Source organism: Haloferax denitrificans ATCC 35960 (genome assembly GCF_000337795.1).
Taxonomy (GTDB): domain Archaea; phylum Halobacteriota; class Halobacteria; order Halobacteriales; family Haloferacaceae; genus Haloferax; species Haloferax denitrificans.
Genome location: NZ_AOLP01000017.1, coordinates 223,456 through 275,761 on the forward strand (window position 1 = coordinate 223,456; position 52,306 = coordinate 275,761).

Annotated in this window: 61 protein-coding genes and 6 tRNA genes (1 of these 67 cut by a window edge); 33 read left to right on the plus strand and 34 right to left on the minus strand. The window is 67.6% G+C overall.

The annotated features are described in order from the left end of the window. The 4 genes from C438_RS14770 to C438_RS14790 all read right to left on the minus strand — a co-directional run. On the minus strand, positions 1-402 hold the start of the coding sequence (locus tag C438_RS14770) for a carbohydrate ABC transporter permease (protein ID WP_394295250.1). Its footprint begins 666 nt before the window's first position; only the first 402 of its 1,068 coding nucleotides appear in the window; it begins with the start codon at positions 400-402; the stop codon falls past the left edge of the window. 10 nt (positions 403-412) lie between these two features. Then, positions 413-1,570, minus strand: a complete 1,158-nt coding sequence (locus tag C438_RS14775) for an ABC transporter substrate-binding protein (RefSeq protein WP_049918136.1) — start codon at positions 1,568-1,570, stop codon at positions 413-415. A gap of 802 nt (positions 1,571-2,372) precedes the next feature. Then, positions 2,373-2,447, minus strand: a tRNA-Ile gene (locus C438_RS14785). 97 nt (positions 2,448-2,544) lie between these two features. Next, positions 2,545-2,617 (minus strand) — tRNA-Asn (locus C438_RS14790). A 136-nt stretch (positions 2,618-2,753) separates the two neighbouring features. Here C438_RS14790 and cca point away from each other — a divergent pair. Further along, complete coding sequence (gene cca / locus C438_RS14795) at positions 2,754-4,133, plus strand: CCA tRNA nucleotidyltransferase (protein ID WP_004970447.1); 1,380 nt, start codon at positions 2,754-2,756, stop codon at positions 4,131-4,133. Here the strand turns inward: cca and C438_RS14800 are convergent. The 4 genes from C438_RS14800 to C438_RS14815 form a co-directional block, all read right to left on the minus strand. Next, entirely contained in the window at positions 4,112-5,125 is a 1,014-nt protein-coding gene (locus C438_RS14800) for a histone deacetylase family protein (RefSeq protein ID WP_004970448.1), read from the minus strand. The genes cca and C438_RS14800 overlap by 22 nt on opposite strands. After that, positions 5,125-5,556, minus strand: coding sequence for a histone (locus C438_RS14805; RefSeq protein ID WP_004970449.1), 432 nt, complete (start codon positions 5,554-5,556; stop codon positions 5,125-5,127). The genes C438_RS14800 and C438_RS14805 overlap by 1 nt, the downstream gene beginning before the upstream one ends. A gap of 218 nt (positions 5,557-5,774) precedes the next feature. After that, the gene (locus C438_RS14810) at positions 5,775-7,247 is read right to left on the minus strand and encodes a single-stranded DNA binding protein (protein ID WP_004970451.1); all 1,473 of its coding nucleotides are present in this window, start codon (positions 7,245-7,247) and stop codon (positions 5,775-5,777) included. Positions 7,248-7,439: 192 nt separating this feature from the next. Further along, positions 7,440-7,949: a hypothetical protein gene (locus C438_RS14815; protein WP_004970452.1), complete on the minus strand. Its 510-nt coding sequence runs from the start codon at positions 7,947-7,949 to the stop codon at positions 7,440-7,442. 145 nt (positions 7,950-8,094) lie between these two features. On the opposite strand from C438_RS14815, the gene C438_RS14820 reads away from it, so the two are divergent. Then, a tRNA-Arg gene (locus tag C438_RS14820) sits at positions 8,095-8,167 on the plus strand. 232 nt (positions 8,168-8,399) lie between these two features. Here the strand turns inward: C438_RS14820 and C438_RS14825 are convergent. Both C438_RS14825 and C438_RS19175 read right to left on the minus strand, forming a co-directional pair. After that, positions 8,400-9,083, minus strand: a complete 684-nt coding sequence (locus tag C438_RS14825) for a rhamnogalacturonan acetylesterase (protein WP_004970453.1) — start codon at positions 9,081-9,083, stop codon at positions 8,400-8,402. 175 nt (positions 9,084-9,258) lie between these two features. Next, positions 9,259-9,483 (minus strand): DUF7564 family protein, encoded by a 225-nt coding sequence (locus C438_RS19175; protein ID WP_083900028.1) that lies wholly within the window; start codon positions 9,481-9,483, stop codon positions 9,259-9,261. A 144-nt stretch (positions 9,484-9,627) separates the two neighbouring features. Between C438_RS19175 and C438_RS14830 the strand changes: the two genes are divergently transcribed. Next, positions 9,628-10,242: a DUF309 domain-containing protein gene (locus tag C438_RS14830; RefSeq protein WP_004970454.1), complete on the plus strand. Its 615-nt coding sequence runs from the start codon at positions 9,628-9,630 to the stop codon at positions 10,240-10,242. 26 nt (positions 10,243-10,268) lie between these two features. On the opposite strand, the gene azf is transcribed toward C438_RS14830, so the two are convergent. After that, on the minus strand, positions 10,269-11,057 hold the full coding sequence (gene azf, locus C438_RS14835; RefSeq protein ID WP_049918114.1) for an NAD-dependent glucose-6-phosphate dehydrogenase: 789 nt from the start codon (positions 11,055-11,057) through the stop codon (positions 10,269-10,271). 100 nt (positions 11,058-11,157) lie between these two features. On the opposite strand from azf, the gene C438_RS14840 reads away from it, so the two are divergent. Beyond that, entirely contained in the window at positions 11,158-11,499 is a 342-nt protein-coding gene (locus C438_RS14840; RefSeq protein ID WP_004970456.1) for a dihydroneopterin aldolase family protein, read from the plus strand. 93 nt (positions 11,500-11,592) lie between these two features. Further along, positions 11,593-12,045: a DUF5790 family protein gene (locus C438_RS14845; RefSeq protein ID WP_004970457.1), complete on the plus strand. Its 453-nt coding sequence runs from the start codon at positions 11,593-11,595 to the stop codon at positions 12,043-12,045. Between the two features lie 38 nt (positions 12,046-12,083). On the opposite strand, the gene C438_RS14850 is transcribed toward C438_RS14845, so the two are convergent. The 5 genes from C438_RS14850 to C438_RS14870 form a co-directional block, all read right to left on the minus strand. Continuing rightward, complete coding sequence (locus tag C438_RS14850; RefSeq protein WP_004970458.1) at positions 12,084-12,806, minus strand: creatininase family protein; 723 nt, start codon at positions 12,804-12,806, stop codon at positions 12,084-12,086. Positions 12,807-12,850: 44 nt separating this feature from the next. Next, positions 12,851-14,788 (minus strand): ABC transporter ATP-binding protein, encoded by a 1,938-nt coding sequence (locus C438_RS14855; protein ID WP_004970459.1) that lies wholly within the window; start codon positions 14,786-14,788, stop codon positions 12,851-12,853. Positions 14,789-14,850: 62 nt separating this feature from the next. Then, a complete protein-coding gene (locus tag C438_RS14860; RefSeq protein WP_049918116.1) occupies positions 14,851-15,744 on the minus strand; it encodes a NosD domain-containing protein in 894 nt (297 codons plus the stop codon). Positions 15,745-15,870: 126 nt separating this feature from the next. Continuing rightward, a complete protein-coding gene (locus C438_RS14865; RefSeq protein ID WP_004970462.1) occupies positions 15,871-16,140 on the minus strand; it encodes a DUF7538 family protein in 270 nt (89 codons plus the stop codon). 40 nt (positions 16,141-16,180) lie between these two features. Next, entirely contained in the window at positions 16,181-16,678 is a 498-nt protein-coding gene (locus tag C438_RS14870) for a DUF192 domain-containing protein (protein ID WP_004970463.1), read from the minus strand. Between the two features lie 93 nt (positions 16,679-16,771). On the opposite strand from C438_RS14870, the gene C438_RS14875 reads away from it, so the two are divergent. Beyond that, positions 16,772-16,845 (plus strand) — tRNA-Val (locus C438_RS14875). Between the two features lie 152 nt (positions 16,846-16,997). Here C438_RS14875 and C438_RS14880 read toward each other — a convergent pair. Beyond that, positions 16,998-17,201: a hypothetical protein gene (locus tag C438_RS14880; protein ID WP_004044421.1), complete on the minus strand. Its 204-nt coding sequence runs from the start codon at positions 17,199-17,201 to the stop codon at positions 16,998-17,000. 102 nt (positions 17,202-17,303) lie between these two features. On the opposite strand from C438_RS14880, the gene C438_RS14885 reads away from it, so the two are divergent. From C438_RS14885 to C438_RS14915, 7 genes are all read left to right on the plus strand, one after another. Beyond that, entirely contained in the window at positions 17,304-17,702 is a 399-nt protein-coding gene (locus C438_RS14885) for a VanZ family protein (RefSeq protein ID WP_004970464.1), read from the plus strand. A 44-nt stretch (positions 17,703-17,746) separates the two neighbouring features. Further along, positions 17,747-18,415: a hypothetical protein gene (locus C438_RS14890; RefSeq protein WP_004970465.1), complete on the plus strand. Its 669-nt coding sequence runs from the start codon at positions 17,747-17,749 to the stop codon at positions 18,413-18,415. Positions 18,416-18,476: 61 nt separating this feature from the next. Further along, positions 18,477-18,550 (plus strand) — tRNA-Phe (locus C438_RS14895). 372 nt (positions 18,551-18,922) lie between these two features. Next, entirely contained in the window at positions 18,923-19,117 is a 195-nt protein-coding gene (locus tag C438_RS14900) for a cold-shock protein (RefSeq protein ID WP_004057907.1), read from the plus strand. 160 nt (positions 19,118-19,277) lie between these two features. After that, positions 19,278-19,472 (plus strand): cold-shock protein, encoded by a 195-nt coding sequence (locus C438_RS14905; RefSeq protein WP_004057909.1) that lies wholly within the window; start codon positions 19,278-19,280, stop codon positions 19,470-19,472. 170 nt (positions 19,473-19,642) lie between these two features. Beyond that, a complete protein-coding gene (locus tag C438_RS14910) occupies positions 19,643-20,368 on the plus strand; it encodes a DUF2270 domain-containing protein (RefSeq protein WP_049918118.1) in 726 nt (241 codons plus the stop codon). A 49-nt stretch (positions 20,369-20,417) separates the two neighbouring features. Further along, positions 20,418-20,491: transfer RNA gene (locus C438_RS14915), tRNA-Phe, on the plus strand. Positions 20,492-21,264: 773 nt separating this feature from the next. Here C438_RS14915 and C438_RS14920 read toward each other — a convergent pair. From C438_RS14920 to C438_RS14955, 9 genes are all read right to left on the minus strand, one after another. After that, complete coding sequence (locus C438_RS14920; protein ID WP_004970467.1) at positions 21,265-22,074, minus strand: DUF7537 family lipoprotein; 810 nt, start codon at positions 22,072-22,074, stop codon at positions 21,265-21,267. Positions 22,075-22,175: 101 nt separating this feature from the next. After that, complete coding sequence (locus C438_RS14925; RefSeq protein WP_004970468.1) at positions 22,176-22,568, minus strand: winged helix-turn-helix domain-containing protein; 393 nt, start codon at positions 22,566-22,568, stop codon at positions 22,176-22,178. 91 nt (positions 22,569-22,659) lie between these two features. Next, positions 22,660-23,307, minus strand: coding sequence for a DNA-binding protein (locus C438_RS14930; RefSeq protein ID WP_004970469.1), 648 nt, complete (start codon positions 23,305-23,307; stop codon positions 22,660-22,662). 87 nt (positions 23,308-23,394) lie between these two features. Further along, a complete protein-coding gene (locus C438_RS14935) occupies positions 23,395-23,856 on the minus strand; it encodes a pyridoxamine 5'-phosphate oxidase family protein (RefSeq protein WP_004970470.1) in 462 nt (153 codons plus the stop codon). A gap of 154 nt (positions 23,857-24,010) precedes the next feature. Then, positions 24,011-24,157: a DUF7560 family zinc ribbon protein gene (locus C438_RS19775; protein WP_004970471.1), complete on the minus strand. Its 147-nt coding sequence runs from the start codon at positions 24,155-24,157 to the stop codon at positions 24,011-24,013. A 106-nt stretch (positions 24,158-24,263) separates the two neighbouring features. Continuing rightward, complete coding sequence (locus tag C438_RS14940) at positions 24,264-24,428, minus strand: DUF7560 family zinc ribbon protein (protein ID WP_004970472.1); 165 nt, start codon at positions 24,426-24,428, stop codon at positions 24,264-24,266. A 103-nt stretch (positions 24,429-24,531) separates the two neighbouring features. Further along, complete coding sequence (locus C438_RS14945) at positions 24,532-24,933, minus strand: winged helix-turn-helix domain-containing protein (protein ID WP_004970473.1); 402 nt, start codon at positions 24,931-24,933, stop codon at positions 24,532-24,534. Positions 24,934-24,989: 56 nt separating this feature from the next. Next, positions 24,990-25,847 (minus strand): DUF5995 family protein, encoded by an 858-nt coding sequence (locus tag C438_RS14950; protein ID WP_004970474.1) that lies wholly within the window; start codon positions 25,845-25,847, stop codon positions 24,990-24,992. 68 nt (positions 25,848-25,915) lie between these two features. Beyond that, on the minus strand, positions 25,916-26,371 hold the full coding sequence (locus C438_RS14955) for a pyridoxamine 5'-phosphate oxidase family protein (RefSeq protein WP_004970475.1): 456 nt from the start codon (positions 26,369-26,371) through the stop codon (positions 25,916-25,918). Between the two features lie 122 nt (positions 26,372-26,493). Between C438_RS14955 and nucS the strand changes: the two genes are divergently transcribed. Further along, the gene (gene nucS, locus C438_RS14960) at positions 26,494-27,291 is read left to right on the plus strand and encodes an endonuclease NucS (protein ID WP_004970476.1); all 798 of its coding nucleotides are present in this window, start codon (positions 26,494-26,496) and stop codon (positions 27,289-27,291) included. On the opposite strand, the gene C438_RS14965 is transcribed toward nucS, so the two are convergent. After that, on the minus strand, positions 27,292-27,942 hold the full coding sequence (locus C438_RS14965; protein ID WP_004970477.1) for a type 1 glutamine amidotransferase: 651 nt from the start codon (positions 27,940-27,942) through the stop codon (positions 27,292-27,294). 161 nt (positions 27,943-28,103) lie between these two features. On the opposite strand from C438_RS14965, the gene C438_RS14970 reads away from it, so the two are divergent. Further along, positions 28,104-28,634, plus strand: a complete 531-nt coding sequence (locus C438_RS14970) for a 50S ribosomal protein L16 (protein WP_004970478.1) — start codon at positions 28,104-28,106, stop codon at positions 28,632-28,634. Positions 28,635-28,719: 85 nt separating this feature from the next. Next, positions 28,720-29,592: an ATP-grasp domain-containing protein gene (locus tag C438_RS14975; RefSeq protein ID WP_004970479.1), complete on the plus strand. Its 873-nt coding sequence runs from the start codon at positions 28,720-28,722 to the stop codon at positions 29,590-29,592. 24 nt (positions 29,593-29,616) lie between these two features. Here C438_RS14975 and C438_RS14980 read toward each other — a convergent pair whose 3' ends face one another. Beyond that, positions 29,617-29,979: an Hsp20/alpha crystallin family protein gene (locus C438_RS14980; RefSeq protein ID WP_004970480.1), complete on the minus strand. Its 363-nt coding sequence runs from the start codon at positions 29,977-29,979 to the stop codon at positions 29,617-29,619. A gap of 267 nt (positions 29,980-30,246) precedes the next feature. On the opposite strand from C438_RS14980, the gene gap reads away from it, so the two are divergent. The 3 genes from gap to C438_RS14995 all read left to right on the plus strand — a co-directional run bounded on the left by gap (position 30,247) and on the right by C438_RS14995 (position 33,168). Continuing rightward, positions 30,247-31,299 (plus strand): type I glyceraldehyde-3-phosphate dehydrogenase, encoded by a 1,053-nt coding sequence (gene gap / locus C438_RS14985; RefSeq protein WP_004044440.1) that lies wholly within the window; start codon positions 30,247-30,249, stop codon positions 31,297-31,299. A gap of 75 nt (positions 31,300-31,374) precedes the next feature. Then, entirely contained in the window at positions 31,375-32,580 is a 1,206-nt protein-coding gene (locus tag C438_RS14990) for a phosphoglycerate kinase (RefSeq protein WP_004970481.1), read from the plus strand. Positions 32,581-32,679: 99 nt separating this feature from the next. Further along, positions 32,680-33,168, plus strand: coding sequence for a metallophosphoesterase (locus C438_RS14995; protein WP_004970482.1), 489 nt, complete (start codon positions 32,680-32,682; stop codon positions 33,166-33,168). Between the two features lie 86 nt (positions 33,169-33,254). On the opposite strand, the gene C438_RS15000 is transcribed toward C438_RS14995, so the two are convergent. Beyond that, a complete protein-coding gene (locus C438_RS15000; RefSeq protein WP_049918120.1) occupies positions 33,255-34,322 on the minus strand; it encodes a type II glyceraldehyde-3-phosphate dehydrogenase in 1,068 nt (355 codons plus the stop codon). A 189-nt stretch (positions 34,323-34,511) separates the two neighbouring features. On the opposite strand from C438_RS15000, the gene C438_RS15005 reads away from it, so the two are divergent. From C438_RS15005 to C438_RS15030, 6 genes are all read left to right on the plus strand, one after another. Continuing rightward, positions 34,512-35,471, plus strand: a complete 960-nt coding sequence (locus C438_RS15005; protein ID WP_004970484.1) for an aminopeptidase — start codon at positions 34,512-34,514, stop codon at positions 35,469-35,471. Between the two features lie 151 nt (positions 35,472-35,622). Next, the gene (locus C438_RS15010; RefSeq protein ID WP_004970485.1) at positions 35,623-36,279 is read left to right on the plus strand and encodes an HVO_0476 family zinc finger protein; all 657 of its coding nucleotides are present in this window, start codon (positions 35,623-35,625) and stop codon (positions 36,277-36,279) included. A 96-nt stretch (positions 36,280-36,375) separates the two neighbouring features. Continuing rightward, complete coding sequence (locus C438_RS15015) at positions 36,376-37,314, plus strand: methyltransferase domain-containing protein (RefSeq protein WP_004970486.1); 939 nt, start codon at positions 36,376-36,378, stop codon at positions 37,312-37,314. A 21-nt stretch (positions 37,315-37,335) separates the two neighbouring features. Then, on the plus strand, positions 37,336-38,070 hold the full coding sequence (locus tag C438_RS15020) for a protein-L-isoaspartate O-methyltransferase family protein (RefSeq protein WP_004970487.1): 735 nt from the start codon (positions 37,336-37,338) through the stop codon (positions 38,068-38,070). Positions 38,071-38,190: 120 nt separating this feature from the next. Next, complete coding sequence (locus C438_RS15025; RefSeq protein ID WP_004970488.1) at positions 38,191-38,466, plus strand: YgaP family membrane protein; 276 nt, start codon at positions 38,191-38,193, stop codon at positions 38,464-38,466. 122 nt (positions 38,467-38,588) lie between these two features. Further along, on the plus strand, positions 38,589-39,896 hold the full coding sequence (locus C438_RS15030; protein ID WP_004970489.1) for a phage NrS-1 polymerase family protein: 1,308 nt from the start codon (positions 38,589-38,591) through the stop codon (positions 39,894-39,896). A 32-nt stretch (positions 39,897-39,928) separates the two neighbouring features. Here the strand turns inward: C438_RS15030 and C438_RS15035 are convergent, their stop codons facing one another. Further along, positions 39,929-41,032 (minus strand): pyridoxal-phosphate dependent enzyme, encoded by a 1,104-nt coding sequence (locus tag C438_RS15035; protein ID WP_004970490.1) that lies wholly within the window; start codon positions 41,030-41,032, stop codon positions 39,929-39,931. Positions 41,033-41,123: 91 nt separating this feature from the next. Beyond that, entirely contained in the window at positions 41,124-42,080 is a 957-nt protein-coding gene (locus C438_RS15040; protein ID WP_004970491.1) for a succinylglutamate desuccinylase/aspartoacylase family protein, read from the minus strand. A gap of 71 nt (positions 42,081-42,151) precedes the next feature. Between C438_RS15040 and C438_RS15045 the strand changes: the two genes are divergently transcribed. Further along, positions 42,152-42,469 carry a DUF7536 family protein gene (locus C438_RS15045; protein WP_004970492.1) on the plus strand — a complete coding sequence of 106 codons (318 nt, stop codon included), beginning with the start codon at positions 42,152-42,154 and terminating at the stop codon, positions 42,467-42,469. A gap of 56 nt (positions 42,470-42,525) precedes the next feature. On the opposite strand, the gene C438_RS15050 is transcribed toward C438_RS15045, so the two are convergent. Continuing rightward, complete coding sequence (locus C438_RS15050) at positions 42,526-43,734, minus strand: potassium channel family protein (protein WP_004970493.1); 1,209 nt, start codon at positions 43,732-43,734, stop codon at positions 42,526-42,528. A gap of 298 nt (positions 43,735-44,032) precedes the next feature. On the opposite strand from C438_RS15050, the gene citZ reads away from it, so the two are divergent. Continuing rightward, complete coding sequence (citZ, locus tag C438_RS15055) at positions 44,033-45,172, plus strand: citrate synthase (protein WP_004970494.1); 1,140 nt, start codon at positions 44,033-44,035, stop codon at positions 45,170-45,172. Positions 45,173-45,319: 147 nt separating this feature from the next. Here citZ and C438_RS15060 read toward each other — a convergent pair whose 3' ends face one another. Then, positions 45,320-46,711 (minus strand): MATE family efflux transporter, encoded by a 1,392-nt coding sequence (locus C438_RS15060; RefSeq protein ID WP_004970495.1) that lies wholly within the window; start codon positions 46,709-46,711, stop codon positions 45,320-45,322. 350 nt (positions 46,712-47,061) lie between these two features. On the opposite strand from C438_RS15060, the gene ilvA reads away from it, so the two are divergent. Continuing rightward, a complete protein-coding gene (gene ilvA, locus C438_RS15065) occupies positions 47,062-48,273 on the plus strand; it encodes a threonine ammonia-lyase (RefSeq protein WP_004970496.1) in 1,212 nt (403 codons plus the stop codon). 48 nt (positions 48,274-48,321) lie between these two features. Here ilvA and C438_RS15070 read toward each other — a convergent pair whose 3' ends face one another. Beyond that, positions 48,322-48,528, minus strand: a complete 207-nt coding sequence (locus C438_RS15070; RefSeq protein WP_004970497.1) for a hypothetical protein — start codon at positions 48,526-48,528, stop codon at positions 48,322-48,324. Between the two features lie 352 nt (positions 48,529-48,880). On the opposite strand from C438_RS15070, the gene C438_RS15075 reads away from it, so the two are divergent. The 5 genes from C438_RS15075 (at position 48,881) to C438_RS15095 (ending at position 52,221) form a co-directional block, all read left to right on the plus strand. Continuing rightward, positions 48,881-50,305 (plus strand): cytochrome ubiquinol oxidase subunit I, encoded by a 1,425-nt coding sequence (locus C438_RS15075; protein ID WP_004970498.1) that lies wholly within the window; start codon positions 48,881-48,883, stop codon positions 50,303-50,305. After that, complete coding sequence (locus C438_RS15080; RefSeq protein ID WP_004970499.1) at positions 50,298-51,296, plus strand: cytochrome d ubiquinol oxidase subunit II; 999 nt, start codon at positions 50,298-50,300, stop codon at positions 51,294-51,296. The genes C438_RS15075 and C438_RS15080 overlap by 8 nt, the downstream gene beginning before the upstream one ends. A gap of 39 nt (positions 51,297-51,335) precedes the next feature. Next, positions 51,336-51,542, plus strand: coding sequence for a hypothetical protein (locus tag C438_RS15085; RefSeq protein WP_004044462.1), 207 nt, complete (start codon positions 51,336-51,338; stop codon positions 51,540-51,542). An 84-nt stretch (positions 51,543-51,626) separates the two neighbouring features. Further along, positions 51,627-52,013 (plus strand): Rid family detoxifying hydrolase, encoded by a 387-nt coding sequence (locus C438_RS15090; protein WP_004970500.1) that lies wholly within the window; start codon positions 51,627-51,629, stop codon positions 52,011-52,013. A 1-nt stretch (position 52,014) separates the two neighbouring features. Then, the gene (locus tag C438_RS15095) at positions 52,015-52,221 is read left to right on the plus strand and encodes a hypothetical protein (protein ID WP_004970501.1); all 207 of its coding nucleotides are present in this window, start codon (positions 52,015-52,017) and stop codon (positions 52,219-52,221) included. The last annotated feature ends 85 nt before the right edge of the window (positions 52,222-52,306 follow it).

A 52,306-nucleotide genomic window follows, 5' to 3' on the forward strand; every position in this document is an offset into this window, starting at 1 on the left:
GTTGACCGCGGCGTCGATGAACCCCGAGTCCGCGAGCGCCCGCGTGTACATCTCGAAGTCGAGGTTCGAGTAGTCCGGCGCGTTCGCGAACCGCTGGTAGTCGGTCAGCGAGATGAGGAAGTTCCAGATGACCGCGCCGTAGACGAAAAGCCCCATCAGCAGGAACGGCGGAATCCAGAAGATCGACGATTCGAGGAAGTCGCTTCCGAGCCGACCGTCTATCCCCGCGGCGAGGCGGTCCAAGACGCCCGGTTCGGAACCCGGGTTCCGGGAGTCCTCGCTCACGACGCCACCGTCGGTACGGACCGCGTCGCGCCCGCCTTCGTCACCGTCGCCGACCCGCTGGTCGTCGCTAGCACTGAGGTTGATCGCGCGGCGCACTCGTTGGTAAAAATTTGACATTTCTTGCGGTTCAGTTCGAGACCGCGTCCAGGAATCCCTGCGTCGCGGCATCGACGTTGTACGGTCCGGTGAACTCCGAGGAGATGACTTCGTTGAGCGCCGTCATCGTCTCGGAGGGGACACCGAGTCCGTGCTGGAGGTTCGGCGGACGGTACTCCGCGTTGGCGAAGTCCTCGGCGGTCTCCTGGAGGTACGGTCCGAACTCTTCCATGCTCACGTCGGTCCGGGTCGGAATCGAGCCCTTGTACTGGTTGAACGCGATCTGCGCCTCGGGACTGCCGACGAACGCCGACCAGGCCTTCGACGCCTCCGGCGTCGGGTTGTCGGCCGGGTAGAGGAACGAGTCCATGTGGAGCGTGTACATCCCCTCGGTGCCGGGGAACGTCTTGAAGCCCCAGTCTTCGCCGTAGTCGAAGTTCTCGGCGTTCCGGAACGCGCCGGCCGCCCAGTTACCCTGGTGGATGAAGGCGGCGTTGCCGTTGATGATGTTCTGGTTCGACGAGGTGAGGTTGAGCGAGGCCGCGTCGTCGGAGATGTAGTTTTCGAGCATCTCCGCGGTCGTCTCGAAGGCCGAGCGAACCGCGCTCTCGGAGGCCTCACCGTTGAGGAAGTCCATGTACGGCTGGTAGCCGTTCACGCCGAGCATCACGGCGCCCCACAGCTGTGTCGTCGTCCACGTGCCGGACATCGCGTGGGTCATCGGAACCGCGTCGGTCTCGCTTTGCACCGTCTCGAACGCGTCGATGAGCGCCGAGGGGCTGTTCAGCGAGTCGACGTCGATGCCGGCCTCATCGACGACCGAGACGTTGTAGAACAGGCAGTTCAGGCGGTGAGAACCCAGCGGGACGGCCCGGTAGCTACCGCCCTGCTGGTGGAGTTCGACCGCCTCGTCGATCATCACTTCTTCGAAGTTGTTCTCCTCCCAGACGTCGTCGACGCTTCCGAGGACGCCCTCGTAGCGGAGGAGGTTCGGGCCCGGCCAGTTGGCGAACGAACCCGGCGGGTCGTTGCTCTGGAGCCGGTTCGCAATGACCGCGTCGAGGTTCTGATTCCCGCCGCCGCCGATTGGGTTCATGTCGAGGCCGACGTCGGGATAGGCCTCGTTGAACGCCTCTTCGAGCGCTTCGGCCGCCGCGGCGCCGTCGCCGCCGGTCCAGCCGTGGAGCACCTCGACCGGGGCGCTACTACCGCCGTCACCGCCGTCGCCGCCGTCTTCGGTGGTACTGTCGCCACCCGCTTCAGTAGTACCACCGTCGCCGCCGTCATCGGAACCGCCGCCGCCGGAACAGCCGGCGAGCCCCATCGTCGCGAGCGCTCCCGCGCCGGCGACGTACTGGCGCCGACTGAGTCGACTATTATCAGACTGGCTATCGCGTGACATGCATGAAAAATATTGGACCCATCGTACTTAACGATTGATATTCATTTACTCGGGATAATAGTAAAAATTCTCAGACGGATCTAATCACCAGAATTCCGGAGGTATAATCCCTCAAACATCAGATATCTCGTCCGGGCGCAATCGCCGACTTCCCGCTGTGTGGCTCGTCATCGCCATCAACGGCGAACGCAGAGCAGTCGGAAGCGTAACGTGAGCGAGAAACGACATAAACGCTGTGAGAGCGGCAGTCGCGTCAGTTCGCGTCTCGTCCTCGATGGCGGGGATGCGCGCGCAGTACTTGCACTCGCGCATCTTCACCGCGCGCGTCCCGTGGTCGACGAGGCACCACTCGTGACAGCTCCGACACCGATACTCGACGTACCGCCACAGCTCCGTCTCTCGACGGGCCCGCGACATCTACCGAACACCCCCGGCTAAAGTTATCGCCCGACCGCGGGCCGGTCCGTGAGCAGAGCTTATGGAATTGGGATTTTCGGGCGTTTTGAGATTTCGCGGGAACGGCGAAGTCAGGCGCGTGAGGGTCCGTAGATGGCCATTTTCATCAGCAACGATGCGGCTAACAGTATTATGGGCCCCATGGGGTTCGAACCCATGACCACCCGGTTATGAGCCGAGCGCTCTGACCAGACTGAGCTAGGGGCCCTCGGTCGATTCTTTCCCGTCGTCCCTCTTATGTCTTATCAGAAGCCGTCGCCGACGAATCGGAGGCGAGTCGCTCGTCGGGGTGAGAAACGGAGAAGCGCCACCGCCAGGACTCGAACCTGGGACAACCTCGTTAACAGCGAGGTGCTCTACCAACTGAGCTACGGCGGCTTTCGTCTGCACTCTCTCGTATTCGATGTTTCTTGATAGGGCTTTCGTTTTTAACCGACGGCTGGCGGATGCCACCGCCTGACGCGGTCGCGGGAGCACCGTCACGCTTTCGCCCGCCCGCGGGGAACCAGCGGGCATGACGAACTCGGACCTCGACGCGGTCGTCGCCGCGGTCCGCGAGCGCATCGACCCCGACGAGGCGGAGCGTCGGGCGCTCGCGGACGCCGCGGCGGCGCTCGAATCCCGCGTCCACGACGCCCTCGCGGACCTGCCGGTGGACGCCGACGCGCTCCAAGTCGGCAGTACCGCCCGCGGCACGTGGCTCTCGGGCGACCGCGACATCGACCTGTTCGTGCGCTTCCCGGCCGACCTCGACCGCGAGGAACTCGAAGCGTACGGCCTCGAAGTCGGCCACGCCGTCCTCCCCGACGGCCACGAGGAGTACGCCGAACATCCCTACGTGAAAGGCGACTACGGCGGCTTCGACGTGGACCTCGTCCCCTGTTACGACGTGCCGTCCGCCTCGGACATCCGCTCTGCGGTCGACCGGACACCGTTCCACAACGCCTACCTGACCGAGCGCCTCGACGACGGCCTCGCGGCGGACGTGCGCGTCTTCAAGCGCTTCCTGAAGGGCATCGGTGCCTACGGGAGCGACCTCCGAACCGAGGGCTTCTCGGGCTATCTCGCCGAACTCCTCGTGGTCAAACACGGCGGCTTCGAACCGTTGCTCCGAGCGGCCGCCGACTGGAGCCCGCAGGTCGAGTTCGACCCGGAGGACCACGGGACGCGGCGTTTCTCCGACCCGCTCGTCGTCATCGACCCGACCGACCCCGAGCGGAACGTCGCCGCGGTCTGCTCGGCGGAGAACGTCGCGCGGCTCCAGCACTACGCCCGCGACCTGCTTTCCGACCCGCGGGAATCGCTGTTCTTCCGGCCCGACCCGCCGGCGCTCGCCCCCGACGGCGTTCGCGACCACCTCGACCGCCGCGGCACCACGGCCGTCGCCGTCGTCTTCGACTGCCCGGACCTCGTGGACGACCAGCTCTACCCACAGCTCAGAAAGTCGTTGACCGGCGTCACCGACGGTCTCGACAGACGCGGATTCGACGTGTTCCGGCGCGCGACGTTCGCCGACACCGACGGCGAGGGGCAGGGCGAGGCGGTCCTCTTCGCCGAACTCTCTGTCGCCGAGCGCCCGGCGGTCGAGCGCCACGAGGGGCCGCCGGTCCACGTCCGCCAGCACGCCGAGGGGTTCTACGGCGCGTACGAGGGCGGCGACGACCACTACGGGCCGTTCCTCGACGGCGACCGCTACGTGGTCGAGCGCGAGCGGGAGTTCACCTCGGCGACCGGCTTCCTCGAAAGCGACGCGCTGTTCGACGTGGCGCTCGGAAAACACGTGGAATCGACGCTCAAAGAAGGCGGCTACGACGTGCTCGTCGGCGACGACGTGGCCGCGCTCGCCGAGTCGTTCGGTCCCGAGTTGGGTCGCTACTTCGCGCCGAGGCCGTGAGCGGCGCGCACGTCGTCGACTAGCTCGACGTTCTTCTCGTCGGGGTCTTCGTCGGGGTCCATCGCGATGCGGCCGTCGAACGTCTCGTGGACGGTCGCGACGCCCTCCGAGAGCGTGTCGAGGCCGTAGCCGCCTTCGAGGACGAACGCGATGGCGGCATCGGTCGCCGCACAGAGGTCCTGCACGCACTCGGTGAGCATCGCGTAACCCTCGGTCGAGACGCGCATCCGCGAGATGGGGTCGTGGCGGTGGGCGTCGAAGCCGGCGCTCACGATGAACAGGTCGGGGTCGAACCGCTCGACGGCGGGCGCGATGGCCTCGTCGAACGAGTAGACGTAGTCGGCGTCGCCCGCGCCGGCGCGGAGCGGGACGTTGAGGGTCGACCCCTCGCCGTCGCCCTCGCCGGTCTCTTCGACCTCGCCCGTGCCGGGGTAGAGGCCGTCCTCGTGGATGGACGTGTAGAACACGTCGCCGCGGTCGTAGAAGATGTCCTGCGTGCCGTTGCCGTGGTGGACGTCCCAGTCGAAGATTGCGACGCGCTCGGCGAGGCCGTCGTCGATGACCGCCTGCGCGGCGACGGCGGCGTTGTTGAAGAAGCAAAAGCCCATGGCGTCGTCCTCGACGGCGTGATGGCCCGGCGGGCGGCCGAGCGAGAACGGGGTGTCGCGGCCGTCGTCACCGTCGAGCGCGGCGCGGGCGGCCCACTCCGCGAGGCCGGCGGCGGTGAGCGCGGCGTCCCACGACGCCTCGACGGCGACGGTGTCGGGGTCCCAGTTGCCGCCGCCGTCGGAACAGAAGTCGTGGAACTCGTCGACGTAGCTGTCGTCGTGGACGGCCGCGACGGTTGATTTCTCGGCGGGCGGGGCGTCGACGTACTCGACGCCGTGGCGCTTCGCCAGCCCGCGCCGGATGGCACGGAGTCGGTCTGCCGTCTCGGGGTGTCGCGGCCCGGTGTCGTGGTCGAGACACGTTTCGCTGTAGCCGAATTGCATTATTCGAAGAGGGAGAAGTAGGTCTCGATGTCCTCGGATTGGACCGTCCGCCGGTCGGCGTGGTGGGCGAGTTTGACGGCGGCACCCGCCACGTTGACGGCGTAGTCTTCGAGGATATCGGCCAGGGCGATTCGAGCGTCCATCGCGACCCGGTAGCGGTCGTCGATTCGGAGGCGAGCGATGCGGTCGATGGGGGCGATAGGGAGGGAGAGTTCGTCGCGGTCGACGACCTGTTGAACGCCGAAGTCCTCGGCCATCAACGTCTTGCGACCGTCCGCCGTCGCCCGGTCGGCGGCGTCTATCGCGAGTTCCGCGCCGCGGTCCTGAATCCGGCGGGCGAGCGCCTCGGCGGCGCCGGCGCTCACTCGCAACTCACCTGCGTTCTGCCGGATAATCGCGTCTACCGGGGCGAACGGTAGCTCGACACTCATACCCACATATCGGGTCCGTGCGGCGTATAATCCTTTCCGTCGCGGCCCCTTCTGGATTTTATCGCACGGAGCGCTCCCGAGGGGACGGATTTCGCTGTGAGAACCCGAGAAACCGGACGAACAATGAGTCGGGTTCGACGGCTCGCCGACGGCGGGGGGTGGGCGGTGGGCGACCGGTGACCGCCGACCGGCGACCGCCGACCGGTGGCCTCCCCGCCCTACCGCTGTGCGCCGGTGTGGACCTCGACCGTCTCGGCGCTGATGCGGCCGTCGGTCTCCGTCCCGGAGACGGTCACCTCGTCGCCGAGGCCGAGGTCGGCGTCGGTGTCGACGGTCTTGGTCTGCGTGCCGTCGTCGAGGATGACCGGCGTCCCGGCCTGCACGACCGTCCCGGTGAACTCGACCGATTCGCCGGCGGCCTCGGCCGCGGACGCGTCCGACGAGGACTCGCCGTTCGCGGCGGACGAACTGCCGGACGACTCGGACGAACCACCGGACGAGCCGTCACCGGAGAACGCGCCGAGCCCTTGGTCGCTCGGCGGGCTGGGGGCCGACTCGCCGGCGTCGGTTCCGGCCGCGCCCTCAGGGGCCTCGTCCATCACGGTGACGGACGACCGCCAGCCGGCGGAGGCTTCGAGGTCCTCCTGCCAGCCCTCTTTTATCTCCACGTCGGTGATGACGACGTAGTCCGCGAGGTCGACGTCGGCGTCCGCCTTCTCGCCCCAGAGGGCGACCCGGATGTCGCCGGTGCCGTCCTTGACGCGGATGTTTCGCACCTGCCCCTCCGAGCCGTCGTCGCGGTCGAAGGTGCGCTTGCCGTCGGCCTCGATGACGCCGCCGGCGATGTCGACCGTCTGGCCGAGTTCGAGCGTGCCGATGTCGGTCGTCTCGGGGACGTACTCGATGTCCTCGTCGATGACTTCGACCGCGCCGCGGGAGCCGACGTGAAGTTCGAGCGAGCCGTCGCGCTCGCGGACGTAGCCGTCGACGACCTCGACCGACTGGCCCGTTTCGAGTTCCTCGGCGAGGTCCGCCCGCTCGTCCCAGAGCGTGACGCGGACGCGGCCGGTCGGGTCGCCGACCGAGAGGTTCGAGACGCGGCCCTCGGTGCCGTCGTCGCGGTCGAACGTCCGGACGGTGCCGGTGTCCAGAATCTTGCCTTCGAGGTTCACGTCCGAGAGGCCGAGCGCGAGGTCTTCGACGCGGTAGGTGTCGAGCACCTGCACGTCGACCTCGGCGTCGAGGTCCTCTTCGACCTTGCTGGCGCTGACTTCCACGCCGTTGTAGCCGTCTTTCGGGCGGCCGCCGATGCGGAGGACGGTGCCGACTTCGAGGTTCTCCTTCGCGCCGGCGGCCATCTCGTCCCACAGCGAGACGCGGATGCGCCCGGTCTCGTCGGCGACCTCGATGTTGACGACCCGCCCGTCTTCGTCCTCGCCGTCGCGCTCGAACGTCCGCACCTCGCCGATGCTGACGACCTTGGCGAGGAACTTCACGTCCTCCATGCCGGGTTCGATGTCGGCGATGCCGTGTACCTCCTCGTCGCGCAGTTCGTGGGCGATGAGCATCGCCGCCGTCTCCTCGTCGGCGAGGCCGCCCATCTGTTCGACCTTGTCGTTGACCGCCGCCTCGAACTTCTCGAACTCGACATCGGTGTCGAGGTCGTCGTAGACCTCCCGGATGACGCCCATCAGGCGTCACCTCCCGGAACGAAGCGCGCGCGTCGCCGCAGACCAAACGTCGTACTCATACTATGGTCGAACAGGGAAGGGCGGCGCTTAAGCGTTGTTTTCCTCCGGATTGGACCGCCGAACCGACCGCGCGAATCGAGCGACATAGCGGGGGTGGCCGCGGCCTCAAATTTGAACGTTCGGACTCGACCGTCAGGGAGCCACGTCGATGCGGGCGACCTCCCGGCGGCCGTCCGCGTCGTCGTGGATGACGACCGCCCGGCTGGGGAGGCCGCTTTCGAACCGGAGCGTCGCCTCGTAGCCGCGGACAACCGACGATTCGGCGCAGTTCTCCGCGTCGGCTCGCTCGACGGTTTCGACGACGACCGTGGCAGTGTCCGACTCCACGTCGTAGTCGGCGCGCGCGAGTCGGGCGATGGCGCAGTCGGTCGCCCCCGAGACGCACCCGACGACCGAGACGCCGGTTTCGGTCTCGGACGCGAGCGCCCCGCCGTCGGCAGGGCACGCGTCTGCGCGGGCGGGGGTGAACGACCGCCCGACGAGTCGCGGATGGCGGGGCGTCTCCGTCGCCGTTGGCGACGCGGTCCCGGTCTCGGTGCCGGTGCCCGCCGGTGACTGCTCCGCCGCGTCGCCGCCGCTCGAACACCCCGCGAGCGAGGCGCACAGCCCGGCGGTTCCGAGGAGGAGCGCGCGTCGATTCACGTCCGGGACTAAGCTCGCCGGCGAAAAAGTCCTTGCGTGCGACACAAACCGACCCCCGCCTCGTGCCGTGGTCCCGCGGTTCATTGAGAGTTCACATCGTAACCGTCTTAAGTAACCGTCGAGTACCGGAGAATGCAGTAAGACAGTCCTGATAGGGTAGTGGACTATCCTCCTGGCTTGCGGAGCCAGGGACCGGAGTTCAAATCTCCGTCAGGACGTTTCTCTCTGGAACTACACGACGAGCGAAGCGAGGAGTCCGTTCCTCGTTGAAACTCCGTTTCGGAGACTTGAACAGGGAGCGACCGGAGGGAGCGATTGAGTTCAAATCTCCGTCAGGGCGTTTCTCTCTGGACCCGACCTTCGAGAGCCCTCTGTGCTTTCGGGTCGGTTCACATTCTCTACGGAGACCTGAACGGCAAGCGACTTCGCCGCGACCGGGTTCAGCGCTCGTCAGGACTCGACGTGAGCGGCCAGTCCGAGCTCCAGTTCTTCGACTCCGTCGAGCACCAGTTCGGCCATGCGGCGCGCCCCGTGCTCGCTGAAGTGCGTGTCGTCGGCGACTCCCTCCGGATAGTTCGGGTGTTCGCCCGGTTCGAGGTGGTTGTAGAGGGCCGTCGACTCCGCGGGACCGAGTTCCGCCAAGAGCGCCCGCGTTCGCTCGTCCATGTCGATGAACGGAACGTCGCGGTCGCGCGCGACGGTTCTCGTCAGGTCGGCGTACTCGCGGTGAGTGTCTTTCGGGACGCCGTCGTCGTCGAAGTGGCGGCGCGCGATGGACGTGAGCAACACCGGCGTCGCCCCGCGTTCGCGCGTCTCGCCGACGAATTTGCGGAGGTTGTCGACGAACGCCGCCTCGGTCGTGTGCTGTTCCTTCGAGGGCACCTCGTCGTTGTGGCCGAACTGGACGAACACGTAGTCGGTCGCGGTCAACTGGCGGACCACGGGACGCCAGCGACCCTCCGCCAGAAACGTGCGGGTGCTCCGGCCGTTTCGGGCGTGGTTCGCCACCGTGACGGCGTCGTCGAAACAGTCGGCGAAGGGCATTCCCCACCCGGTTTCCGGGCGCTCGTTCGCCTCCTTATCGGCCATCGTGGAGTCCCCGACGAGATGGACGGTAATCGACTCAGACGACATTTCGGTAGCGCTCGTCCGGACGACGTATAGAGACACCGGCCGAGTCAATCGACGGGGAAAAACCCACCGCCTAACCGTCGCTAACGGGGTCCTACCGGCGTCAAATGCGAACCGCGAGGTCGGAGAAATCACGACGCCGAGCGCACTCGGCAGTCACGGACCGCGAAAAACGCGCTTACGCCTCGTCGTAGGGGGGTTCGAGGCCGGGCGACCGCTCGTCGTCCTCGCGGCGGCGGACCGACGAGGTCGTGCGCGACCGCTGTGGACGGGGGCGAGGCGTCTCCTCGGACCGGGGCTTTGCGGCCCACGACCCGTGGCAGTCCCGACAGTAGTTGCCTTTGTACGCCCGTGTGAACAGGTACTGCTCACCACAGCGGATACAAACCGGGGACGGAGTCATCGTTCGACACCTCGGACGAGGGTTTCGAGGGCATTCATGTGCTATCATACCTCATATGTTCCCGAGAGGGATAAGTATGCAAGCCCTACGTCCCGAGAGCGCGTCCTTCGCGGAATCTTTACTCGTGGACGGCGAACGGTTCGCATGGACGATTCGCTTCGTGCAGGCGTCGCCATCTACAACGCGGGCGCGTACCGGGCGGCCCACGGCGCGTGGGAGGCGCGGTGGCTGTCGCTCGAACGCGACACCGACGACGAGCGGTTCCTCCACGGGCTCATCCAGTTCACCGCGGCGGTCCACCACGCCCGCGACGGCAACGACTCCGGCGCGGTCGGCCTCGCCCGGAGCGCCCGCGAGTACCTCGACGGCCTCGGCGACGACTACCGCGGCGTCGACCTCGCCGAAGTGCGGGCGTTTCTCGCGCGCCTCGAAGCCGACCCGGGAGTCGCCGCCGCCGACCCGCTGGCGCTCCGACTCGATGGCCGAGTCGTCACGTACGACGACCTCGATTTCGACGCGGTCGCCGTCGCGGCCGAGACGCTCGCGGAGGAACTGGACGGCTACGACGAGTCAGTCGTCGCCGACGCGGTCGAATACGCCCGCGAGGAAATCGCCGAGGGTGAACAGACGCAGTTCACGGCCATGGTGTTCGACTTCGTTCGGAACGAGGCCCAGCGCGGACTGGTGTTTCAGCGATTGAGCGAGCACGTCCGCCGGCGGCGACGGCGCGAAGACGACGTGAGCGGCCTGTTCGAGTGAGGAAAGATAGGGGCCCGACGCCGTAATCAGGCCTCGTCCAGCGGTTCGCCCTCGAAGGTGAACTCGGCGGAGTTGTCCTGCGGGTCGTAGCCGAGCACCGCGCGGGCGCGGTCGATGGAGTAGTACTTGCGGTCGTTGTCGGAGATGCCGTAGACGATTTCGTAGTCGTAGTCGGCCTCGATACAGCACTCGAAGAGGTGCGCGCAGTCGCGGTACGACAGCCACATCGCCTGCCCGCGTTCGTACTCCTTCGGCGGGTGGTGCTGGGTGAGGTTTCCGATGCGGACGTTCACGACCGAGATGTCGTGGTGGTCGTGGTAGTACCGACCGAGCGTCTCGCCGGCGGCCTTGCTCACGCCGTAGAGGTTACTCGGGCGCGGCAGTTCCGTCCCGTCGAGTCGGAACTCGTGGTGCGGGCGGTACATGTCGGGCGTCCGGTCCGTGGTCTCGTAGGCCCCGACGGCGTGGTTCGAGGAGGCGAACGCGAACTTCTCGACGCCGGCGTCGACCGCGGCGTCGAACATCTGTTGGGTGCCGTCGATGTTGTTCCGCAGGACGCTGTCCCACGGCGCTTCGGGCCGCGGGTCGCCCGCGAGGTGGATGACGGCGTAGACGCCGTCCATGGCGTTTCGCACGGCGGTCTCGTCGGTGACGTCCGCGACGTACACGTCCGTGGGGTCGACCGATTCGGGTATCTTCTCGTCGGAGAGTGGCTCGCGGTCCAAAAGCCGCCAGTCGTAGGCGTCGCCGATGTGCCCTAGTATCGCCTGGCCGACGCGCCCGCCAGCCCCCGTCAGCAAAACCGGCTGGTCCATTCGGTTCTACGTCCGACGAGGGAGGCTAAGTAAGGACCGATTCGCGCTCGCTCACCGCCTCGACCGGCGAACTTTACCCGGCGGCGGCGGAGTTCCCGGTATGGTCACAGACCCGCAGACGGCCTGCTTCGAGGCGGGCATCAAGTTCGGGACGCTCTACCACCAGTTCGCCGGCACGCCGGTGTCGCCCGACAGCGCCCGGAGCCTCGAACGCGCCATGGCCGAGGCAATCGAGAACCAACCGTACTGCGAGTCGGTCTCCGTCCGCATTCTCGACGACGCGCTGGAGGCCGAACTCGCCGAGTCGACCGCCGACTACACGGAACTCACGGGGCGGTTCATGGAAGTCGAGATGGAAATCGACTACGAGGGCGTCCGCGTCCGGACGGAAATGGAGATGGAAGACGGCTACCCGCTGATGAAACTCGTGTCGGTCGAGTGAGGTCGGAAAACGGCCGCGACCGCGACCGAGTCGCTCGATTTCACTTTCACTTTCGGGGTCGTTTTTAAACCCCCGCGTGCCGAACGTGTGAGCATGAGTCAAAGCACGCTCGGCGACGACGACCTGTTCGGAGAGGCGGCGGCGGAGATGCGCGCCGACGTCGAGGAGCACCTCGGCGAGGCGCGGTCGGCGCTCCCCGACCCGGACGACGTGTGGGAGGCCGAGGCCGACAACGTCCTCGGCGTCCTCAACGGCCTCCGCTCCTCGCTCGACGTCGAGGGCGCGGCCGAGCACGTCCGACAGGCCAAGAAGTGGTACGTCATCGGCCAGCGCGCCGAGGCGTTCGACGACCCCGAGGACCTCGAAGAAGCCATCGAAGAGCTGGAAGAACTCATCGAGATGGTCGAGGAGGCCCACGAACTCGTCGGGGAACTCACCAACACGATGCCGCAACTCCGCGGCGCGCTCACCGACGCGGCCGAGGCGGCGGAAGCCGTCGACGCGGACGAGGCGGACGACGACGAAGACGAGGAAGAAGAGGAGTAACCTGCAGACCGCAAACTGACCGCCGATCCGCGGACCGTTCAGTCGAGTTCTCGGCGCTCGACCGCGTCGAGGAGCGACGCGAGCGAGTCGGCCGCGAGCGATTCCAGTTCCGCGCCGCGGTCGGCGTCGCCCTCGGCGGGGTCGCCGACGACGCCGTTGTCGGTGAAATCGTCGGAGTCGTGGGCGAGATTGACGCCCGAGACCCACTCGCCCCAGCGGTCGGCACCCCCATTGCGGGCCTCGTCGATTCGGTCCTCGCGGACCAGTTCTGGGTGCGTGTGGCGGAGGAGGGCGGTCTCCAGCGGCCCGCCGTGGCCCATGTCCGAGGAGTGGTCGCCGACCGCGTCGAACCACGTGAAGGCGACCGCGTAAACGTCGCCCGTCCGCGAAACGCGCCGGCAGAGCTCCGCGAGCGCGTCGATGTTGCCGCCGTGGCCGTTGACGACGACGACGCGGTCGAAGCCGTGGTGGGCGAGCGATTCGATTGTCTCGCGGACGTACGCGCGGAAGGTGTCCGGGGAGACCCACAGCGTGCCGTCGAACGCGCGGTGTTCCTCGGCGACGCCGACCGGGATGGTCGGGCCGACGACGACCTCGCCGTCGAACGCCTCAGCCCCGGCCTCGGCGACCGATTCGGCGTTGAGCGCGTCGGTGCCGAGCGGCGCGTGCGGGCCGTGCTGTTCCGTGCTTCCGACCGGGAGGAGCGCGAGGTCGGCGTCGAGGTCGGCGACCTCGGTCCAGGTGGCCTCGGAGAGTCGCATGGCGACAGAAGGGACGGCCCCGCCCTTAGTGATGGGCGCTTCGCTCAGTCGTTGCCGGCGTCGACCTCGGCCTGCCGGCGGGCGGCGCGCTCGACGAACTCGTCGGGGAGCTGGTCGATTTCGCCGGCCTGCACACCCCAGAGGTGGGCGTAGAGGCCGTCTTCAGTGAGGAGGTCGTCGTGGGTGCCGCGCTCGACGATGCGGCCGTCTTCGAGGACGAGAATCTGTTCTGCGTCCTTGATGGTCGACAGGCGGTGGGCGATGCTGAACGTCGTCCGGTCGGCCGTGAGTTCGTCCAGCGAGCGCTGGATGAGCATCTCCGTCTCGGTGTCGACGTCCGAGGTCGCCTCGTCGAGGACGAGGATATCGGGGTCTTTCAGGATGGCGCGGGCGATGGAGACGCGCTGGCGCTGGCCGCCCGAGAGCTTCACGCCGCGCTCGCCGACCTTGGTGTCGTAGCCCTCGGGGAGGTTCGAGATGAACTCGTGGGCCTCGGCGGCCTTCGCGGCGGCGACGACCGCCTCGTCGTCGGCGTCGAACGTCCCGTAGGTGATGTTGTCGCGGACGGTCCCGTAGAACAGGAACGTCTCTTGGCTGACGTAGGCGATGGACTCGCGGAGGCTGGAGATGGTCACGTCGCGCACGTCTTGGCCGTCGATACTGACGCGCCCCTCGTCGGGGTCGTACATCCGCATCAGGAGCTTGAGAATCGTCGATTTCCCCGCGCCCGTGGGGCCGACGAGCGCGAGCGTCTCGCCGCCGTCGACCTCGAAGGAGATGTCCTCGACGATGGTCTCGCCGTCGCCGTAGCCGAAGGTCACGTCGTCGTACTCGACGCGGCCCTCGGAGACGGCGAGGTCGGGCGCGTCGGGCTGTTCGGCCAGCCGCGCGGGCTCGTCCATCAGGCCGAAGATGCGGGCGCTGGACGCGCGGGCGCGCTGGTACATGTTGATAATCTGCCCGAACTGAGCCAGCGGCCAGACGAACTGCTGGGTGAGCAGGATGAACGTGACGAACTCGCCGATTTCGAGGTCGCCGGTGAAGGGGCCGGGACCCTGTCCGTTGATGACCCACAGGCCGCCGACGACGAAGGTGAGCGAAAAGCCGATGCCCGCGAGGATGCGGAGCGCCGGGAAGAACTTGATTCGGGTGTTGATGGCGTCCCAGTTGGCGTCGAAGTAGTCCATCGAGACGCCGTCGACGCGGTCGGACTCGTGGGGTTCGGCGTTGAACGTCTTGATGACCTGGATGCCGCCGAGGTTGTTCTCCAGCCGGGAGTTGAGTTTGCCGACCGACGAGCGCACGTCGGCGTACTTCGGCTGGATGATGCCGACGAACTTCCACGTGAACAGCGCGATGAGCGGCACCGGCAACAGCGCGACGAGCGCGAGTTGCCAGTTGTACGAGAGGAGGACCACCGCGATGGCGACGACCATCACGAACAGGCGGAAAAACGAGTTCATCCCGTCGTTGAGGAACCGTTCGAGGCGGTTCACGTCGTTCGAGAGGATGGACATCATCTCGCCGGTCTGCTTGTCGGCGAAGAAGTCCATGTTGAGCAGTTGCATCCGGTCGTAGGTGTCAGTCCGAACGTCGTGTTGAATCTGCTGGGCGAAGGCGTTCCAGCCCCAGTTGCGGAGCCAGTGAAACAGCGCGCCGGCGGTGAAACTGAACACGATGATGCCGACCGCCAAGAAGAACTGGCCGTCTCTGGTCGCGGGGACGAACGGGGCAATCCACGCCTCGGGGACGACGGGGAAACCGGCCGCGAACGACGTCTCCTGCCGGATGATGGCGTCGATAGCGAGGCCGAGGATGACCGGCGGCATGAGGTCGAGCACGCGGGCGGCGACGCTCGCGAGGACGCCCACGAGGAACTCGAAGGTGTTGTCGCGCCCGTACTCGGCGAACAGCCGCCGCATCGGGTTGTCGACCCGCGCTCGCTGGTCCTCGAACGGGTCGTCGTCGGTTTCAGGGGACACGACAACGGTTCAGGGGGCGCGCGCAGTAAAGCGCTCGGGTGGGGGAGCGAGCCGCCGGTAGCTCAACAGGAGGCGTTCCGAACGGTGTTCCTGCTCGAACCGTCGGACTCGACGACCGGCTGTTGGCTGACGCCGCAGAGGTCGTTCTGGATGAGTCGGTTGCGGTGGGAGTCCGCCAGCGTGACGCCGTGAGCCGAGAGACCGGTCGTCACGACGTTCTCGTGGAGGGAGTTTCGGTCGCTTCCGACGAGTTCGAACCCGGCGATGATGATACGGAGCTCGTTTTCGACGAAGCGATTCCGGTGGCTGTCGCGGAGTTGGAACCCGGGACCACCGCCGTCGGCGAGGTTCCGCTGGAACACGTTCCGATTGCTTCTGACGAGTCTTACCGGGAAGTCCTCGGTCAGGAACTCGCAGTCGACGAACTCGTTTCGGTGCGAGTCCGCGAGCGTGAGCACGACCGGACTGACGAGCGTGCAGGACTCGAACCGGGTCCGCGTGGTGCGTCTGAGAACGACGCTCTCCGATTCGAAGATGAAAAAGCTCGTGTTCGTCACCGCACAGCGCGCTGTGTCCGCGATGACGAACTGCGGGACCGGGTCGTACTGGTCGCCCGGATGGCCGACGACTTGCGAGTCCGCTATCGTCACCCGGCTCGCATCCGTGATTCGCCCCCCCTTCGTCAGCACGATATCGGTTATCGAGACGCGACTGCCCGAAATCGTCGTCTCGCCGTTCACGGCGTAGCCCCGGCCGTCGACGCGGACGTCGTCGGCGAGAACCTCTAGACAGTCGAGGTCTCCGTCGAGGTAGTACCGCCCCGACTCGGTGACGCTCGCGCATCCCGAAAGCCCCACCTCGTCGGTCCGCAGTTGCAACACGCCCGGCGCGAGCGCCGGAAGCGCGGCGAGACCCAGTCCGCGAAGCGCCCCTCTCCTCGTGATATGTGTCGACATGGCACTCATCCAACTACAACACGTCGGCACAAATACAGATATTGTGAGATTGTTACCAACTACGTATCAGTATTCGTGACGTACTGCAACACCGACTGATGGGGGAGTCGGTCGCGCCGTCGGCGCTCAGAGGACTCGGTCTTCGACCTCGGGGTCGATTCCGGCCTCGACGAGGTCTTGTCGGACGCGCTCGCGGAGCGGGTCGGGAACCGTGTCGCGGCCGACGGGGACCGCGACTTCGCCGTCGCCTTTCACCTTCCAGTAGAGGACGCAGTCGGACGGTTCGTAGTACTCGATGCTGTAGGCGTCGTCCGCCCCGCGGTAGTGGACCCGCGCCGCGAACTCCTCGGCGCGCCAGCCTTCGAGTTCGGAGAGCGCCGCGACGTGTGCTGTCATAGTGGAGTCAACGGTCGCCGGCCCTTCGGGCGTTTCGCTTCTACTCGGCTTCGACCCGGTCGCCCGCGTCGATGCCGGTCTCGTTCGTGTAGCCGTAGGGGAGTTCGAGGACGTACTTCCCGGTTCCGCGGTAGCGGGTGAGGTCGGACTCGCTCGTCCCCTCGGGGTCGAGTTCGGCGTGGTGGATGCGCGTGATGGTGCCGTTTTCGGCGACGAAGACGATGTCGAGGGGGAAGTCCATGTCGCGCATCACGTAGGCGTAAGTGCCCGACGAGTCGTGGACGAACCACATCCCCTCGTTTTCGGCGAGCGATTCGGTGTCGCTCAGGCCGGTGAAGCGCTTGGCGCGGGTGTCGGCGACGCGGGCGTCGACGGTCGCCAGCGTCTCGCCGGTCTCGTCGTCGACGACGGTGAGCGTGGTCCGTTCGTAGTCGTCGGTCGAGCCGGGGACGACCGCCGGGTTAGAGAGATACGCGACGCTCGCGACCGCGACGACGACCGCGACGACGAGCAGGGCGATTCGCGCGCGAGAGGTCATTGCCGGACGTGACGGTCGCCGCGCGTCTAAGGGTTCCGGGGACCGGTCGAAACGAAAACCGTTATGAGCGCGAACCGGCTCGATTGAGGTGCAGGGCTCGTGGTCTAGTTGGTTATGACGCGGCCTTTACAAGGCTGAGGTCGGTGGTTCGAATCCGCCCGAGCCCACTAATTCTGTGTGAGCGACAGCGAACACGAATTAGTGAACCGAGGGCGATTCGAACCCTACGAGACGAGCGTAGCGAGTCTCGGTCCGGTTCGAATCCGCCCGAAGCTGACTGCTATGCGAGCGACCGAGGTTCGAATCCGCCCGAGCCGACTCACACGCTCCGTTGCATCACGAGCAGTGACATCGGGACGCTGGCGGCGACGAGACCGAACGCGCCGCCGACGAGCGGGTCAACGCCCAGCGACGGACCGAGGAGATAGCCGCCGACGAACCCGACCGGGTCGAGCACCAACGCGAGGATGACGAGCTGTACTGCGAAGTTCTTCGACGTGAACCAGCGGGGGAGTAGTGACACGGTAGTCGAGACGTGTCTCCCACCTGCTATTTATTCCGTGTGGTCGCAGTCGAAGCCAGAGGACACGAACCCTTTAGCCCGAGACGGACCCACCACCGAGTAGTGAACCCAATCGCGCGACTCCGCGAGAACCCGCGGCGGGCGGCCGTCGCCCTCGGGTACGCGCTCGTCGTCCTCGTGGTGTCGGTCGTTCCGACGCCGCCGGGAAGCCTCACACCGATGGGTCCGCTCGGACTCGTCGGCCTCGACAAGTGGGTCCACGCGGTCGGGTACGCCGGTCTCGGATTCGGCTTCGCGGCCGCGATTCGCGCGAGGGGTCGCGAGGAGGTCGCGGCGGCCGTCGTCACCGCCGGCGCGTTCGGCGCGGGTATCGAACTCGTGCAGGCGGTGCTCCCGTATCGGTCGTTCGGCGTCGCCGACGCGGGGGCGAACCTCGTCGGCGCGGCCCTCGGTGGAATCGTCTGGGTCGTAGTCGCCCGGGGTTCGGACTCCCGGAGGTAGGATTATCTCACCCCCTCTCCAAGGGGGCACGAACGGTGAAGGCAATGGGCACGAGACGACTCATCCGGGCACTCGGTCTCGCGGGAATCGGCGTCGTCGGGACGTACCTCCTCGCGGTTCGACCGTGGCACAGACGCTGGGGGACGACAGACGACGAGGCGACGGGGTGGCTCCCCGGCGACGACTTCGTCGCCGAGGCGGACGTCTCCTCGACGCGGGCGATTACGATTACGGCCCCCGCGCGGGCGGTCTGGCCGTGGCTCGTCCAGTTGGGACAGGGCCGCGGCGGGTTCTACAGCTACGAGCGACTGGAGAACCTCTTCGGCCTGCAGATTCACAACGCGGACCGAATCCTCCCGCAACACCAGCGACTCGACGTGGGCGACGAGATACGACTCGGCCCGCCGGGGTCGGGCGCGCCGTCGTTCCGGGTCGCCTTCGTGGACCCCGAGCGGAGCCTCGTGTTGAGCGCGCCGGGCTGGGAGACCGGAGAGAGCCCGGCGACGTGGACCTTCGCGTTGCACGAGGTTGCGCCCGGCGCGACGCGGCTGGTCGTCAGGTTCCGCGGGCGGTCGGAGACGCTCCGCGAGCGCGCGATGAACCGATTGGTCGTCGAGCCGGTCCAGTTCGCCATGGAGCGGAAGATGCTCAAAGGGATTCGTTCGCGGGCGGAGCGGGCGCGGGCGAGCCCGACGGGCGGCCGGCACCGCTGACCGGACGCCGACGGGCGATTCGAAAGCCTTTTTGATTCGGTCCGGCTTCGGAAGAGTGCGAGCCGCCTTAGCTCAGACTGGGAGAGCACTCGACTGAAGATCGAGCTGTCCCCGGTTCAAATCCGGGAGGCGGCATATTCTGAGATTCTGAGCGACGCGAAGAATCGAAGAAACGACGCCGGACTGATTTGAACCCAAGAAGTCGAACGGAGTGAGTCTTCGTTCGGTTCAAATCCGGGAGGCGGCATTTCTCTGTACCTGACCACCGAGCGAAGCGAGCGTGGCAGGTACTGTAACCGCGACCCGACCGGATTCTGAACCAACGAGCAACGCGAAGCGTTGCGAGCGAGGTTCAAATCCGGGAGGCGGGGACCGAGTTCTCAACAGCGAGATTCGAAACGCGGAATCCAGACGTTTCAACCCCGGAGAGCCGAACACACGGCACCACTGGACCCAGAGACGTTCTTCAGAAGACTTATCCGCGTGAGGTCGTTCGATTCAAAGGCAATGGCGAAAGGTAAGGTCGACTTCTTCAACGACACTGGCGGCTACGGTTTCATCTCTACTGACGACGCGGACGACGACGTGTTCTTCCACATGGAAGATGTTGGCGGTCCGGACCTCGAAGAGGGTCAGGAGATCGAATTCGACATCGAGCAGGCCCCCAAGGGCCCCCGCGCGACGAACGTCACCCGCCTCTAAGCAGGTTTCCGTTCACCGCAGTACATTCACAGACTGACGAACTTTCTTCCGTTTTTCACGACCGCGAGCGGCGGCGCTCGGCGGCGCACCGCGAGCCGGGCGAGCGATACCCTCGCCATGCGGAAGGGTTATCCGTTCGCAGGCACGTTGTACAGTCGCAATGGCGAAAGGTAAGGTCGACTTCTTCAACGACACTGGCGGCTACGGTTTCATCTCTACTGACGACGCGGACGACGACGTGTTCTTCCACATGGAAGATGTTGGCGGTCCGGACCTCGAAGAGGGTCAGGAAGTGGAGTTCGACATCGAACAGGCCCCCAAGGGCCCGCGCGCGACGAACGTCACGCGCCTGTAATTCGGTTTCCGAATTCAGTAACAGACGAATCGATTTCTGAGCGTTTTTTTACACACCCTGAGCGGCGAGGCCGTCCGACGCGAGACGGCGCGCGTCAGACAGTCGCCCCACCCCAACCCACAACCCAGAAGGCTCTTATCCCTCGGTAGTTGTGCATCAAATGAACAACAATGTCCGACGACGGGGAGCTTGAACCTCCCGCGGGAATGGACGACTCCCACATCGGCGCGGGCGTCTTCGACGAGACGATGGGCCCGGGTTCGTCGTTCGCACACCTCTACCGGGGCGAGATACACCGGATGAAATCGTGGCGGGAGCGGCTGGACCGGACCAGCAACTGGGCGATTACGCTGATGGCCGGGATTCTGACGTGGTCGTTTTCCGCACAAACGCACCCCCACTACATCATCCTCCTCGGGGTGGTGACGCTGAGCATCTTCCTCTGTATCGAGGCGCGGCGCTTCCGCGCGTACGACATCTGGCGCTCGCGGGTTCGGATGTTCCAGCAGAACGTCTGGGCGTACGCGCTCGACCCCGACGGCGGCGTCCTCGACGAGGACTGGCGGAAGAAACTCGGCGAGGACTACCGCACGCCGAACATGAAGATACCCTTCGAGGAGGCGCTGGCGCATCGGCTCCGGCGGGTGTACCTGCCGCTTTTCGTCGTGATGCTCGTCGCGTGGGTCATCCAGCTGACGGCGTACACGGACGGTGCGACGCTCGTCGGGAGCGCCGGCATCGGCGGCATCCCCGGCAACGTCATCGTCGCGTTCGTCGCGGGGTTCTACGCGACACTGTTCGGCATATCGTTCCGGCCGCGCGAGTGGCACGTCAACGGCGAACTCATCCCGAGCGACGTGACGGGGTGGGAGGAGTCGGAGTACGGCGGGTCGTAGCGTCGCAATTCGAAATGGTTTTTTCGCTCCTGTGCGTCTGTCGAATCGCGCCGCCTTAGCTCAGACTGGGAGAGCACTCGACTGAAGATCGAGCTGTCCCCGGTTCAAATCCGGGAGGCGGCATTTTCCTGCGAACTACCGAGGGAGCGAAGCGACCGAGTCGTGAGCAGTCAAAATGCCACCCGACCGGATTCTGAACCAGCGAGCAACGCGAAGCGTTGCGAGTGAGGTTCAAATCCGGGAGGCGGCATCACTAGTGCCCGGTTTGAAACGATCCCCGAGGAGGGTAGAAGTGCTAAGAACAGACGCGACCAAATCCGACCCCCCTAATTAGGATATTTAGTATCCGAAATAAGGAGGTTAGCTATTACCTACAGATGGACGCCAGCAGGTTCCTGAACATCTTGATGATGCAAAGGATAAGGGCAATCCACTCCAGCAGGTCTTTGAAGGGCGGTTCAGTGTCGTTGGGCTTCGAGCATAGTCGATTTTCGGTCCGACTTGAGGGTTTTCGACTCATAGATGTCACTCACAGTTGCCGTTGGTGACGCGAGACCTGTTGCTAAGATTTCGCGCTCGATGCGCAAACTCTCGGTTAGCTCAAGTTCGCGTGTTTCAGTCCCACAAGGGCCCGTCTGTAAATTCAGTCCTCAAACCGCAGAGCTACGTCTGAAACTACTATAGCTTCAATTCCCACAATAGGTTCGTCTGTACTCAATGTAGCTTTTCTCTGCCCTTAGTCTCTTTGACTCCCCGTGTACCCGGATATACACACCATCTCAGGAGGGGCAGAAACTAGATTTGTCATTACTCCATGAAGAATTGGAACACAACTTAGAGACAGGGCGCGACTGGACGCAGAGACTGGCAACCCAAGCCCAAATCTAAACCCCCACCTACGCCCGCGCTTCGTCGAGCCACGCGGGTTCGTCGACGGTCGTCGAGCCGACGCCCGTGAGCGAGTACTCCCACGACCCGCTCACCTCGGAGCCATCGTCCATCCGCCCCGAGAACGACCACGATTCGTGGCGCGAGAGGCCGTCTTCGTCGACGAGGACGACGTACTGGAAGCTCGTGACCTCCAGGCTTCCGGGCTCGCCCTGCGCCGCGGCCGACCCGGCGAGAATCAGCGCCTCGTTGGCGGCCGACAGCTCGTAGCGCTCGACGGACGCGCCGTCGAACGTCTCGGTGCCGGCGAACGTCAGGTCGTCGTCAGCGCCGTACGCGCGGGCCTGCGAGAGCGCGATGGCGGTGGCGAGGACTTCCGTCGACCCCTCGTAGGAGGTGTAGGTGGCCTCGTCGCCGTCGCCGACCCGGACGTACGTCACGCCGTCAGCGACGTACTGCTCGACGGCTCCCGCGTCGGGCTGGCCGTCGGTCGTCGACGTCGTGCGGGTGTACGACCGTTCGGTTTCGAGGTCGGCGGCGAACTCGCGGGTGACCGCGGCTTCGACGCCGTCCGCGTCGACGCCGGTGTACGACCAACTGACGGTGAAGCTCCCGGCGTCGCGGAGGAGTCGCTCGGGGTCGCTCAGCTCGAAGTCGTCGCCGTCGGTCGACTCGTCGGCATCCGCGCTGTCACCGCCGCCGGTCGACTCGCCAGTGTCGTCGGTCTGGGCGGCCGGCGCGACGTCAGCGCCGCCGGCACAGCCGGCGAGGAGCACGAGAACTGCGACAATCAGGACGGGAATGCGGTTGGGATACACGACAACCGTACGACGAGTAGAATCTTAAGTAGGCACAGCAAATCGCGGTCGTATCGGTGCGCCCGGCGCGAAACTGGCGAATAGAAAGGTGAGCGCGACGCTCAGGCGGTGACCGACGCCGACTGCGCCACGTCGCGGTGCGAGACGCGGACTTCGACGCCCGACGGGGTGACGGAGACGGTCACGTCGTCGACGGTGCGTTCGTATTCGGCCGTGTGGGTGCCGGACCGAGAGATGCGGAGGCGCTTCGAGAGGAGGCCGGCGTCCACGAGCGGGTCGAGTTTGCGGTAGGTCGTCGAAAGCGGGAGGTCGCACGCCTCCGAGAGCTCGCTCGCCGAGTGGGCGACGCCGTCGGTCGCGTCGAGGATGCACCGGCAGTCGTCGTCTTCGAGAAGGGAAAACAGCGCGTCGACCTCGGCGTGGTCGTCGACGACGCGGGATTCCGAGGTAGCGGTTGCGGAGCGGAAATCGAACGGGAGCGAAGCCTGACTCATACTTCTGTAGAGTCAGCGAACGGGGACCAACGGACAACCCCGATAGCGTGGGACGTTTATATACCCCCGGCGGGCGAGGCCGCGGCGGTCGCTAGCCCTCTTCGAGGACGTCGCCGAGCAGTTTCGTCAGGGCGGCGGCGAGGTGTTCCGAGAACGTCGACTGGTTGATGCCGAGTTCGGCCGCGACCTCGGTCGCGTTGGCCCCGCGCGGGCGCTCGAAGTAGCCCATGTCGTAGGCGGTCTGGAGGACTTCGAGTTGGCGGGCGGTGAGCTTCCCGCGGTCGACGAAGACGCTGTCACCGGGGGCGTCGCCGGTGGGCGAGCGCACGAGGCGCTTGATGTCGAGCCCGGGGAAGCGGTCGCGAAGCTCGCCGATGACGGTCTGTAACTGCTCGTAGTCGGCGGCGTGGAAGACGAGCGTCAGACTGCCTCGCTGGGCGAAGTAGCGGTCGACCGGACAGCCGAACTCGCCGAGGCACTCGCAGGGACAGCCGGCGCTCCCGTCGTGCGTGTAGCGATAGAGGTGCTTCGAACCGTAGGAGAAGATGGGTTCGAGCGCGGACGCCTCCGGCGGGTCGTCGGCCTCGACGACGAACTCGGAGACGCTGACGTCGCCGGGGGTGGAGACGACGCTGGTCGAGACGGAATCGACGACGGAGTCCGTCGAATGGGCGACCGAGGCGACGGGGCAGACCGACGGCGAGGCGAACTCGACCGTGGCGCGAATACCGGCTGGCATCGTGTTACGCGCGGTCGAGTCGGGGTTCGCCGCGGGGCGGGGCGACCGCCGCGACGAGGGCCGTCCCGGATGCGACGACCGCGGACATTACTGGTCGGACTCCGCGTCGTCCAGTTCGACGGCCCGGCCGCTGAGCGTCTCGGGGTCGAGTTCGAACAGTTGGATGTCGAGGTCGCGCTTCGTCTCGCCCCAGATTTCGAACAGCGGGCGCTTTGCCTTGCCGTACTGGACGATTCGTTCGACGGTCAGCTCGTCGGGGTCGACGCGTTCGAGCGTCCCCTCGGCGATGATGCTCCGATAGCTCCCGTCGTTCGACTCGTGGACGACGAGTCGCGCCCGCGGCGACGACGTGAGGAACTGCCGCTTTTCGCTTTCGGGCGTGGAGACGAGTCGGAGATAGAACCGACCGCTCTCGCCGTCGTAGCCGTAGGAGATGGGAATCGCGTATGGTTCGTCCGCCTTCGCGAGCGAGAGGACGCCCGTCTCGTGACGAGCGAGAACCTCGTGTATCTCGTCGGGCGAGAGTTCGGTCTGTTGGTCCAGAGACATCGGTTCGTACCACCAGACTCGCGGCCGACGTAATTACTGTTACTTCTCGGCGACGCCCGCGCGAGTCCAGTCGGGCGAAATCGGCGGACTCGGTCGGGGACGGGTCGCGGGCGAGTCGCGGGCGGTCGCTGGCGGGTCGGGAACAGGGGGGCGCTCAGGCGGTCGAAAATGCGTCCGTCGTGAGCGCGGCGCTACAGATGACACAGCCGTTTTCGAGGAGGGCGTCGCGCATGGAGTCGTTGACCAGCATGGACTCCGCACACTCCGGGCAGACGAACGTGTAGTCCGCGCTGTCGCTCATGTGGTTCGAAGTACGCGTGGCACACGTATATGTAGCCTACTGTTTCTCGAACGCCGGGCGCGCGACGGGCCGCGCGCCGCGGTCGGACGCGACCAAAAAGTGCGACTCACGCGGGACATGGGTCGAAGGCGTCGGTCGAGGCGGGGCTTCCGCAGATGGGACAGCCGCGTTCGAGGACCGCCGCGCGCATCCCGCCGTTGACGGCGAAGCCCTCGCCGCACTGCGGACAGGTGAACTCGTAGTCGTCCGCCGGCGTCGGTGTCGCGCTCATCAGTCCACCTCCGGCGAGGCGAGCGCCGTCTCGGTTCGCTCCGTCCGTCGCGTCGATTCGACGCCCCGCGTCGCGGGCGGCGACGGCGACCGCGTAGACGCGGTCATCGCGACCGGCCCTCCGAGCCGTCTTCGCCGCCGTCGGTGGCGACCTGCCGGAACGCGAGCGACACGCCCGCGTCGTCGAACGAAAACGAGAGCGTGTCGAAGTTGGTCGCGAACTCCCGCGGGTGGTGCGTCGCCGTCTGGACCCGCAGTCGCTCGTCGAGGAGCGACGCCTCGGTGAGCGAGTCGAGCTTCCGGTAGACCGTCGACAGCGGCACGTCACAGAGTTCGGCGCACTCCTGTGCGGTCCGCGGGGCCCCGTCGCAGGCGGCGAGGATTCGCCGGCTGTCGCCGTCGCTGAGCGCCGAGAGGACCGCCGACGGCTCCGCGGCGACCTGCTGGATCCGGTTCGGGTCGAGCGTCGATGCGTTTCGGGCGGCGACTGCGGAAGGCGAGTTCATACTTCGATAGACGACGGACACCGGGAGGTATCTCCCCCCGCGCTATCCGGGGGGGTTTAAGTACTCGACTCGTCGCCGGCTTCGAGTTGCGCCAGTCTGCGGCGCACCGCGGGGTTCGAACTCGGCGCGAGGATAAAGCGGCCCGCGCCCATCGTGAGGCTCCGCAGGTACCAGTAGACGACGCGCCGGACCGGGCGGAACCGGCCGTCCGTCAGGGCGACCGCGCCGCGCCACGCGTTGCGCCGCCCCTCGCGGAGCGTGAAAAACGACAGCGCCTCGTCCAGCCGACCCAACGACTCGTCGATGTCGGCGACGCCCTCGGCGTACCGCTCGGCGATGAGGTCCTGTTCCTCGTCGACGAGGCGGCGGAGGACCCGGTTGATGCGGCGGTGGTCGTCGTACTTCGCGGGGCGGTCGGGGTCGATGCCGACCTCGTGGAGCGCCAGCGCGAGGTCGTAGTTCACGTGGGCGTTGACGCCGAGCAACACGTCCTGTACGACGAGCGACTCCCCGGCGAGCGCCGTCTCGAAGGAGAGTCGCCACGGGTCGGGCACGTCGTCGTGGTCGCCGCGTTCGAAGGCGCGGAACGCCCGCCGGTAGTGGTCCGCGAAGGTGACGAGGTAGTCGGCGACCCACTCGGGGTCGGCAAAGTCGTCGCCGCCGAGCCCGCGGTCGACCTCGGCGGTCACGCGGGCGTAGATAGTCAGGAACGCGGCGCGGCGGTCGCCGCGCTCGTACAGGAGCGATTCGAGCGCCGACAGGCGGTCGTGGGCGTCGGCCACGTCTCGGAACGGCGCGTCGACGAGGGCGAGAACCTCCGCGCTCGCGTCGCGGGCGACGCCGGAAAGCGACGGGTTCGGCGTCCGCACCGCGGCCGCGAGCTTTCTCGCCTCCTCGAACGTCGTCCGTTGCATCGGCTGAATTCCCAGACGGTCCCGGCTTCGATAACGATACCGGCGCGGGGGGGTCGGCGACCCGGCGCTCACGCGCGCCGGCGTTGAAGCCCCGACCGGGACGCGATGCGAAGCTCCCAGCCGAGGATGTCCTGCATCGGCTCCGTCTCCGAGAACAGGGTCGGATACCACGCGTTGTCTTCGAGCACGTCGCGGACGCGGTCCCAGTCGCCGTCGTCGACCCGGCGGAGTTCGCCGTCGACGACGACGCTCTCCCACTCGTCCCGCGAGGGGGCGTTCCAGACCGCGAAGCTCGCGCGGGCGGTCCGCTCGGCGAACTCGGTCTTCTTCGAGGACTCCCCGGGCCGGAGGAAGACGAAGTAGAGCCGCTCCCGGTCGGCGTCGTAGCCGAACGAGAGGGGAATCCCGTAGGCGACGCCGTCGTCCGCGAGCGAGAGAACGCCGACGCCCTCCTCGCGGAGCAGGCGGTCTATCTCCTCGGCCGACATCTCGATTCGGTTGTGTTGGGCGAAGTCAGGGGCCATGGTATGTATATGCACGGAGATGACATAAGCCTGCCAGCGAGCCGAGTCGGCGGCGTGCACCGCGGGCGGCCCGCGACGCGGGGCTTATCCCCGACGACCACGAACCGCGGGACGACACCCGGATGACGGTGAACACACTCCACCGGCCGACGCACCGAGACGCCCTCGTCCACCTCGAAGCCGCCTTCGAGCGCGGCGACATGGTGACGATATTCGGTCGGTGCACGGTCGATTACGACGGCCGCGCGACGAGCGAACTCGGTCCCGGGGACCGGCTCGTCGTCCTGAAGCCGGACGGCTCGATTCTGGTCCACACCGACGAGAAGCGGACGCCGGTCAACTGGCAACCGCCGGGATGCACTCACTCCGCGAGCGTCCGCGACGGCCGGCTTCGGGTCCGGAGCACGCGCACGAGCCCCGACGAGCGACTCGACGTGCGGTTCGAGCGCGTCGAGCAGTGTTCGGCCTACGCCGTCAACGACCGGAGCGACCTCGAACTCGTCGGGAGCGAGGAGGACCTGCGACAGCACATCCTCGCGGACCCCGAAATCCTCGAAGCGGGGTTCGAGCCGCTCGAAACCGAGCGGCAGAGCGACGCGGGCGCTATCGACATCTTCGGCGAGGACGCGGACGGCGTCCCGGTCGTCGTGGAGTTGAAACGCCGCCGCGTCGGTCCCTCGGCGGCGAGCCAACTCCGCCGGTACGTGGACGCGCTCCACCGCGAGTTCGGCGACGACGAGCCGATTCGCGGCGTCCTCGTCGCTCCCTCGGTGACGGAGCGAGCCGCCGACATGCTCGACCGCGAGGGGCTTGAGTTCGTCGCGCTCGACCCCGAGACGGGCGAACCGCCGGTCGAGGATGACGAAGGAGAAGCCGAAGAGAGCGAGGAAGCAGACGACGGCGACCGCGACGACGCCTAATCAGTCCAGACCGGCGGCGGCGACGAAGTTCTCGACGGTTCGGTCGGCCGTCACGTCGCCGAAGTCGCGGGCGGCGTCGTCGTCGGGCCAGCCGAAGTCGTCGGCGACGCGGTCGAGGAGGGCGGCCGTGAACTCGGGGTGGTACTGGACCGTCCAGAGGGGCGCGTCCTCGTGGCGGGTGGCGAGGTGGTCGTAGTAGTCCGCGGAGGCGACGGTCTCCATGCGGTCGCCGGGGGCGACGACGTAGTCGCCGTGGACCATCGGGATGCGCCCGGAGACGCCCTCGAACAGGGGGTCGTCGCCGAGGTTCACGTCGGCGATGCCGCGGCGCTGGTCGCCGGCTTCGACGGTGCCGCCGAGGGCGTCGTTGACGAGCTGGTGGCCGAAGCAGACGCCGAGCGTGGGCAGTTCGCGGGCGACGAGGTCGCGGGCGAGCAGGCGCGCGTCGTCGAGCCACGGCCGCTCGTCGGCCTCGTAGACGCCCGCGGTGCTCCCGGTGAGGACGACGGCGTCGACGTTCGAGAGCGTCGGGAGACCGTCGGCGGGAAGCGAGTGAACGGTCCCCTCGCGGCCGTCGAGCGCGAGGTCGGCGAGCGCGTCGGTGAAGTACGCGGGGCCGTCCGCAGGCATACAGTCGCAGACGAGCAACATGGTCCGAATCGTGGCGGCGGCGGCGCATAAGACTGTCTCCCGGCCGGGACGGTCGGCCCGCCGCGACGAACCGGCGTGCCAGCGCCTGACACGACCGCGGCGGGCGAATGAAGCTTCGAAGCGTTTTTAGCCCGCCTGACCCTTCGGTTTCACAAGTAACCATGTCAGACAAGCCCGCCTCTATGTACCGGGAGATTACGAACCCGGCGTACACCCGACGCGAGTACATCACGGGTATCCCCGGTTCGAAGATCGCACAGCACAACATGGGCGACCTGCAGGCCGACCCCGAGGACTACCCCGTCCAGATCAGCCTGAAGGTCGAAGAGGAAGTGCAGATTCGCCACGGTTCGCTCGAATCCGCGCGTCTGTCTGCCAACCGCCTCATGCTCAAGCACGCCGGCGAAAAGCAGTACAAGATGGTCCTGCGCAAGTTCCCGCACCACGTCATCCGGGAGAACAAGCAGGCGACCGGCGCGGGTGCGGACCGTGTCTCCGACGGGATGCGCCAGTCGTTCGGGAAGGTCGTCGGCACCGCCGCTCGCATCCCCAAGGGCGAGACGGTGTTCACCATCTACTGCGACGTCGAGGACGCGGAGACGGCGAAGGACGCCTTCCGCCGCGCGTACAACAAGATGTCGCCGCCGTGCCGCATCGTCGTCGACCGCGGCGAAGAACTGCTCGTCGCGTAAGTTCGCGTCGGCGCGTCGGCGCGTGCTCGGAACGCGCCTCGCCTCGAACCCACCATTTTTGCCCCGGGACCCCGCCTCGTAGCGTATGCTTCGGTTGGCGGTCACCACCTCCAGCGAGACGTTCGAGCGAATGCGCGGCCCGCTCGGCGACCGCGGCATCGACGTGGGACACCTCCCCGCCGAGGGGTTCGCGCTCGACCTCTCGACGCCGCCGGCCGAGTCGTTCGACGTCGGCTTCGTCTACCCGTCCCGGCCGATGGAGGGCGGCGTCGTCACCGCCAGACACGACATCCCGTGGGTGAACACGCGCGAGGACGTGCTCACCTCGCGGAACAAGGCGGGCGTCATCGCGGCGCTCGAACGCGCCGGCCTGCCGGTCCCGCGGAGCGTCTGCGTCTCGAACCCGGCCGACGAGTCCGACCTGCTCGACGCCGTTGAATCCGCGGGTCTCGACTACCCCGTCGTCGTCAAGCCGAACTCCACGACACGCGGCGTCGGCATCGCCAAGGCCCACGACCCGGACTCGCTTTCGGGGCACGCGGACGTGCTGAGCCTCGTCCACGACTTCCGAGCGACCGGCGACAAGTCGTTTCTGATTCAGGAGTGGCTCCCGGACGCGCGCGACTACCGGGCGATGGTGCTCGACGGCGAGGTCGTCGGCGCGGTCGAACGCCGCCTGTCCGACGGGGCGCGCGACGGCGGGCGCTGGAAGCACAACGTCCACCGCGGCGCGGAGGCGGTCGGCGTGGCCCTCCCGAAGCGACACCGCGACCTCGCCGAGGCGGTCGCCGACGAGTTGGGCATCCGCTATCTCGGGGTCGACCTGCTCGAATCCGACGGGCGGGTCGTCGTCTCGGAGACGAACGCCCGGCCGACCATCGACGACGACGCGAAGTACGACGCCGGCTTTTTCGACCGACTGGCGGCGCTCGTCGAACGGGTCGCAAAGAAGTCCTGAGCGGGCCGCAAAGAAATCGAGTCGTTACTCGACGTCGATGGCGGCGGAGTCCTCGGCGCGGTCGAACGTGACCTGCAGGACGCCGTTGTTGAAGGTGGCCGATGCGGAGTGCTCGTCGACGCGGGCCGGGAGGCGGATGCGTTCGTCGTACTCGCGGCGGTCACCGGCGGCGCTGATAGTCAGCGTCTCACCGTCGCACTTGAGGTCGATGGCGTCTTTGTCGACGCCCGGGAGGTCCGCGACGAGTCGGAGTGTAGAGCCCTCATCGTACACGTCGATGTGGGTCTCGGAGGCGAATCCGGCGTCGCCTCCGGTCATGTCGTTCATCATCCGTTCGATTTCGTCGAAGATGTTGTCGAACGGGTCGTCGCGGTCGTCTCTGACCATGAGGGCCGCTATGAAATCGGAGGATAAAACGTTTCTGCCTGTGACAGTCTCCTGCCAACGAATCGCCAGAATTCGGCCGCGAGCGCCCGTCTACGACCCGACTATCCGACCCACGGGTGGCGTGTCAATCTCCGCCCGTGTCTGACCGGTTATGTTCGTTTCTGTCGGTATTGTGATTGCGAATGAAAGGTAACGTTCGATTCAGCCGGATTTACCGAAACAGATATACTCCTGCGCCCGGGATATCCATACGGATACTACTCGAACATGAGTGAAAAATCCTACCTCAGCGCGGGCGAGAACGTGGATGAATCGGACGTGGTGCGGGTGGCACTCAACGGCTTCGGCCGCATCGGCCGGAACATCTTCCGTGCCGTCCTCGACAACCCGAAGGTCGAACTGGTCGCCATCAACGACGTCATGGACTTCGACGACATGGCGTACCTCGCGAAGTACGACTCCGTCATGGGCCGACTCGACGGCGTCGAGCGCGACGGCGACTCGCTGTCCATCGGCGGCACCTCGGTGAGCCTCTACAACGTCCAGTCCCCCGCGGAGCTTCCGTGGGGCGAACTCGACGTGGACGTGGCGCTCGAATGTACGGGCATCTTCCGCACGAAGGAAGACGCCTCCGCACACCTCGAAGCGGGCGCGGACAAGGTCGTCATCTCCGCGCCGCCGAAGGGCGACGAGCCGGTCAAGCAGATCGTCTACGGTGTCAACCACGACGAGTACGACGGCGAGGACATCGTCTCGAACGCCTCCTGTACGACCAACTCCGTCACGCCGGTCGCGAAGGTGCTCGACGAGGAGTTCGGCATCGAGAACGGTCTCCTGACGACCGTCCACGCCTACACGGGCAGTCAGAACCTCATCGACAGCCCCCACGCGAAACAGCGTCGCGGGCGCGCCGCCGCCGAGAACATCGTCCCGACGACGACCGGCGCGGCGCAGGCGGCCACCGAGATTCTGCCCCAGCTCGACGGCAAGCTCGACGGCATGGCGATTCGCGTCCCCGTGCCGAACGGCTCGCTCACCGAGCTCGTCGTCCGCCTCGAAGACAAGCCCTCCGTCGAGGAGATTAACGACGCCTTCCGCGCCGCGGCCGACTCCGGCCCGCTCGCGGGCGTCCTCGGCTACACGGACGACGAGGTCACCTCGCGTGACATCCTCGGCCTGCCGTTCTCCAGCACCGTCGACCTCAACACGACCAACCAGGTCAACGACGGCGGCCTCTACAAGATTCTGACGTGGTACGACAACGAGTACGGCTTCTCCAACCGGATGCTCGACGTCGCCCACTTCGTCACTCACCAGTAGACGCCGCCGCGAATCGCCCGCGATTTCAGCGCGAGCTACCCACCACTAAGTAATCCCTCCACGTTCTTCCACCCGATGTTCAAGACCCTCGACGACCTCGACCCGGAGCAGTGCGTACTCGTCCGACTCGACCTCAATTCGCCAGTCGAAAACGGCGAGGTCCAAGACAACCGACGGTTCGACCGCCACGCGGAGACCGTCCGCGAACTCGCCGAGGCCGGCCACCGCGTCGTCCTCATGGCCCATCAGGGTCGACCCGGCGACGACGACTTCGTCTCGCTCGAACAGCACGCCGACATCCTCGCGGGCCACATCGGCCGCGACGTGGGGTTCGTCGCCGACACCTACGGCGATGACGCCATCGCCGCCATCGACGCGCTCGAAGCCGGCGAGGTGCTCCTCCTCGAAAACACGCGGATGTGCGACGAGGAACTCCCCGAGGAGGACCCCGAAGTCAAGGCCGACACCGAGTTCGTCCGGACGCTCGCCGAGCACGTCGACGCCTACGTCAACGACGCCTACTCGGCGGCCCACCGCTCGCACGCCTCCCTCGTCGGCTTCCCGCTCGTGTTACCCGCCTACGCGGGTCGCGTGATGCAGACCGAGTACGAGGCCAACTCCTCTATCGCCACCCGCGAGTTCGACGGGCAGGTGACGATGGTCGTCGGCGGGACGAAAGCCACGGACGTCATCGACGTGATGAACAACCTCGGCGACAAGGTCGACCAGTTCCTCCTCGGCGGCATCGCCGGCGAGCTGTTCCTCCGCGCGGCCGGCAACGACGTGGGCTTCGACCTCGACGGCATGGACTTCTTCGACGACCAGTGGGAGGCGAACCGCGAGACCATCGAGTCGCTTCTCGACGAGCGCGGCGACCAGATTAAACTCGCCGTCGACCTCGCCTACGAGGACGAGACCGACGACCGCGGCGAAATCGCGGTCGCCAACATCACCGAGAAGGACCGCGCGTACCTCGACGTCGGCTCGATGACGGTCGACGAGTACGACCCCATCATCCGCGACTCCGAGGCCGTCTTCGTGAAGGGCGCGCTCGGCCTGTTCGAAGACGAGCGCTTCGCGGTCGGCACGACCGGCGTCCTCCGCGCCATCGCCGAGACCGACTGCTTTTCGGTCGTCGGCGGCGGCGACACCTCCCGCGCCATCGAGATGTACGGCATGGACGAGGACGACTTCGGCCACGTCTCCATCGCCGGCGGCGCGTACATCCGCGCGCTCACCGGCGCGCCGCTGGCCGGCGTCGAAGCGCTGAAGCAGGACTGAGTTCCCCGCACTCCCGTTTTTCTTCTCGGTGACCGCGTCGAAGCCGCGGAACAGACGTGTCACCCAACGTTGATAGCCGACGCCGCCGAACCGGCTCCCATGAAACTCGGCGTCGTCTCCGACACGCACGACAACCTCGATTACGTCGAAGCCGCGGTCTCGCACTTCGAATCCGAGGGCGCGGACGTGGTCGTCCACTGCGGCGACATCGTCGCGCCCTTCTCGGCCGCGCCGTTCGACGCGGACTTCGACTTCCACGCCGTCCGCGGCAACAACGACGGCGAGTGGGCGCTCCGCGAGGCGGTGGAGTCGTTCGGCACCTACCACGACGACTTCGCGCACCTGACGCTCGACGGCCAAGAGATAGCGGTGTACCACGGCACCGAGGCCGGACTGGTCGACGCGCTCGTCGAGTCCGGGTCCTACGACTTCGTCCTGCGCGGCCACACCCACGAGCGGGTGGTCGAACACCGCGGAAAGACGACGCACATCAACCCCGGCGGCCTGCCGATTCCCGGCGCTGACGACGAGTTCCACGTCGCAATCGTCGACCTCGACACCGGGAACGTGGCGTCGCGGTCGCTGTGAGAGCGGAATCGAGTGGGTGAAAAAGCCGCGACTGCGCCGCACCGTCCCGAACTGCACCGCACCGAACTGAGCAGGCGATTCGCCGACTAGTCGTCGGCGAACTCCGCGCGCGCCTGCTCAGCGAATCCAGACGGGCTACCGGAGATGCCGATTCCGAGCGTCCGGTCAGTGAGTTCCATGCTGGTCTTCTGGTCTTCGAGGTCGAACATCGCGCGGATGGCGTCGACGTTCTCCGGAATCACGTCGGACTGCTGGTGGATGGCCTGGAACAGATAGAGGTCTCGGCCGTTGACGCCGATGGACTCGCCCCACACGCAGTTTTCCCACATGTCGCCGCGCGGGCGGCCCGCGTCGAGCGCGAAGTCCATGAGCTTGCCCGCGCCGTCGATGCCCATCCCCTCCGGGATGACGTAGACGCGGTTCTCGCCTTCGAGCAGTTGCCGGACGTGCGCGCCGGTCACGTCGTCTTCGAGCGTGACGTTGAGCGCGTGGACGTGCATCAGCGTCGCCGGGACCTTCAGCCCGAGCGTGTCGATTTCGAGGTCCGGGAAGATGGTCTTCACGTCGGGGCCGTGGTGAGACGGAATCTTAATCGGGTTCGGCAGGATGTCGTTTATCGGCCCGCGGGAGTTCTGACCGGGGTCGCCGCCGCGGCGGACGAGCGTCGCCCGGACCTTCTCGACGCCGTACTCCTCTTCGAGCGGCGCGATGATGCGCGAGAGGCCGGTCGTGTTACAGGAGACGACGCGGACGTAGTCGGCGTCGCGGGCGGCGTCGAAGTTGGCCCGCGCGTTGAAGCTCACGTCCGCCACGTCGGCGTCCTCGCCGCCCTGGAAGATGGCGGGCGTGTGGTGCGTCTCGTACAGTTCGCGGTTCTCCGCGCCGATGCCGGACGGCGTGCAGTCGACGATGATGTCCGCCTCGGCGACCAGTTCGTCCACCTCGCCGGCGAGCTCGACTCCGGCCTCGGAAAACAGCGGCGAGCGTTCGGGAATCGCGGCGTACATCGGGTAGCCGCGTTCGCCCGCGGTGTGCGCTTCGAAGTTGGGCTGGGTCTTGGCCACGCCGATGAGTTCCATGTCGGGTTGCGCGTGGACCGCGTCGGCGACGCGCTTTCCGATTGTGCCGTAGCCGTTGACACCCACTCGTATCATGGGAGACAAACGACCGGGGCCGACTATAGTTATTTCGATGGTTAATACTTAGAAATTAACTCTCGGGCGAGTGAGTCCCTCGATTACCTCCGAGGCGAGTGAACCGACCGATTCGGGGCGACGGGGCGGGAACCGAGCGGGGGAAGCCGGATGGGAACGCCTAACAGCGCCGGCGGCGCAGGTGTCCACATGACCGAAGCCGACGCCGACCTCCGCGCCGCCAGCGAGACGGCGGTCCGCCAGTGTCTCGACCTCCAGCCCGACGAGTCGCTCGTCGTCGTCACCGACGACAAGCGCGAGCGCATCGGCGAGGCGCTCTACGAGGTCGCAAGCGAGGTAACCGACGACGCGACTATCGTCCGCTACCCGCCAGGGACCCAACACGGCGAGGAGCCGCCCGCGCCGGTCGCCGCCGCGATGCAGGCCTGCGACGCCTTCCTCGCGCCGACGACCAAGAGCCTGAGCCACACCCGCGCCCGCGGCGACGCCTGCGACGCCGGCGCTCGCGGCGCGACCCTCCCCGGAATCACCGAGGAGGTGTTCGTCACCGGTCTCGACGCCGACTACGACGCCATCTACGACCACAGCGCGGCGATGCTCGACGCCGTCGGCGACGCCGACGAACTCCGCGTCACGACCGAGAAAGGCACGGACATCACGTTCGTCCGCGGCGACCGCGAGTGGCTCGCCGACACCGGCGCAATCGCGGAGGCCGGCTCGTTTTCGAACCTCCCCGCGGGCGAAATCTTCCTCAGCCCCGCGTCCGCGACGGGCACCTACGTCGTCGACGGGACGATGATGCCCCACGGCCTCCTCGACGAGGGACGGGAACTCCGCTTCGAGGTCGAAGACGGCTACGTCACCGAGATTTCCGACGACGACATCCGCGAGCAGGTCGAGGCCGCGGCGGAGGAAGTCGGGCGGGACGCCTACAACCTCGCCGAAATCGGCATCGGAACCAACGTCGGCGTCACCGACCTCGTCGGCTCCGTCCTGCTCGACGAGAAGGCCGCCGGCACGGTCCACATCGCCATCGGCGACGACGCCGGCATCGGCGGCGACACCGACGCGCCGCTCCACCTCGACGGCATCATCCGCGAGCCGACGGTGTACGCCGACGGCGAGGAAGTCGACCTGCCGCGGCCCTGAGCGGGCGCACGCCGCGCCCGAGCCCGAGCCCGCAAGTCGGGCGGTCCGATCGGTCGGCTCGCCCCGTTCGCCGAGCGAGCGTCCTGCCACCGACTCCCACGCCGAGACGGAGAAAGGCGGCTTTTTACGGCCTGATGGGCTAGCGACCCGTATGAGCCTACCCGACGCCGGCGAGCGCGTCCCCCTCTCCTGTCCGACGTGTTCGCCCGACGAACCCACCGTCCACGAGGTGCTGAAGCCCGGCGGTCACTCGACCGTCCGGTGTACCGAATGCAGTCACGTCCACAAGGAGACGGTCGAGATTCCCGACGAGACCGAGATGAACGTCGTCGTCTCGCAGGACGGCGACTCCGTCTCGACCGACGTGCCCGTGCCGGTCGGCACGACCATCGAGGTCGGCGACGAGTTCATCGTCGACACGCCGGAGGCGATTCAGCTCGTGCGCATCACGGGCATCGAGGTCGGCCCCGAACAGCGCGCCGACGAGGCCGAAGTCGCCGACGTGAAGACCGTCTGGACCCGCGTCGTCGACAACGTCGCGGTCAACGTCACCATCCACCCGAAGGACGGCAAGCGCGAGGACACCCGGAGCGTCACCGTCAACGTCCCCGGCGACTACGAGTTCGTCGTCGGCGAGACGGAGGCGTTCGGCGACGAGGAGGTCGAAATCGAAGGCCTTGTCGTCCGCTCGGACGCCCCCGAGTACCGCCACGGCAAGCTCGACCACCCCGGCGACATGGTGTACGCGAAGGACGCGAAACGCGTCTACGCCCGCGACCAGACCTCGACCGCGTGGTCGGCCTGGTAAGGCGGAGCCGACGCCGAACCACTCCGACCCGCCGCCGACGGCCCGTCCCGCCGGCCCAACGCACGACCTTTTGTTTTCGGCCCCGTCGGTGCGACCATGCCTACCCGCGACCGGTCGCAGTCGTCGGTCGAATCGCTCGCGCTCCTGTGGGCCGCCCGCGAGAGCGGCATCATCGACGCGCTCACGACGAGCGCCGGCACCGCCGAGGCCGTGGCGGAAACGGCCGGAATCGACCCCCGAGCGGCCCGAATTACGGTCGAAGCGCTGGCCGCGATGGGCTTCATCAAGCGCGTCGGCGACGAGTACGAGATAACCAACCGCGCGCTCGGCTTCCTCGCCAAGCGCGACGTGCGCTCCATCGGTCGCCTCCCGCACGCGCTGGACCGCTTTTCCCTCTACGCCGACCTCCCGGAGACGATGTCGTCCGGCGAGCCGCCCGCGTTCCCGGCCGACTGGCTTCGGAACCGGCTCGGCGCGCACGACGCCACTGAGGAGTCGGTCGTCCGGGCCTGCGTGACCGCCGCGGTCCGCGAGGCCCCCGACGCGACGCGCGTCCTCGACCTCGGCGGCGCGTCGGGCGTCTTCGCCCGCGAGTTCCGCGCTCGCGGCCGCGACGTGACCCTCGTCGACGACGCGGACACCGTCGACGTCGTCCGACCGCTTCTCTCCCGTGCCGGCGTGGACCTCGTCGCGGGCGACCCGACCGACCCGCCGGCGTCGGGATTCGGCTTGGTCTTCGCCGGCGACGCCTTCGCCGGGCGCGACCCGAGCGAATCGCGGGCGCTCGTCGCGGGCGCGCACGACGCCCTCGAACCGGGCGGGTCGGCGGTGTTCGTCGACAGCCTGCACGGGCGGTGTTCGACCGACGCGACGGCCGGGCGAGCCGTGGACGCGCTCGCCACGGGTCGCGGCGACCTCTACGACGAGTCCGCGGTTCGCTCGTGGCTCGAATCGGCCGGATTCGACGGCTGTACGGTCCGAGACGTGCCGGGGACCGACCTGCAGGCGGTCGTCGGCGAGCGTGCGGTTGATTAGGACCGACCTCCGAGGTCGACTATGGACAACTCGGTGCTGCGCGACGACATGGTCGACGGCCTGGAGCACTCGCTTGAGTCGCTCCCCGAAGCCGTCGCCATCGCCATGCGCGGCGTCCCGCGACACGAGTTCGTCACCGACTCGCCGTATCAGAACCGCCCGACCGAGCACCGCGACACGAACACGACCATCCTCGCGCCGACGACGGTCGCGCGCCTGCTTTCCGCGCTCGACCCCCAGCCGGACGACGAGGTGCTCGTCGTCGGCGCGGGCGTCGGCTACACCGCCGCGGTCATCGCCGAAATCGTCGGCGACGCCCGCGTCCACGCGGTCGACATCACGCGCTCGCTCGTCTACGAGGCGCGCGAGAACCTCCAGCGCGCCGGCTACGGCGGCGTCCTCGTGGACTGCCGCGACGGCGCGGAGGGGCTGGCCGACTACGCGCCCTTCGACCGCATCCTCGTCGAGGCCTCGGCGGTCCGCCCGCCCGCGCGACTCCTCGCACAGCTCGCCGACGACGGCCGACTCGTCATGCCGAAAGGCGTCGGCGAGCAGACGCTCGTCGCCGTCGAGGACGGCGAGGTGGCCGAGTCGTTCGGCCCGCTGTCGTTCAAACCGCTCCTCGTCGACGGCGAACAGACGGGGAGCATCGTCAGAAACCGGACGCGACGCGAGGACCCCGAGTACGAGGGCCGAAGCTGGCACGCCGGCCACGGCTGGGAACAGGACTGGATAGACTGGGGCGGCCGCGGGTAGACGAACGAGCGGGAGGGTCGACGCGTCGGCCGGCGCGACAGTCACGATTCTCCGGGGCCGAGAACCGACGACACACGATTTAGCCGCAGAGCGCGTACCTAGGTATCGGTGAATCAAACCATGGAGAAGAACGTCGGCGGCTACGACCGTATCGCGCGCGCAATCCTCGGACCGGTGCTCATCGTCGTCGGGGCGGCGAGCCTCGCGGGCTTCCTGACCATCGCGGCGGGAACGCTCGGACTCGTCATCGCGGTCGCGGCGCTCCTCGTCGGAGCGGTCCTCGCGACCACGGCGGTCACCCAGAAGTGCCCGCTCAACGACCTGCTGGGCTTCAACACCTACGAGGGCGCGAAGACGACCGAGACCGAATCCGCGGGCAAGCCCCGCGCGCAGTGAGCTTTTCTTCGACACTCGAACTCGGCCCGACCGACGAGAGCGGTGACGCTGACCCGACCGTTATCAGATTGAATAACTAGCGGGAAACAGCTTTTGCGTCGCTCCAGAGACCGGACGTAGCGATGACGCCACCACTCCCGACGCGGGAACAGCTCCCGGACGACCTGCTCGAACGGGCCAACTGGGTCGGGTGGCGAACACGGACGTGCGACGGTGAGGAGCGGCCGGTCCCGTGCGACGCGACCGGCGACCCCGCGTCGGTGACAGACGCGTCGGCGCGGACGACGTTCGAGGAAGCCCTCGCGCGCGTCCGGCGCGGCCCCGCCGACGGCGTGGGCTACGTCTTCACCGACGACGACCCGTTCGTCGGTATCACGCTCGATAGGTGCCGCGACGGCGAGACCGGCGTGACCGAGGAGTGGGCGCGGGCACTCGTGGACCGACTCGATTCCTACGCGGAAGTGCGCCCCGCAGGGACGGGCTACCGCGTTATCGTCCGCGGGGCGCTCCCGCCGGGACGCACCCGAGCCGAAGCCCTCGAACTCTCGGACCGCGCGCGGTTCCGCCCGGTTACCGGCGACCGCGTCGGCGGCGCGCCCGCGGCGATTGCGGAACGGAGCGACGTGCTCGCGGCGGCTCACGGGGCGTACGTCGAATCCGGCCCCGACTCCGAACCGCCGACGCCGACGCCGGCCGGCCCGGTCGCAATGCCGGCCGACCCGGTCGAACCGGACGCGGACCGAGTCCCCGCTGACGCCCTCCTCGACGAGATGAGCGGTCCGGGCAACGACCTCGGCGACGACGAAATCGTCGACCGCGCCTCGACCGCCGTGAACCGCGTGACGTTCACCCGCCTGTGGCGGGGCGACGCGAGCGGCTACGACGACCGCGACGAGGCGGACGCGGCGCTGTGTTCGATTCTCGCGTTCTGGACGGCCGGCGACGCGCGACAGATGTGTCGCCTGTTTCGAGACTCCGGGCTCTTCCGACCGGCGTGGGACGAGGTCGCGTACGCCGACGGGTCGACCTACGGCGCGAAGACGGTCCTGCGAGCGATTCGGGAGACGAGCGAGTACTACGACCCCTCCGGCTGGTCGAGCGCGGTCCGGCGGTCGTCCACGCCGTCGGAGGGCAACCGGAGGCGGGACGGCCGCGACGACGACGCGACGAGCGACCCGAGAGGACGGCCGCCGACCCCGACCGACGCGCCGCCGATTGACGACCGCGGGGCGTTCGAGCGGTTCGACGAACTCCGGGCGTGGCTCGACGACGTCGTCGACGAAAACGAGCGGCTCCGCGGCGAGCTCGACGCGGAACGGGAGCGACGGCGCGACCTCGAAGCGCGGGTGAGCGAGGTCGGAGACGGGAGCGGAGACCGAGACGAAAACGCGGGACGCGGCTGGTCGCTGTTCGGCTGGCTCCGGCGGTGACCGTCGCCGTCTCGGCCGTGTTTTGAGCGCGGTTACGACTTGAGTCCGCTCCCGGTGAGCGGCACGACCACGTCGGCGTCGCGGTCGAGGACGCCCGAGAGCCGGAGTTCGCGGAGCGCCGCGGGCGCGACGGCGCAGGTCGGCTCCGTGTAGAAGCCGTGGCGGTGGAGCCGGTCGAGTTCGTCTTCGACCGCGTCGGCCGACAGGGCGATGGCGTCGCCGCCGGTGTCGTCGAGCGCCTCGTGAATCTCGGCCTCGCGGACGGGGTCGAGAATCTGGATGCCGTCGGCCACGTCGTTCGTCTCGTCGGCCGTGTGGTGGCGGGCGTCGGCGATGGGCGAGTAGCCGGCGGCCTGCGCGCCGTACAGTTCGGGCATCCGGTCGGTCCACCCCGCCTCGTAGAGCGCGCGGAAGCCGCGGTACGCGCCGAGGAAGAGCGTCCCGTGGCCCAGCGGCGTGACGACCGCGTCGGGGACCGACCAGTCGCGCTGGGCGGCGATTTCGTAGGCGACGGTGGCCGTGCCCGCGAAGAACGCGGGGTTCCACGCGTGGCTCGCGTACCACGCGTCGTCGGCCTCGACGGCCTCGACGCAGGCGTCGGTCACGGCCTGTCTGGAGCCCTCGATTCGGACCGGCTTCGCCCCGGCGCGCTCGATGGCGCGGACCTTCGAGGGCTTGACCGACGCGGGCACGTAGATTTCGGCGTCGATGCCGGCGCGGGCGGCGTAGGTGGCGACGGCGGCCCCCGCGTTGCCCGAGGAGTCCTCGACGACGCGCTCGACGCCGAGTTCGGACGCGACGGAGAGCATCGTCGTCGCGCCGCGGTCCTTGAACGACCCGGAGGGAAAGACGTACTCCAGTTTGAACGAGGCCTCCCACTCCGCGGCGTCGACGAGGGGCGTCATCCCCTCGCCGAGGCTGGCGTGCGGCTCCGTCGGGAGGAAGTCGTCGAACGCCCAGAGACCGTCGCGGTAGTCGAGGTCGGCGTCGGTCGGGTCGGCCGCCGACGGCGTCGGGTCGGTGGCGAAGTCGAGCGGCTCGCCGCAGGCACAGCGCCAGCGCCACGCGTCGTAGGTCTCGCCGCAGGCGTCGCACGCGAGTCGGAGCCGGGTCGGGAGTTCGGGTGATGTCGTCATGAACGTGAGTGGGTGGAGTCGGGGTGTCGGTAGCGCGGAGTCGGGGTGTCGGTAGCGCGGAGTCGGGGTGTCGGTAGCGCGGAGTCGGGGGTCAGTACGTGTCGAGGTCGATGCCGACGGAACAGACGTACTCGCCGGAGGCGACCTGCGGGAGGCGGCGCGCCCGCCAGAAGATGCCGTCGTGGTCGGCGGTGACGCGGGCTTTGAGCTTGCCGAACACGTCGGTCACCTCGAACACCACGTCGCCGGCGGAGACGCGCTCGCCGAGGTCGCGTTTGAACCGGACGAGGCCGCCGACCGGCGAGCCGTACTGGTCGAAGCCGCGGGCGCGGGTCTGGGCTTTCAGCTCCACGTCGCCGTCGAGGAAGTCGTAGCCGCGGAGGACGTTGTAGACGCCGCGGACGCCCTTCTCGATGCTCTCTTCGTCCCACCCGACACAGCCGCCGAGTTCGGGGTCGATAGTCGGGATGTCGGCGTCGGGGGCGGCGCGGGCGAGCTGGCCGTCGGGGCCTTTCTGGTCGAGGACGTAGCCGCAACCGAACGTCTTGGCGAGCCGGAGGCACTTGGCGTGCATCCGGTGGTGGCGGCCACAGCGGACGCGGACCTCGTCTATCATCCGGCTCGTCGAGCCCTGATGGAGGTCGACGATGAGGTCGGCGTCGCGGGCGGCGGCGAACGTCGCGGCCGCGATGCGCTCCGAGGAGGTGCCGCGCTCGTCGCCGGGGTACGCCCGGTTCATCTTCGTGTCGTCTATCGGATTGCGGTGCTGTGCGACCTGAAAGGCGTGGTAGTTGACGATGCCGACGACGAGAATCGTCCCGGAAATCTCCGCGGGGTCGAGTTGCGGGACGACCCGCTGGATGACGCCGACGCCGTTGAGTTCGTCTCCGTCCGAGGCCGCCTGCATGTAGAGCGTCTTGCCCGACGACGCGCCGTTGATGACGGCGACGGGCAGGCCGACGCTCCCGCCGTCGCGGGACTCGCCGACTTCGAGGCGGCCCACGTCCATCTCCCCGGGGGCCGCACTCGCCGTTCCCAAGGTAATCATACCGCCAACCTCGGACCCGTCTCCCTTTAGGGGTTCGGTCCGCTGAAGCCCCCGAGGAAAGCGTTGCCGCTATGGTCTCGCGGCCGCAACCGGCGAGCGTGACAGACGACGTTCCCGAACGGCCGCCGACGGGGGGACTGGTGCAGGCGCTGGACGTGCCGCGAAACGCCGCTATCGGGGCGGCCGCCGGTCTCGCCTTGGCCGTCGTCGCCTATCTCTTTCGGGTGCTCGAACTGTTCGGCCCCTTCGCCGGCACCCGCGAGTACCCGATACTCGGCCCCGAGGGCTGGTTCCTCCTCCTCGCGTTCGTCCTCGCGTCCGCGACGGCGTTGCTCGTCGCGACGGTGCTGACGCTCGTCTCCGCGTATCGGCTGAGTAAGACGCTCTGAGTCGTCGGTTACGGCGGTTCGGCCTCGGGCTCGGACTCGGTCAGGGCGGGGCCGGCCTACTCGTCGAACTCGCGCTCGTCGCCGACGAGTTCGCCCAGTCGCTCCGCGCCGGCGCGGGTCCCCTTGGCGATGATGAGGTCGCCGCCGTGGAGCCGCGTTTCCGACCCCGGCGAGACGACCCACTCGCGGCCGCCGGCCCGGCGGACCGCGATGACGCGCATCCCCGTCTCGGTCTTGACGCGCCGGTCGCCGAGGGTCGCCTCCGCGAGGTCGCTCGACGGGGCGACCCGCAGGCGGATGATGACCTCGTCGGACTCCTTGACCGCGGCGGCGACGACGGGGTGGGCGTCGATGCCGCGGAGGACGCCCTCGGCGATTTCGAGCGCGGCGTCGGAAATCATCTCGGTCGCGCTCGCCAGTTGGACGAGTCCGCGGAGCGACACGGGGTCTTCGACCCGGCTCGCCGCGCGGAGCGTCCACGCCTCGAACCGGGACTTGAGCGCGTCAACCTCGGCTTCGAGTTCCTCGACCTCCTCGGCGACGCCCTCGCTGTCGAACAGCACCGCGCCGTAGGCGAGGTCGACCGCGAGCTCGCTCATGTCCTTCATCAGGACGATGGAGTCGACGGCGCGTTCGAGGTCCTCGATGGTCGGCTCGGGCACGTCCGGCGGGTCGTACCGGAGCCCGGTGGCGGCCTCGTGGACGGTCTGGAGACCGTCGTCGCGGCCGCGGAGGAGGAGCACGTCGCCGGCGCGGAGCGTCGTCTCGTGGTCGGGATTCGTCACCCACTCGCCGGCGCGGTGGATGGCGACGACGCGGACGCCCGTCTCGGTCTCCATGTTGATGTCGCCGAGGTCGCGGCCCGCGTACGGCGACTCGTCGGTGAGTTCGCACCGAATCGTCGTCTCGACGGCCTCGGGGAGCGCCGCGCGGATGGCGTCCGGGAGGCCGATGTCCTCGATGACGACCTTGGCGATGTCGCCCGCGGCGTCCGAAATCTTCTCGGCCGCGCCGACGACGCCGAGGACGGGCGCGAGTTCCTCGGCGTCCTCGGGGCTACGAGCGGCCATCATCAGGCTCATGCGCGCCTGTAGCTGAAGGATGTCCATCCGCTCTTCGAGGTCGAGGACCTCGGCCGCGAGGTCGTCGTTCGCGTGGAGGACGGCGGAGTACGAGAGGTCGATGAGTAGCTCCGCGGTGTCTTTCATCTCGGCGAGGACGGCCTTGACGCTGACGGGCTCGTACTCGATGTCCTCCGGATTCATGCGCCCGCCTTCACGACGGGACGGCAAAAGGCTTGCCAGGAATAGTGGTGCCACCGTGGTTCGAGAGAACTACGCCGCCGACGTATATGACTGCGAGGGTCGCTCTAACGGCGCGCGCGGTGTCGCTGGGGATCCCCATATAAGAGCACCGGGAATAACGACGATTGTCGAACGCTGTTTTAGACACCGGTTTCCCGGGAAACCGCCGGACTGCGTTGCCTTCGTATGTGTATGGCGGTCGATAACATATGAGTGAAAACGATAACGCTTTTTTGATATGGTAGGCAACGTTCTGGGTATGTCAGGCGAACTGAAGCGGGGGCTGGAAGGTGTGCTGGTCACCGAATCGAAGCTCAGTTTCATCGACGGCGACGCGGGACAACTCGTTTACTGCGGGTACGATATCGAAGACCTCGCACGGGACGCAAGCTACGAGGAAGTGCTCTACCTCCTGTGGCACGGGGAGCTTCCGACGCGCGAGGAACTCGACGCGTTCTCCGACGAGCTCGCGGCCCACCGCGGCCTCGACGACGGCGTCCTCGACGTGGCGCGCGAACTCGCCGAGCAGGACGAGTCGCCGATGGCGGCGCTCCGAACGCTCGTCTCCGCGATGTCGGCGTACGACGAAAACGCCGACTTCGAGGACGTGACCGACCGCGAGGTCAACCTCGAAAAGGCAAAGCGCATCACGGCGAAGATGCCGTCGGTGCTCGCGGCCTACGCCCGCTTCCGTCGCGGTGACGACTACGTCGAACCCGACGAGAGCCTGAATCACGCGGCGAACTTCCTCTACATGCTCAACGGCGAGGAGCCGAACGAGGTGCTCGCCGAGACGTTCGACATGGCGCTCGTGCTCCACGCCGACCACGGCCTGAACGCCTCGACGTTCTCCGCGATGGTCACGTCCTCGACGCTTTCGGACCTCTACAGCGCGGTCACGTCGGCCATCGGCACGCTCTCTGGGTCGCTCCACGGCGGCGCGAACGCGAACGTCATGCGGATGCTGAAGGACGTCGACGACAGCGACATGGACCCCACCGAGTGGGTCGAAGACGCCCTCGACCGCGGCGAGCGCGTCGCCGGGTTCGGCCACCGCGTCTACAACGTCAAGGACCCCCGCGCGAAGATTCTCGGCGCGAAGTCCGAGGCGCTCGGCGAGGCCGCCGGCGACATGAAGTGGTACGAGATGTCGGTCGCCATCGAGGAGTACATCGGCGAGGAGAAGGGTCTCGCGCCGAACGTGGACTTCTACTCCGCGTCGACGTACTACCAGATGGGCATCCCCATCGACCTCTACACCCCCATCTTCGCCGTCTCGCGCGCCGGCGGCTGGATTGCGCACGTCCTCGAACAGTACGAGGACAACCGCCTCATCCGCCCCCGCGCCCGCTACACCGGCGAGAAGGGGCTTGAGTTCCCGACGGTCGACGAGCGATAGGCGACGAACCGAACGCGGCTTTTCTCCGTCCGATACCCCCGGAGCGACGCGTCGTCCGCCGGGGGCGCTCCCGCCGTCCGCCTGCCTCCGTCGGCCATTCGCCATCTGCCTCCGCCACTCGCCTGCCGCCGTCCGAGCGCGCGGCGCTCAGTCGTCTTCGCCAGCGTCGTCGATTCCGACGCTCCCGCGTTCGACCATGAGCGAGTCGGCGTGGCCCGCCCAGTCGGCGTAGTAGAACGCGACGAGCGCGAACAGTCCCATCCACGTGAACGACAGGACGATGCCGATTCGCGCGCCGAGCGGGCCGTAGTCGAACACCTCGACGAGCAGGTACGACAGCCCGACGAAGAAGCCGAACACCCCGGTCAGCCGGGCGACGAAGGGAATTCGGGTCGCGCCCGCGCCCTGTAGCGACCCGGAGAGGCCGACGAACAGCGCCAGCCCCGGCGCGGCGAGGCCGTAGGCGACGGCGAACTTCACGGCCCATTCGATGTCCGCACCGCCGCCGGAGCCGAGGAGGCCGACGACGGGTTCGGTGAACGCCGCGAGCAGGAGGCCGATACCGCCGACCGAGACGACGGACAGGAGCGCCACCGCCTCGCCCTGATACCGCGCGGCCTCGCTGTCGCCCGCCCCGAGGGCCTGTCCGACGAGGACGCTGGCGGCGACGTTGTAGCCGCGCGCCAGCGGGCTGGCGACCTGCTGGTAGACCCGGCGGCCGATTTGGAAGCCGGCGTTGACGGCGTCGCCGAAGCCGAGGAGGAGCGCGTTGAACGGGAACTCCGCGAGTTCGGCCGCGATGCCCTCGCCGACTCGCGGGGTGGCGATGCGAACGAGTTGGCCGGCGACCGTCCGGTCTCGGGGGCGGACCAGCGAGGTCGGCGACGCGGGGCGGGCGAGCGCGACGAGGAGCAGGCCCGCCGAGAGGACGTTGGCGGTGGAGGTCGCGAGCCCCACGCCGAGCACGCCGAGCGCCGGCAGACCGGCGAGGCCGAAGCCGAGGCCGACCGACAGCCCGATGTTGACGACGTTGGCGAGGACGTTGACCAGCATCGGCGTCCGGGTGTCGCCGACGCCCTGCAACGACCGCGAGCCGACGAGCGAGACCAGCCGCGCGGGCGAGGTAGCGAAGATGACCGCGAGATACGTCGTTCCCAGTTCGACGGCTCGGTCGCTCGCGGGGAACGCACCGATGGCCGCGTCGCCCAGCGTGAAGCCGAAAATCAGAAACGGGATTCCCGCGAGAAACGCGAGGACGAGCGCCGTCGAGATGGCCTCGCTTCGGTTGGCGTCCGCGCCGCTTCCCGTGTCCTGACTGGAGAGCGCGATTGCGCCGCCGCCGAGTCCGAGGCCGATGCGGAGCGGAAACCGGGCGTAGAGGTCGGCGAGGCCGATAGCGACGACGGCGGCCGGGGAGAGCGCCGCGGTGACGGCCACGTCGACGGTCCGCATCGCCGTCTGAGCGGTCTGCTCGGCCATCACCGGCCACGCGAGCGAGAAGATGCGCTTCCAGACCCGCCGGAGGCGACCGAGGTTCATGTCGAGGCCACGGACCTCGCGCAGTTGACGCTACCGGAAGCGGCGGTCCCGTCGGTCGATGCGACGTGCGAATGACGAGCGTCATACGCGGACGTCGGGTCGCCGCAGTCGTGCGGTTTCACTTTCACTCCGGGTGGGGGACGTTTATATGTACGGGGACCAGAAAGACAGTTGCACGTCACACGCGTGCATTCCCCCTTTCCCCTTTCACCGACCGGCCAGCGACGGCGACGGCGCGCGTTGCCGGGGCCGAGCCCGAGTTCTCAACCGACGACCGTGAGGGTTGACATCACGCCCCTGATGCGGACTAGTCCCGAACGATTAAACACAGACACGGGCGATTTCCGACCATGCTCACGCTTGCCGACGTACGCGCCGCCCGCGAGCGCGTCGAAGCGGTCGCCCGGCGGACACCGCTGGAGTACTCCCACACGTTCTCGGAGATGACGGGAGCCGAGGTGTACCTGAAGCTCGAAAACACCCAGCGCACGGGGTCGTTCAAGATTCGCGGCGCGACCAACCGCATCGTGACGCTCTCCGACGAGGAGCAGGACGCGGGCGTCGTGACCGCGAGCGCCGGCAACCACGCGCAGGGCGTCGCGCTCGCGGCGTCGCGGGCGGGCGTGAACTCGAAAATCGTCATGCCGGAGTACGCGCCGATTTCGAAGGTGAAAGCGACCGAGCGCTACGGCGGCGACGTGGTGCTCTACGGCAACGACTACGACGAGGCGCAGGCCAAGGCCCACGAAATCGAAGCGGAGGAGGGGCGGACCTACGTCCACGCGTTCGACGACGAGTACGTCATGGCCGGACAGGGAACCATCGGCCTCGAAATCGCCGAGGACTGCCCCGACCTCGACACCGTGGTCGTCCCCATCGGCGGCGGCGGCCTCATCTCCGGCATCTCGACGGCCATCAAAGAGCAGTTCCCCGACGCCCGCGTCATCGGCGTGCAGGCCGAACAGGCCTCCAGCGCCGCCGACTCGCTGAACAAGGGGTCGATTCAGACCATCGACGAGGTGGACACCATCGCCGACGGCATCGCCGTCCGCAGAATCGGCGACAAGCCGTTCGAAGTCATCCGCGAGCGCGTGGACGAAGTGGTCACCGTCTCCGACGAGGAAATCGCCGTGGCGCTCACCTACCTGCTCGAACGCGCGAAGACGCTCGTCGAGGGAGCGGGAGCCGTCGCGCTCGCGGCGCTCCTCTTCCAGAAGTTCGACTACGAGGAGGGCGAGGTCGTCGTCCCCGCGCTGTGCGGCGGCAACATCGACATGAACACGCTGACGACCGTGGTGATGCGCGGCCTCGTCGAGACGGGTCGGTACCTCAAGATTCGGACCGAACTGAAAGACCGCCCCGGCTCGCTCGAACAGCTCATCGGGATTATCGCCGCGGAGAAGGCGAACATCTACGCCGTCAGGCACGACCGCACCTCCCGGAAAATCGCGCTGAACGCGACCGAGGTCGAAATCGACCTCGAAATGCGCGGGCCGGACCACGTCGAGTCGCTCCTCGGCGAACTCCGCGAGGCGGGCTACGACGTGGAAGTCCTCGACTGACCGCGTCGCCGGCGCGGTCGGTCGGAACCCTCGTTCGAAGCCGACCGCTCAGACGAGTCGCGTGAGGCCCATGAACACGAGGAGCGCGCCGATACCCCGGTAGACCCAGACGGGGGCGTCGGACTCTCCGGACTCCTCCGAGGACGAGCGCCGGAGGAACTCGAACCCGAACGCGTGGATTCGCGCCGGGAAGGCGAGGTACGCGAGGCCGAGCGCCACGACCCCGACGGAGCCGGCCTGCCACAGGAGGTTCATGTGCCAAATCCGAACTGTTTGGGCATATGCCCGTCGGTCGGGGTGGTCGGGGTGGTTGTGGCAGTTGGGGGAGTCGAGGCGGTCGGTCGACGCGTCGGCGACCGGAGTCCGCCAGAGACGGGGCGCGTTTCGGGCGTGTGAGCGCGCGCCCGGCCCCCGGCGAACGCCCCCATTTTACCCGGTCGATTATGTCGAATTCGGGCCGTAGACACCGTCTACGATGATTTTCAGTTCGTGGGAAGCATGCGGGGATTGACCCTCCCCCAATACGAAGGCCTTTAAGAGGAGAGTCTCCGGTCCACCGTCCCCGCCCCCCGGTTCGCCCCGTCGTCAGCGACCCCGCACCCCAACCATGCTCGACCCAGTCATCGCCAGCCGGTTGCAGTTCGCGCTCACGACTATCGTCCACATCATCTTCCCCGTGATGAGCATGGGCCTCGCGCCCTTCCTCATCTACTTCACGTGGAAGGACATCCGCACCGACGACCCGGTGTACGAACAGCTCAGACGGTTCTGGACGAAGATTTTCGCCGTCTCGTTCGTCGTCGGCACGGTGACCGGCATCGTCCTCGAATTCGAGTTCGGGACGAACTTCGCGGCGTTCTCGACGGCGGCCGGCGAGCTGTTCGGCGGCCCGCTGGCGACCGAGGGGATGATGGCGTTCATGCTCGAAGCGACGTTCCTCGGGGTGTTCGTCTTCGGCCGCGAGAAGGTCTCCGACGCGCTCTACATGGTGTCTGCCGTCGCGGTCGGTCTCGGCACGTGGCTCTCGGCGGTGTGGATTCTCGTCGCCAACTCGTGGATGCAGACGCCGCGGGGGTACGAACTCGCGCGCGAGAGCGGCCAGCTCGTCGTCTCGCTCGTCGACCCCATCGCGGCGTACGCCAACCCGCGGTTCCCGTGGATGTTCGTCCACATGCAGAACGCCGCGGTGCTGTCGGTCGCGCTGTTCATGGCCGGCGTCGCGGCGTACCACGTCTGGCAACGCGGCATCAGCGCCGACGACGACCGCGAGGGCGCACGCTTCTGGCGGAAGACGCTCAAAATCGCGCTCGTCGTCCTGCTCGTGACCGCGCCGTTTCAGGCGATTCACGGCGACGCCTACGGCCGCCACGTCTACGAGACCCAGCCGCAGAAGTTCGCCGCCATGGAGGCCGTCTGGGAGACCGACAGCTACGTCCCCGAGTACATCTTCGCCATCCCGACGAGCCTCGACGGCATCACCGACCCGCGCGCGAAAGAGCTGTTCGGCATCGGCATCCCCGGCGGGGCGTCGTGGTTAGCAAGCGGGGGTGACCCCCAAGCCGAAATCACCGGCCTGAACGAGTTCGACACGGAAGCGCCGCCGGTCGCCATCGTGTTCTGGTCGTTCCGGCTCATGGTCGCCGCGGGGTTCTGGTTCATCCTGTTGGCGTTCTGGGCGGCCTACCGGTGGTGGACCGACGAGCTGTACGACGACGACCTGTTGCACAAGGCGTTCGTCGGGTCGTCGCTCCTCGGCATCTTCGCCGTCGAGGTCGGCTGGATAGTCACCGAGGTGGGCCGACAGCCGTGGGTCATTCAGGGCGTCCTCAGGACGAGTGAGGGGGTCTCGCCGGGACTTACCGGCTTCGAGGCGACGCTCACGCTCGCCGGCTTCGCCGTCGTGTACACCGGCCTGCTCGCGCTCTACACCTACGTGATTCGCCGCATCATCCGCGAGGGACCGCCGAGCGTCGACGAGACGGCGGCGGGTTCGGAGGCCGCCTCGCCCGCGGGGGTGACCGGCGATGACTGACTACGGCGCGTTCGCCACCGACCCGCTTTTCGGCCTGCCGTTGCAGGAGCTGTGGTTCGGGCTCGTCTTCTTCATCCTCGGGATGTTCCTGTTCCTCGACGGCTTCGACTTCGGCGTCGGAGCCATCTTCGCGACCCGCGACGACGACGAGGAACGCGAGACGCTTCTGGCCGCAATCGGCCCCTTCTGGGACGGCAACGAGGTGTGGCTCGTCGTCTTCGGCGGCGCGCTGTTCGCCGCGTTTCCGGCGGTGTACGCGAACCTCTTCAGCCGCCACTACCTGCTCATGTTCGCCATCCTCGGGGCGCTCATCCTCCGCGGGCTCGCCCCCGAGATGTACGAACAGCGCCACGACGAGGCGTGGCAGACGTGGTGGGGGCGGGCGTTCGTCGTCGGGAGCGTGAGCGCGCCCTTCTTCCTCGGCGTGTTCGCCGCCCACTGGCTCCTCGGCGTCGAGTCGCTCCTGTCGCTCCCCGGCGTCGTCGTCGGCCTCGCCGTCGTCGCGCTCACCGTCGTCGCCGGCGTCGGCTTCCTCGCGATGAAGACCCGCGGGAGCCTCCAGCGCGACGTGGCCGACTACGGCCCCCGGGCGATGGCGGCCTACCTCGCGCTCGTCGTCGTCACGCTCGGCTACCTCGTCGCCGTCCGCCCCGACCTCGGCGTCCTCGCGCCGGTGCCGCTGGCGCTCGTCGCCGTCAGCCTCGCCGCCGCCGCGGGCTACCTGCTCGCGCTCCGCGAGGGGCGATACACGCTCGCGTTCGGGACCGTCCCGGTCCTCGTGTTCGCGTTCGTCGCGCTCGTGGCGACGCTCATGTTCCCCTTGGCCGACCCCGCGACCGGGCTGACCGTCGCGGACGCCATCGTCTCGGTGCTCCCGCTGAACATCATGAGCGTCGCGTCGGCGCTTCTGTTGCCGCTCGTGTTCACCTACTTCGGCATCCTCTACTCGACGTTCAGCGGCCCCATCGAGACCGGCGAATCGTACTCCTGACCGACCAACATCGACCCTTCCCCCACAACCAATCCAACCATGGCTACGCTCCCCAACACCGAACCCACCGCCGAATCGCTCACCAAACCGCTGACCCTCCTCGGCCTCGGACTGGTCGTCGTCAGCGTCGCCGTCGCGGGGTTCGCCCTCCGGGACGGCGACGTGGTCACCGCGCTCGGGATGGGGCTGTTGTTCGCCTCGGGCGTCCTCACGACCGGTATCAGCCTCTCCGGGAAATCGGTGTAGCCCGGCGGACTTCGACAAGCCGTCCCCGCCGCGGACCCGGTCGTTCCACCCTATTTTATGGCGTCGTGGCGAAACCCACCGCGTATGAAGCGCGTCATCGAGACCGACGAAGCGCCGGCCGCGGTCGGTGCGTACAGTCAGGCGACGACCAACGGCTCGCTCCTCTACACGGCGGGGCAGATTCCGCTGACGCCGGACGGCGACCTCCTCGACGACGAGGACATCGCGACGCAGACGACCCAGTCGCTCGACAACGTGATGGCCATCCTCGCGGAGGCCGGCGCGGACGCGACCGACGTGCTGAAGACGACGGTGTTCCTCGCCGACATCGACGACTTCGACGAGATGAACGAGACGTACGCGACCTACTTCGACGAGGAGCCGCCGGCCCGCTCGGCGGTCGAGGTCGGCAACCTGCCGAAGGGCGTCGGCGTCGAAATCGAGGCCGTCGCCGTCGTCGACGAGGAGTAACGTGGCCCGCCGCGTCCGGTCCGCGGTCGCGTGGGGCACGGCGAGCCTCCTGCTCGTGGGCGTCCTCGCGCAGGGCGCGGTCCTCCTCGGACTCGGCATCGACGCGTCGTTCGGGGCGGTCGCCGCGGTGGCGGTCGCGTCCGGCGTCGCGGTCGGGTCCGTGACATACGCCATCGAACCGCGACTCGAACGGAAAGGAAGGGCTTAAATTATCCAGGCGGGAACGTTGCGTTGTAAGCCAGGATGGCCGAGCGGTAAGGCGCACGCCTGGAAAGCGTGTTCCCTCTGGGATC

Coding starts and splice junctions, on each gene's coding strand:
- cca (WP_004970447.1), top strand. CDS start 2,754: ATGACGAACTCGGACCTCGACGCGGTCGTCGCCGCGGTCCGCGAGCGC.
- C438_RS14800 (WP_004970448.1), bottom strand. CDS start 5,125: ATGCAATTCGGCTACAGCGAAACGTGTCTCGACCACGACACCGGGCCG.
- C438_RS14805 (WP_004970449.1), bottom strand. CDS start 5,556: ATGAGTGTCGAGCTACCGTTCGCCCCGGTAGACGCGATTATCCGGCAG.
- C438_RS14810 (WP_004970451.1), bottom strand. CDS start 7,247: ATGGGCGTCATCCGGGAGGTCTACGACGACCTCGACACCGATGTCGAG.
- C438_RS14825 (WP_004970453.1), bottom strand. CDS start 9,083: ATGTCGTCTGAGTCGATTACCGTCCATCTCGTCGGGGACTCCACGATG.
- C438_RS19175 (WP_083900028.1), bottom strand. CDS start 9,483: ATGACTCCGTCCCCGGTTTGTATCCGCTGTGGTGAGCAGTACCTGTTC.
- C438_RS14830 (WP_004970454.1), top strand. CDS start 9,628: ATGGACGATTCGCTTCGTGCAGGCGTCGCCATCTACAACGCGGGCGCG.
- azf (WP_049918114.1), bottom strand. CDS start 11,057: ATGGACCAGCCGGTTTTGCTGACGGGGGCTGGCGGGCGCGTCGGCCAG.
- C438_RS14840 (WP_004970456.1), top strand. CDS start 11,158: ATGGTCACAGACCCGCAGACGGCCTGCTTCGAGGCGGGCATCAAGTTC.
- C438_RS14845 (WP_004970457.1), top strand. CDS start 11,593: ATGAGTCAAAGCACGCTCGGCGACGACGACCTGTTCGGAGAGGCGGCG.
- C438_RS14850 (WP_004970458.1), bottom strand. CDS start 12,806: ATGCGACTCTCCGAGGCCACCTGGACCGAGGTCGCCGACCTCGACGCC.
- C438_RS14860 (WP_049918116.1), bottom strand. CDS start 15,744: ATGTCGACACATATCACGAGGAGAGGGGCGCTTCGCGGACTGGGTCTC.
- C438_RS14865 (WP_004970462.1), bottom strand. CDS start 16,140: ATGACAGCACACGTCGCGGCGCTCTCCGAACTCGAAGGCTGGCGCGCC.
- C438_RS14870 (WP_004970463.1), bottom strand. CDS start 16,678: ATGACCTCTCGCGCGCGAATCGCCCTGCTCGTCGTCGCGGTCGTCGTC.
- C438_RS14890 (WP_004970465.1), top strand. CDS start 17,747: ATGGGCACGAGACGACTCATCCGGGCACTCGGTCTCGCGGGAATCGGC.
- C438_RS14900 (WP_004057907.1), top strand. CDS start 18,923: ATGGCGAAAGGTAAGGTCGACTTCTTCAACGACACTGGCGGCTACGGT.
- C438_RS14905 (WP_004057909.1), top strand. CDS start 19,278: ATGGCGAAAGGTAAGGTCGACTTCTTCAACGACACTGGCGGCTACGGT.
- C438_RS14910 (WP_049918118.1), top strand. CDS start 19,643: ATGTCCGACGACGGGGAGCTTGAACCTCCCGCGGGAATGGACGACTCC.
- C438_RS14925 (WP_004970468.1), bottom strand. CDS start 22,568: ATGAGTCAGGCTTCGCTCCCGTTCGATTTCCGCTCCGCAACCGCTACC.
- C438_RS14930 (WP_004970469.1), bottom strand. CDS start 23,307: ATGCCAGCCGGTATTCGCGCCACGGTCGAGTTCGCCTCGCCGTCGGTC.
- C438_RS14935 (WP_004970470.1), bottom strand. CDS start 23,856: ATGTCTCTGGACCAACAGACCGAACTCTCGCCCGACGAGATACACGAG.
- C438_RS19775 (WP_004970471.1), bottom strand. CDS start 24,157: ATGAGCGACAGCGCGGACTACACGTTCGTCTGCCCGGAGTGTGCGGAG.
- C438_RS14940 (WP_004970472.1), bottom strand. CDS start 24,428: ATGAGCGCGACACCGACGCCGGCGGACGACTACGAGTTCACCTGTCCG.
- C438_RS14945 (WP_004970473.1), bottom strand. CDS start 24,933: ATGAACTCGCCTTCCGCAGTCGCCGCCCGAAACGCATCGACGCTCGAC.
- C438_RS14950 (WP_004970474.1), bottom strand. CDS start 25,847: ATGCAACGGACGACGTTCGAGGAGGCGAGAAAGCTCGCGGCCGCGGTG.
- C438_RS14955 (WP_004970475.1), bottom strand. CDS start 26,371: ATGGCCCCTGACTTCGCCCAACACAACCGAATCGAGATGTCGGCCGAG.
- nucS (WP_004970476.1), top strand. CDS start 26,494: ATGACGGTGAACACACTCCACCGGCCGACGCACCGAGACGCCCTCGTC.
- C438_RS14965 (WP_004970477.1), bottom strand. CDS start 27,942: ATGTTGCTCGTCTGCGACTGTATGCCTGCGGACGGCCCCGCGTACTTC.
- C438_RS14970 (WP_004970478.1), top strand. CDS start 28,104: ATGTCAGACAAGCCCGCCTCTATGTACCGGGAGATTACGAACCCGGCG.
- C438_RS14975 (WP_004970479.1), top strand. CDS start 28,720: ATGCTTCGGTTGGCGGTCACCACCTCCAGCGAGACGTTCGAGCGAATG.
- C438_RS14980 (WP_004970480.1), bottom strand. CDS start 29,979: ATGGTCAGAGACGACCGCGACGACCCGTTCGACAACATCTTCGACGAA.
- gap (WP_004044440.1), top strand. CDS start 30,247: ATGAGTGAAAAATCCTACCTCAGCGCGGGCGAGAACGTGGATGAATCG.
- C438_RS14990 (WP_004970481.1), top strand. CDS start 31,375: ATGTTCAAGACCCTCGACGACCTCGACCCGGAGCAGTGCGTACTCGTC.
- C438_RS14995 (WP_004970482.1), top strand. CDS start 32,680: ATGAAACTCGGCGTCGTCTCCGACACGCACGACAACCTCGATTACGTC.
- C438_RS15000 (WP_049918120.1), bottom strand. CDS start 34,322: ATGATACGAGTGGGTGTCAACGGCTACGGCACAATCGGAAAGCGCGTC.
- C438_RS15005 (WP_004970484.1), top strand. CDS start 34,512: ATGACCGAAGCCGACGCCGACCTCCGCGCCGCCAGCGAGACGGCGGTC.
- C438_RS15010 (WP_004970485.1), top strand. CDS start 35,623: ATGAGCCTACCCGACGCCGGCGAGCGCGTCCCCCTCTCCTGTCCGACG.
- C438_RS15015 (WP_004970486.1), top strand. CDS start 36,376: ATGCCTACCCGCGACCGGTCGCAGTCGTCGGTCGAATCGCTCGCGCTC.
- C438_RS15020 (WP_004970487.1), top strand. CDS start 37,336: ATGGACAACTCGGTGCTGCGCGACGACATGGTCGACGGCCTGGAGCAC.
- C438_RS15025 (WP_004970488.1), top strand. CDS start 38,191: ATGGAGAAGAACGTCGGCGGCTACGACCGTATCGCGCGCGCAATCCTC.
- C438_RS15030 (WP_004970489.1), top strand. CDS start 38,589: ATGACGCCACCACTCCCGACGCGGGAACAGCTCCCGGACGACCTGCTC.
- C438_RS15035 (WP_004970490.1), bottom strand. CDS start 41,032: ATGACGACATCACCCGAACTCCCGACCCGGCTCCGACTCGCGTGCGAC.
- C438_RS15040 (WP_004970491.1), bottom strand. CDS start 42,080: ATGATTACCTTGGGAACGGCGAGTGCGGCCCCCGGGGAGATGGACGTG.
- C438_RS15045 (WP_004970492.1), top strand. CDS start 42,152: ATGGTCTCGCGGCCGCAACCGGCGAGCGTGACAGACGACGTTCCCGAA.
- C438_RS15050 (WP_004970493.1), bottom strand. CDS start 43,734: ATGAATCCGGAGGACATCGAGTACGAGCCCGTCAGCGTCAAGGCCGTC.
- citZ (WP_004970494.1), top strand. CDS start 44,033: ATGTCAGGCGAACTGAAGCGGGGGCTGGAAGGTGTGCTGGTCACCGAA.
- C438_RS15060 (WP_004970495.1), bottom strand. CDS start 46,711: ATGAACCTCGGTCGCCTCCGGCGGGTCTGGAAGCGCATCTTCTCGCTC.
- ilvA (WP_004970496.1), top strand. CDS start 47,062: ATGCTCACGCTTGCCGACGTACGCGCCGCCCGCGAGCGCGTCGAAGCG.
- C438_RS15070 (WP_004970497.1), bottom strand. CDS start 48,528: ATGAACCTCCTGTGGCAGGCCGGCTCCGTCGGGGTCGTGGCGCTCGGC.
- C438_RS15075 (WP_004970498.1), top strand. CDS start 48,881: ATGCTCGACCCAGTCATCGCCAGCCGGTTGCAGTTCGCGCTCACGACT.
- C438_RS15080 (WP_004970499.1), top strand. CDS start 50,298: ATGACTGACTACGGCGCGTTCGCCACCGACCCGCTTTTCGGCCTGCCG.
- C438_RS15085 (WP_004044462.1), top strand. CDS start 51,336: ATGGCTACGCTCCCCAACACCGAACCCACCGCCGAATCGCTCACCAAA.
- C438_RS15090 (WP_004970500.1), top strand. CDS start 51,627: ATGAAGCGCGTCATCGAGACCGACGAAGCGCCGGCCGCGGTCGGTGCG.